The 57,245-nt window shown below is 70.4% G+C and carries 49 protein-coding genes; 23 read left to right on the top strand and 26 right to left on the bottom strand.

The features are described 5' to 3' along the window. Positions 1-61 precede the first annotated feature (61 nt). The 6 genes from AB0M73_RS36255 to AB0M73_RS36230 form a co-directional block, all read right to left on the bottom strand. Positions 62-712 carry a DUF1254 domain-containing protein gene (locus AB0M73_RS36255; protein WP_363900767.1) on the bottom strand — a complete coding sequence of 217 codons (651 nt, stop codon included), beginning with the start codon at positions 710-712 and terminating at the stop codon, positions 62-64. A gap of 1 nt (position 713) precedes the next feature. Next, complete coding sequence (locus tag AB0M73_RS36250) at positions 714-1,316, bottom strand: DUF1214 domain-containing protein (RefSeq protein WP_363900764.1); 603 nt, start codon at positions 1,314-1,316, stop codon at positions 714-716. Between the two features lie 41 nt (positions 1,317-1,357). Beyond that, on the bottom strand, positions 1,358-2,254 hold the full coding sequence (locus AB0M73_RS36245) for a DJ-1/PfpI family protein (RefSeq protein WP_043725273.1): 897 nt from the start codon (positions 2,252-2,254) through the stop codon (positions 1,358-1,360). 7 nt (positions 2,255-2,261) lie between these two features. Then, positions 2,262-2,810: an isochorismatase family protein gene (locus AB0M73_RS36240; RefSeq protein ID WP_363900759.1), complete on the bottom strand. Its 549-nt coding sequence runs from the start codon at positions 2,808-2,810 to the stop codon at positions 2,262-2,264. 69 nt (positions 2,811-2,879) lie between these two features. Then, on the bottom strand, positions 2,880-4,511 hold the full coding sequence (locus tag AB0M73_RS36235) for a copper resistance protein CopC (protein WP_363900756.1): 1,632 nt from the start codon (positions 4,509-4,511) through the stop codon (positions 2,880-2,882). After that, positions 4,508-5,908 (bottom strand): DUF1775 domain-containing protein, encoded by a 1,401-nt coding sequence (locus tag AB0M73_RS36230; RefSeq protein WP_363900754.1) that lies wholly within the window; start codon positions 5,906-5,908, stop codon positions 4,508-4,510. The genes AB0M73_RS36235 and AB0M73_RS36230 overlap by 4 nt, the downstream gene beginning before the upstream one ends. On the opposite strand from AB0M73_RS36230, the gene AB0M73_RS36225 reads away from it, so the two are divergent. The 4 genes from AB0M73_RS36225 (at position 5,889) to AB0M73_RS36210 (ending at position 9,457) form a co-directional block, all read left to right on the top strand. Further along, the gene (locus AB0M73_RS36225) at positions 5,889-6,452 is read left to right on the top strand and encodes a sigma-70 family RNA polymerase sigma factor (protein ID WP_363900751.1); all 564 of its coding nucleotides are present in this window, start codon (positions 5,889-5,891) and stop codon (positions 6,450-6,452) included. The genes AB0M73_RS36230 and AB0M73_RS36225 overlap by 20 nt on opposite strands. A gap of 250 nt (positions 6,453-6,702) precedes the next feature. Continuing rightward, entirely contained in the window at positions 6,703-7,707 is a 1,005-nt protein-coding gene (locus AB0M73_RS36220) for a hypothetical protein (protein WP_363900748.1), read from the top strand. 9 nt (positions 7,708-7,716) lie between these two features. Further along, positions 7,717-8,658, top strand: coding sequence for a VCBS repeat-containing protein (locus AB0M73_RS36215; RefSeq protein WP_363900745.1), 942 nt, complete (start codon positions 7,717-7,719; stop codon positions 8,656-8,658). A gap of 91 nt (positions 8,659-8,749) precedes the next feature. Then, complete coding sequence (locus tag AB0M73_RS36210; RefSeq protein ID WP_043725284.1) at positions 8,750-9,457, top strand: polyprenol monophosphomannose synthase; 708 nt, start codon at positions 8,750-8,752, stop codon at positions 9,455-9,457. On the opposite strand, the gene AB0M73_RS36205 is transcribed toward AB0M73_RS36210, so the two are convergent. Further along, positions 9,423-11,243, bottom strand: a complete 1,821-nt coding sequence (locus tag AB0M73_RS36205) for a serine/threonine-protein kinase (protein ID WP_363900742.1) — start codon at positions 11,241-11,243, stop codon at positions 9,423-9,425. The two genes, AB0M73_RS36210 and AB0M73_RS36205, sit on opposite strands and share 35 nt — an antisense overlap. Then, positions 11,240-12,013 carry a hypothetical protein gene (locus AB0M73_RS36200; RefSeq protein WP_363900739.1) on the bottom strand — a complete coding sequence of 258 codons (774 nt, stop codon included), beginning with the start codon at positions 12,011-12,013 and terminating at the stop codon, positions 11,240-11,242. Before AB0M73_RS36200 ends, AB0M73_RS36205 begins: the two co-directional genes overlap by 4 nt. Positions 12,014-12,106: 93 nt before the next feature. Between AB0M73_RS36200 and AB0M73_RS36195 the strand changes: the two genes are divergently transcribed. Further along, positions 12,107-12,955: a hypothetical protein gene (locus tag AB0M73_RS36195; RefSeq protein ID WP_363900736.1), complete on the top strand. Its 849-nt coding sequence runs from the start codon at positions 12,107-12,109 to the stop codon at positions 12,953-12,955. 54 nt (positions 12,956-13,009) lie between these two features. Here AB0M73_RS36195 and AB0M73_RS36190 read toward each other — a convergent pair whose 3' ends face one another. The 3 genes from AB0M73_RS36190 to AB0M73_RS36180 all read right to left on the bottom strand — a co-directional run bounded on the left by AB0M73_RS36190 (position 13,010) and on the right by AB0M73_RS36180 (position 16,338). Then, on the bottom strand, positions 13,010-14,470 hold the full coding sequence (locus AB0M73_RS36190) for a DUF4173 domain-containing protein (protein ID WP_363900733.1): 1,461 nt from the start codon (positions 14,468-14,470) through the stop codon (positions 13,010-13,012). Positions 14,471-14,620: 150 nt separating this feature from the next. After that, on the bottom strand, positions 14,621-15,643 hold the full coding sequence (locus AB0M73_RS36185) for a HAMP domain-containing sensor histidine kinase (protein ID WP_363900730.1): 1,023 nt from the start codon (positions 15,641-15,643) through the stop codon (positions 14,621-14,623). Continuing rightward, entirely contained in the window at positions 15,640-16,338 is a 699-nt protein-coding gene (locus AB0M73_RS36180; protein ID WP_084580452.1) for a response regulator transcription factor, read from the bottom strand. Before AB0M73_RS36180 ends, AB0M73_RS36185 begins: the two co-directional genes overlap by 4 nt. 76 nt (positions 16,339-16,414) lie before the next feature. Between AB0M73_RS36180 and AB0M73_RS36175 the strand changes: the two genes are divergently transcribed. Next, complete coding sequence (locus AB0M73_RS36175; protein ID WP_363900726.1) at positions 16,415-17,896, top strand: serine/threonine-protein kinase; 1,482 nt, start codon at positions 16,415-16,417, stop codon at positions 17,894-17,896. A 177-nt stretch (positions 17,897-18,073) separates the two neighbouring features. Here AB0M73_RS36175 and AB0M73_RS36170 read toward each other — a convergent pair whose 3' ends face one another. Next, positions 18,074-21,406 carry an indolepyruvate ferredoxin oxidoreductase family protein gene (locus tag AB0M73_RS36170; RefSeq protein ID WP_363900723.1) on the bottom strand — a complete coding sequence of 1,111 codons (3,333 nt, stop codon included), beginning with the start codon at positions 21,404-21,406 and terminating at the stop codon, positions 18,074-18,076. A gap of 135 nt (positions 21,407-21,541) precedes the next feature. On the opposite strand from AB0M73_RS36170, the gene AB0M73_RS36165 reads away from it, so the two are divergent. The 4 genes from AB0M73_RS36165 to AB0M73_RS36150 all read left to right on the top strand — a co-directional run bounded on the left by AB0M73_RS36165 (position 21,542) and on the right by AB0M73_RS36150 (position 27,288). Continuing rightward, the gene (locus tag AB0M73_RS36165) at positions 21,542-22,009 is read left to right on the top strand and encodes an Lrp/AsnC family transcriptional regulator (RefSeq protein ID WP_363900720.1); all 468 of its coding nucleotides are present in this window, start codon (positions 21,542-21,544) and stop codon (positions 22,007-22,009) included. Positions 22,010-22,097: 88 nt separating this feature from the next. Then, on the top strand, positions 22,098-25,961 hold the full coding sequence (locus AB0M73_RS36160) for a hypothetical protein (RefSeq protein WP_363900717.1): 3,864 nt from the start codon (positions 22,098-22,100) through the stop codon (positions 25,959-25,961). Beyond that, entirely contained in the window at positions 25,958-26,398 is a 441-nt protein-coding gene (locus AB0M73_RS36155) for a hypothetical protein (protein WP_363900714.1), read from the top strand. The genes AB0M73_RS36160 and AB0M73_RS36155 overlap by 4 nt, the downstream gene beginning before the upstream one ends. Next, positions 26,395-27,288: a S8 family serine peptidase gene (locus tag AB0M73_RS36150; RefSeq protein ID WP_363900711.1), complete on the top strand. Its 894-nt coding sequence runs from the start codon at positions 26,395-26,397 to the stop codon at positions 27,286-27,288. Before AB0M73_RS36155 ends, AB0M73_RS36150 begins: the two co-directional genes overlap by 4 nt. Positions 27,289-27,294: 6 nt before the next feature. On the opposite strand, the gene AB0M73_RS36145 is transcribed toward AB0M73_RS36150, so the two are convergent. Then, on the bottom strand, positions 27,295-27,741 hold the full coding sequence (locus tag AB0M73_RS36145) for a DUF5997 family protein (RefSeq protein ID WP_363900708.1): 447 nt from the start codon (positions 27,739-27,741) through the stop codon (positions 27,295-27,297). A 99-nt stretch (positions 27,742-27,840) separates the two neighbouring features. Here AB0M73_RS36145 and AB0M73_RS36140 point away from each other — a divergent pair, with 99 nt between their 5' ends. Both AB0M73_RS36140 and AB0M73_RS36135 read left to right on the top strand, forming a co-directional pair. Continuing rightward, positions 27,841-28,605, top strand: a complete 765-nt coding sequence (locus AB0M73_RS36140) for a LysR family transcriptional regulator substrate-binding protein (protein WP_363900785.1) — start codon at positions 27,841-27,843, stop codon at positions 28,603-28,605. Beyond that, positions 28,538-28,978: a hypothetical protein gene (locus AB0M73_RS36135; RefSeq protein ID WP_363900705.1), complete on the top strand. Its 441-nt coding sequence runs from the start codon at positions 28,538-28,540 to the stop codon at positions 28,976-28,978. The genes AB0M73_RS36140 and AB0M73_RS36135 overlap by 68 nt, the downstream gene beginning before the upstream one ends. Before the next feature lie 191 nt (positions 28,979-29,169). On the opposite strand, the gene AB0M73_RS36130 is transcribed toward AB0M73_RS36135, so the two are convergent. Continuing rightward, positions 29,170-30,018: an alpha/beta hydrolase gene (locus tag AB0M73_RS36130; RefSeq protein WP_363900702.1), complete on the bottom strand. Its 849-nt coding sequence runs from the start codon at positions 30,016-30,018 to the stop codon at positions 29,170-29,172. Positions 30,019-30,046: 28 nt separating this feature from the next. Continuing rightward, the gene (locus AB0M73_RS36125) at positions 30,047-30,895 is read right to left on the bottom strand and encodes an SDR family oxidoreductase (protein WP_363900699.1); all 849 of its coding nucleotides are present in this window, start codon (positions 30,893-30,895) and stop codon (positions 30,047-30,049) included. Between the two features lie 103 nt (positions 30,896-30,998). Between AB0M73_RS36125 and AB0M73_RS36120 the strand changes: the two genes are divergently transcribed. After that, positions 30,999-31,391, top strand: coding sequence for a helix-turn-helix domain-containing protein (locus tag AB0M73_RS36120; protein ID WP_363900696.1), 393 nt, complete (start codon positions 30,999-31,001; stop codon positions 31,389-31,391). 57 nt (positions 31,392-31,448) lie between these two features. Here the strand turns inward: AB0M73_RS36120 and AB0M73_RS36115 are convergent, their stop codons facing one another. Further along, positions 31,449-31,652, bottom strand: coding sequence for a cold-shock protein (locus AB0M73_RS36115; protein WP_043725304.1), 204 nt, complete (start codon positions 31,650-31,652; stop codon positions 31,449-31,451). A gap of 303 nt (positions 31,653-31,955) precedes the next feature. Between AB0M73_RS36115 and AB0M73_RS36110 the strand changes: the two genes are divergently transcribed. Further along, positions 31,956-33,041, top strand: coding sequence for a hypothetical protein (locus AB0M73_RS36110; RefSeq protein WP_363900692.1), 1,086 nt, complete (start codon positions 31,956-31,958; stop codon positions 33,039-33,041). On the opposite strand, the gene AB0M73_RS36105 is transcribed toward AB0M73_RS36110, so the two are convergent. The 5 genes from AB0M73_RS36105 to AB0M73_RS36085 form a co-directional block, all read right to left on the bottom strand. Beyond that, complete coding sequence (locus AB0M73_RS36105) at positions 33,001-33,480, bottom strand: sarcosine oxidase subunit gamma family protein (RefSeq protein ID WP_363900689.1); 480 nt, start codon at positions 33,478-33,480, stop codon at positions 33,001-33,003. The two genes, AB0M73_RS36110 and AB0M73_RS36105, sit on opposite strands and share 41 nt — an antisense overlap. Then, on the bottom strand, positions 33,473-36,181 hold the full coding sequence (locus tag AB0M73_RS36100) for a glycine cleavage T C-terminal barrel domain-containing protein (RefSeq protein ID WP_363900686.1): 2,709 nt from the start codon (positions 36,179-36,181) through the stop codon (positions 33,473-33,475). The genes AB0M73_RS36105 and AB0M73_RS36100 overlap by 8 nt, the downstream gene beginning before the upstream one ends. Further along, entirely contained in the window at positions 36,178-36,420 is a 243-nt protein-coding gene (locus AB0M73_RS36095) for a sarcosine oxidase subunit delta (RefSeq protein ID WP_363900683.1), read from the bottom strand. The genes AB0M73_RS36100 and AB0M73_RS36095 overlap by 4 nt, the downstream gene beginning before the upstream one ends. An 11-nt stretch (positions 36,421-36,431) precedes the next feature. Next, positions 36,432-37,637 (bottom strand): sarcosine oxidase subunit beta family protein, encoded by a 1,206-nt coding sequence (locus tag AB0M73_RS36090; protein ID WP_363900680.1) that lies wholly within the window; start codon positions 37,635-37,637, stop codon positions 36,432-36,434. Between the two features lie 143 nt (positions 37,638-37,780). After that, positions 37,781-38,554 carry an IclR family transcriptional regulator gene (locus AB0M73_RS36085; protein ID WP_363900677.1) on the bottom strand — a complete coding sequence of 258 codons (774 nt, stop codon included), beginning with the start codon at positions 38,552-38,554 and terminating at the stop codon, positions 37,781-37,783. A 105-nt stretch (positions 38,555-38,659) separates the two neighbouring features. Here AB0M73_RS36085 and AB0M73_RS36080 point away from each other — a divergent pair, with 105 nt between their 5' ends. The 7 genes from AB0M73_RS36080 to AB0M73_RS36050 all read left to right on the top strand — a co-directional run bounded on the left by AB0M73_RS36080 (position 38,660) and on the right by AB0M73_RS36050 (position 48,341). Next, positions 38,660-38,977 (top strand): bifunctional 3-phenylpropionate/cinnamic acid dioxygenase ferredoxin subunit, encoded by a 318-nt coding sequence (locus AB0M73_RS36080; protein WP_363900674.1) that lies wholly within the window; start codon positions 38,660-38,662, stop codon positions 38,975-38,977. Continuing rightward, the gene (locus AB0M73_RS36075) at positions 38,977-40,134 is read left to right on the top strand and encodes an FAD-dependent oxidoreductase (protein ID WP_363900671.1); all 1,158 of its coding nucleotides are present in this window, start codon (positions 38,977-38,979) and stop codon (positions 40,132-40,134) included. The genes AB0M73_RS36080 and AB0M73_RS36075 overlap by 1 nt, the downstream gene beginning before the upstream one ends. 81 nt (positions 40,135-40,215) lie before the next feature. Next, positions 40,216-41,679, top strand: coding sequence for an aldehyde dehydrogenase family protein (locus AB0M73_RS36070; protein WP_363900668.1), 1,464 nt, complete (start codon positions 40,216-40,218; stop codon positions 41,677-41,679). Between the two features lie 6 nt (positions 41,680-41,685). Further along, positions 41,686-43,323, top strand: a complete 1,638-nt coding sequence (gene betA, locus AB0M73_RS36065; RefSeq protein WP_363900665.1) for a choline dehydrogenase — start codon at positions 41,686-41,688, stop codon at positions 43,321-43,323. Then, a complete protein-coding gene (locus tag AB0M73_RS36060; RefSeq protein ID WP_363900662.1) occupies positions 43,320-44,849 on the top strand; it encodes an amino acid permease in 1,530 nt (509 codons plus the stop codon). Before betA ends, AB0M73_RS36060 begins: the two co-directional genes overlap by 4 nt. Continuing rightward, positions 44,849-47,221 carry an FAD-dependent oxidoreductase gene (locus tag AB0M73_RS36055; protein WP_363900658.1) on the top strand — a complete coding sequence of 791 codons (2,373 nt, stop codon included), beginning with the start codon at positions 44,849-44,851 and terminating at the stop codon, positions 47,219-47,221. The genes AB0M73_RS36060 and AB0M73_RS36055 overlap by 1 nt, the downstream gene beginning before the upstream one ends. Positions 47,222-47,237: 16 nt before the next feature. Continuing rightward, on the top strand, positions 47,238-48,341 hold the full coding sequence (locus tag AB0M73_RS36050; RefSeq protein WP_363900655.1) for an aromatic ring-hydroxylating dioxygenase subunit alpha: 1,104 nt from the start codon (positions 47,238-47,240) through the stop codon (positions 48,339-48,341). Here AB0M73_RS36050 and AB0M73_RS36045 read toward each other — a convergent pair. Beyond that, a complete protein-coding gene (locus AB0M73_RS36045) occupies positions 48,338-49,171 on the bottom strand; it encodes a helix-turn-helix transcriptional regulator (protein ID WP_363900652.1) in 834 nt (277 codons plus the stop codon). The genes AB0M73_RS36050 and AB0M73_RS36045 overlap by 4 nt on opposite strands. A 96-nt stretch (positions 49,172-49,267) precedes the next feature. Here AB0M73_RS36045 and AB0M73_RS36040 point away from each other — a divergent pair, with 96 nt between their 5' ends. Then, entirely contained in the window at positions 49,268-50,695 is a 1,428-nt protein-coding gene (locus AB0M73_RS36040; RefSeq protein WP_363900649.1) for an MFS transporter, read from the top strand. A 22-nt stretch (positions 50,696-50,717) separates the two neighbouring features. On the opposite strand, the gene AB0M73_RS36035 is transcribed toward AB0M73_RS36040, so the two are convergent. The 4 genes from AB0M73_RS36035 to AB0M73_RS36020 form a co-directional block, all read right to left on the bottom strand. Then, on the bottom strand, positions 50,718-52,184 hold the full coding sequence (locus tag AB0M73_RS36035; RefSeq protein ID WP_363900646.1) for an APC family permease: 1,467 nt from the start codon (positions 52,182-52,184) through the stop codon (positions 50,718-50,720). Then, positions 52,184-53,575: an aspartate aminotransferase family protein gene (locus AB0M73_RS36030; protein WP_363900643.1), complete on the bottom strand. Its 1,392-nt coding sequence runs from the start codon at positions 53,573-53,575 to the stop codon at positions 52,184-52,186. The genes AB0M73_RS36035 and AB0M73_RS36030 overlap by 1 nt, the downstream gene beginning before the upstream one ends. 88 nt (positions 53,576-53,663) lie before the next feature. Continuing rightward, on the bottom strand, positions 53,664-54,125 hold the full coding sequence (locus AB0M73_RS36025) for an Lrp/AsnC family transcriptional regulator (protein ID WP_043725333.1): 462 nt from the start codon (positions 54,123-54,125) through the stop codon (positions 53,664-53,666). A 7-nt stretch (positions 54,126-54,132) separates the two neighbouring features. Then, complete coding sequence (locus tag AB0M73_RS36020; RefSeq protein WP_363900638.1) at positions 54,133-55,563, bottom strand: APC family permease; 1,431 nt, start codon at positions 55,561-55,563, stop codon at positions 54,133-54,135. Positions 55,564-55,748: 185 nt separating this feature from the next. Here AB0M73_RS36020 and AB0M73_RS36015 point away from each other — a divergent pair, with 185 nt between their 5' ends. Beyond that, on the top strand, positions 55,749-57,179 hold the full coding sequence (locus AB0M73_RS36015; RefSeq protein ID WP_363900635.1) for an aminobutyraldehyde dehydrogenase: 1,431 nt from the start codon (positions 55,749-55,751) through the stop codon (positions 57,177-57,179). Positions 57,180-57,245 lie beyond the last annotated feature (66 nt).

Below are 57,245 nucleotides of genomic sequence, written 5' to 3'. Positions count from 1 at the left end.
CGTGAACGAACTGTTGCTCCCTGCAAGTCCGATTCGCCACTGAGTGCCACATGCGCCGAATTCAGGGGGTGAGCGGCGCGAGCCGGATCTGCTGCGCCAGCGCATAGGCGGCGAGTCGGTCGTCCTCGTCCGCGGCGAACACGCGTCCGATGAGGAGGGCGGCCCGATGCGGCACGTCGATCCGGTTCATCCCGGTCGGCACAGTGCCGTTCCAGCCGGGTTCGCAGAGCAGGAAGGCGCCGGCGCCGGTCCCGGTGGTGCGCTTGCCGACGTAGGCGAAGTTGGCGCCGCTGGTCGGATCGGTGAACTGCACGCTGTAGTAGCGACCGTCCATCTCGGGCGTGTGCAGAACTTGTGGTCCGGCGTGCACATCGAGCCAACCGGCGACGTAGAGCACGTCATCGGTCCCGGTGCCCATCACGCTGCCGGTCGATGCGGAGGAGCGGTCGAGCGCGGCGTGCAGCGTGTTCACGGGGATCGGGCCGTCGCCGAATCCACGCCTGAGGATGGCCCGCCTGAGCCCGCCGACGGTGATCCGCGGCCAGTAGTAGACGAACGCGAGCGTGCCCAGCACCCACACCACGATCGCCGCCACCGCGAGCGGGATGATCGCGTCCACGCCGCCGGCCACCCGCCGGTAGACGACCCAGGTGAAGATCAGCAGGATGACGGCGGTGATGGGGTAGCCGTACTTCAGGATGAGGCGGTTCATGTCACACGACCTCGACGATCGGCGGCACTTCGTAGCTGCCGTCCACGATGGCGGCGCCCGGAAGGTACGCGCGCAGCATCAGCTTGAACCGACCGGCCGGTGTCGGCACCCAGTTCTGCGCCGGTCCGCTCGGCGCCCGCGGCTGGAGCAGGATGTCGACCGACCCGTCGGCATTCGTCACGAGACCGGAGTGGTCGTCCACGCTCGACCGGCCGGCCGGGTTGCTCACCATGTAGCCGACGGTGTCCGTCGCGGTGAGCGACCAGAAGGCGTCGTTCGGGGGCAGCTGCCCGGGCGGGAAGTGGAGTCGGTAGGCGTGCTCGCCGCTGAGCTTGTTCCCCGCGCCGTCCACGGTGGCCAGCCAGTAGGCGGCCTCCTCGAACACGTTGACGGCCGGCAGCGCCTTCTGCGACGCGGCCCGCATCAACAGCCCGTTGCCGGGCCGACCGGCCGGCCGGAACGAGCTCCAGCCGTTGACGGTGCTCGTCGCGGCCCGAGCGACCGCGTCCAGCACGAGAACCGTCGTCAGGAACGCGAACGTGCCGCCGATGATCACACCCTGCACGACACCCGAATTCGCCAGCCACGCGAGGAAGCCGCTCATGGTTGCCCATCCTGCCCCATCTCGACGGCTCCGGCCGGAAACTAGGGGCGGGCGCGGAGACGGCGGAGCATGCGGGCGTCCTCGAAGCCGACGGTGTTGGCGGCGGTTTCCACGGTCGCGCCCTGCCCGATGAGGTGCTCGGCCCGTTCGACGCGCAGGAGTTGTTGGTAGCGCAGGGGAGTGAGGCCGGTGGCCCGGGCGAACAGGCGCGTGACGGTCCGCTCGCTGCATCCGACGGCCCGCGCCAGGTCGGCCAGGGGGAGCCGGGCGGTGTAGTGGCTGTCGATGTGGTCCTGCAGCCGGTGCACGGTGTCGTTGACGTGCGAACGGTGCCGCAGCATGGCGCTGGCCTGCCGGTCGTCGCCGTTGCGGCGGGCGTAGACGACCATCTCACGGGCGATGCGGGCGGCGATGGCCGGACCGTGGGCGGTGGCCACGAGGTGCAGCGCGAGGTCGATGCCCGACGCGATGCCGGCCGAGGTGACGATCCGGCCGTCGATCACGTACAGCACGTCGTGCACGACCTGGGCGGTCGGATAGCGCTCGGCCAGCTCGTCCTGGTGCTCGTGGTGGGTGGTGCAGCGCCGGCCGTCCAACAGCCCGGCCCGCCCGAGCTGCTCGGCCCCGGAGCAGACGCTGGCGACGGTGCCGGGGAACTCCCGCAGCAGGGTCATCAGCGCCGCCCCGAGCCGCGCGGTCCTGGTCAGCCGCTGCCCGGCGCAGCCCGGCACGACGATCAGGTCGTCGGGGCCCAGCGCCGGGATCTCGGTCGTCGCCTGCACTGTGAGCCCCTGCGCGGTGGTGACGGTCTCGGTGTCGGCGAGGTAGCGCAGCCGGTAGTCGAGGCCGTGTTTGGCCGCCGCGGAGAACACCTGCGCCGGCCCGGCCAGGTCGAGCAGGTGCAGGTTGCGCGTGAGCAGGAAGGCGACGGTCGGCATGATCCGGTCAGCCTACGGCCAGCTCCGCGATCGTGCTGATGGTCGCGAAACGGCCCGACAGCGCGTATTCGGTGCGCTCGATGATGTCCTCGACGCCGAGCTCGCCGACGCCGCTGCGGTGCGCGATCGGGAAGGTGGCGGTCGCCTCGGTCACGTAGGTGACGTCGAAGCCGAGATCGGCGGCGACACGGGCGGTGGTCTCGCAGCACTGCTCGGTCTGGATGCCGCAGACCACCAGCTCCCGAATCCCCTTCTCGGTGAGGATCTGCTGGAGGTTGGTGGTGGTGAAGGCGTTGCGGGAGGTCTTGGTCAGCACCGGCTCGCCGGCCGCCGGCACGAGCCCGTCCATCAGCCGCACGTGGCCGCCGGCCGGGTCGAACGGGTTGCCGGTGCCGGGCTCGGTGTGCAGCACCCACACCACCAGGTCGCCGGCCGCGCGGGCGATGTCGACCAGCCGGGTGCCGCGGGCGGCGATGTCCGGTGTGGACACTCGGGCCCAGTTCTCCCGATGCCGGAACGATTCCTGGATGTCGATGACGATCAGTGCCTTGGTCACGACACCGATCGTGCCCGCCCGCGCGCCCGGGGGACAGGCACGGTCTCGTCGTCATGCGGAACGATCCGGTCAGGACACCTGCCACATGCCGGCGGCGGTGGTCTCGTCGATGTCGGAGGTTCGCACGGTCACCGCGACCTGCCACGCGCCGGCCAGGGGGATCTGGGCCTCGGCGGCACGGTAGCGGCCCTTGCCGACGTGCTGCATGTCGATCTTCAACGGTCCGATGCCGCGCTCCTTCAACGTCAGCTCGACGGTCACCTCGGGCACGTCGTGGGCCGTGCCGCCCTGGTCCTCGACGGTGACGTCGAGCAGGTTGGGGCCGACGTGCGCGGGCGTGATGTAGATCTTCAGATTGCCCTTGCCGCCCGGCCCGCCGGTGTCGAACGGCAGGGTCTGGCCGTCGGGCGTGGCCTGCACGATCGGCGTGGTGGCGGCCTCGGCCGTACGGGCGGGTTCGGCGTTGACCAGGGCCGCGGTGAGCCCGAGCACGATCACCGCGCCGGCCGTCTCGATCATGATGGGCCGCCGCAGCTTGCCCACGTGCGAGCGGACCCATTTGCGGGAGAAGTAGGCGGCGGCCAGGACGACCAGCACGCCGGCGATCTTCAACAGCAGCAGGCGGCCGTACTCGGTGTCGAAGAAACCGGCCCAGCTGCCGAGCTGCCGCCAGCTCTGGTACGTCCCGGTCGCCACCAGCACGCCGACACACACCACGGCGACCTGCGAGAACCGTTGCACCGCCGCATGTGGCGGCTTGGCCCGCCACAGCACGACGAGCCCGCCGAGCCAGACGCCCATGGCGTCCAGGTGCAGCACATCGACCGGCAGCGCGAGATCGGCCTGGAAGCCGGCGGCCGCGTGCCCGGACATCGACCACGTCCAGGCGAGGGCGTTGAGCAGCACCACGCCGATGCCGCCGAACACCGAACGCCGGTTGGGCGTCCACTCCTGCGTGGCCAGGATTTCGCTGATGAACGGGGCGGCAAAGGCCAGCAGCACGATCCGGACGATGACGCCCGTGCCGAGTGCGATGTCCAATGTGGACGAGAACAGGGTGCCGTCGAACAGCCGGTCCAGCCCGGCCCCGGCGCCGTAAGGTCCTTGCAGCAGCGCGCCGGCGACGGTCGCGAGCAGCAACGTCAGCCACGAGCCGCCGATCAGTCGCCTCACGTGGCGGTGCACGGCGCCGGCCGGCCAGCACCAGAACACGAAGGCCACGGCCCCGACGAGCAGCGCGAACGACGCGTACTCGAGCCCGCGGGCCGTCCAGTACACAATGGACACCGCGAGGCTGCCGGAGGCGGGCGCGGCCACCGGGACGGCGGCCGAGGCGTGGCCGACGGAGAAGGTGAAGGCGCCGGAGATCGGGTGCGAGTCGGCGGAAACCACGTGCCAGGACACGGTGTACGTGCCCTCGGCCGTCGAGGTGATCGGCACGCCGACGGTGCTGCCCTGGCCGTCGATGTGGTCGGCCTTGCTGTTGTCGGCCGTCGAGCCGTCGGGGGCGATCACGTGCACGCCGTCCGGCGTGATCTGCACGGCCTCCCCGAACGTCAGCGTGACCCGCGTTGGCGCGGACTGCACCAGGGATCCGTTGGAGGGGGTGGAGGATTCCAGCACGGCGTGCGCAGACGCCAGGCCGGCGGTCGCGGCCATCGCCGCGAACACGCCGGCCAGCACCACTAGGAAAGCCCTCATTCGGTGGCACGCCCGCGGCGCAGCGCCACCATCGCCAGCGCACCGGCGGCGAGGCCGATGATGATGCCTACAATGCCGAAGACCAACGGCAGCGTGGTGTCCGAAGTAGAGCTTGTGGCCGCCGCCGCCGGCGCGACAGCGGCGGTCGTGGCGGCCTTCGGGGTCAACTTCACCGTCGGGGCCGGGTGTTCGGCCCCCGCCGTGGTGTCGATCCACCGGACCACGTCACCGTTGTCGTAGGTCTGCACGGCCTTGAACACCAGGCTGTCCGTGTCGGTCGGCAGCGGGCCGAGCGAGACCTCGAACTCCTCGAAGGTGTCCGGCGTGACCTTGCCGCCGGTCCAGGTGATCTTGGAGACCACCTCGGCCACGTCGCCGTCGTCCGACTTCACCGGCTTGGCCGGCTTGGCCTTGTCCACCTGGACCGTCCAGCCCGGCACCGCCTTGGTCTCCACCGACGCGATCGGATGGTCGGTCGGGAAGGTGACCTCCAGCTTGGTGGTGGCGGCGTTGTCCTCCTCGTTGGGCACCCGAAACGCGATCTTCGAGTAGCTGCCCTGCGCCGCGGTGTTCGGCTGGGCCGTCACGTGCGCGTAGGCGCTGCCCGTCACCGCGAGCAGGCCGCCCACCACGATCGAGCCGAGCACGCCGAGCCGCTTCGCTGTCCTCATCGGGAACCTCCATGTCTGACGGGCCGTCGCCCTACTGGTCGTCCCCGAGCCTCGGATGGTTCCCAGCAATGCCACCAGAATCAGGCCGACCGCCAGCGGGATGTGCGTCACCAGCCGGTTCCAGCCCACCGCGTGCGCGCCGAGGTCGAAGGTCGACACCAGCACCAGCACCGCCACCACGCTGCCCAGCAGCGGCAACTGCGCCTTGGCCCGCTTCGGATCCACGGCCACGACCGCCAGCACCACCCCCAGCGCGAAGTTGAAGGCGGAGGTCTCGTGGTCCATGTGCCCGGCCATCATCATCGGGTCGTCCCGGCCGAGCAGCTCGACCACGGAGACCGCGGCCTGCGCGAACGCGGCAAGGACAAGGCCGATGCGGATCAGCGCGTAAGGAAGGGAGAGACGGCGAGGAGCCGGCTTCTGCTCGGAGAAGGCCGCCTGAGCTGTTAAATCCTCGTCGAGCGGAGGCAGCACTGCCTCCGTCAAGTCCCGCTCCTCGCCCGCGGGCGACAACACGGTCAGCCGGTTGATCCGGGCCGCCCGGTCCTGCCAGCTCGCGCAGGCCCGACAGCCCTGCACGTGCCGGTCCACGTCCGTCATGGCCACGCCGGGGACAGCCTCCCCGTCCATGGCCGCCGAGAGCGCCTCACGCGCGATGCCGCAGTCCACGTGGAGCCAGGTCGTCGGGGCGTCCGGGAAAGTTCCCGTGAACCTGCCAGTAACCACTGGCGTATCTCTGGACGTGGACGCCGAGATCACCCAGTTCGCCCTGGCCGCGCAGCGCGGCGACCGGGCGGCTGCCGCCGAGTTCGTCCGTTCGACGCAGCGGCAGCTGCGCCGGCTGATGGCCTACCTGGGCGACCCGGGCCAGGCCGACGACCTCGCGCAGGAGACGTATCTACGGGCGTTCGCGGCGCTACCCCGCTACGAAGGCCGCTCCCCGGCCCGGATGTGGTTGCTGGCCATCGCCCGCCGCGTCGCCGCCGACCACGTCCGCACGGCGCAGCGCTCGCCCCGTACGACCAGCGCCGAGACCTGGATGGACACCGAGGTCGCCGGTCCGGAGGGCCTGATCGCGTTGCGGGCCGCCATCGACTCCCTGGACCCGGAGCGCCGGGAGGCGTTCGTGCTGACCAGGGTGGTCGGCCTGTCCTACGTCGAGGCGGCCGAGGTCTGCGACTGCCCGGTCGGCACGATCCGCTCCCGCGTGTTCCGGGCCCGCGCCGAACTGGTCGACGCGCTCGACACCCGGCTGGAGATCGCCCGCTGAATTCGGACGATTGAGGCAACCTGGACGGCCCCTGGCGCGTGAGCGTGGTGTTGGCATCACCGGTTCAGGGGAGGACCAGCCATGCCGAAACCCGTGTCGCGGCCGCATCGGTCGCGCTGTTATGCCTGCTCGGCGTCACTCTGCTGCCGACGGCGGCCGCCGAGGCGGCGCAGACCCCGGGCCCGCTGCAAAGCTGGACCCAGGTCAACAAGGCCGCCCCAACACCTCCTACTGGACGGCCGATCGCGCCGTGGCCCGGGTCGGCAGTGTCGACGATGGCCTGTGGCGGGCGTTCTTCCAGCTGGATGTGAAGGCGATCAACGGCTCCAAGGTCCACGGCGCGGAGTTCCACATCCCGCCGGACCGCGCACGGCCGTGCGTGCCGGCCCAGGTCGACCTGTGGGCCGCCCGGCCCATCGACCCGGGCAAGCCGCTGACCTGGAACAACAGCAAGAACTACTGGCTCGGTGACGGGCCGCTGGCCACGGCCGTCGACCCCGACTGCGGCGGCCGGCTGGAGTTCTCCACCGACGCGCTGGCCAAGCTGGCCCAGCAGGCCGCCGGCCGAAAGACCGGCGTCGTCACCGTCGGTCTGCGTGCCCACGACGAATCCGCGCCGGGCCTGGCCCTCCAGCCGGCCGATCCGCACTACCCGGTCGGGCTGTCCACCGTGTACAACAACGCGCCCACCGTCACGACCGTCGCCATGTCCAACGGCCGGCCGTGCGGCACGGCGGCCGCGCCCACGCTGGTCGCGGGGGTCAGGCAGTTCAGCGCTCGCGTGGCCGACGTCGACAGCGGCGACCTCGACACCGTGCGGCTGGAGGTGTTGCGCCCCGACGGCACGATCGTCCACGCCGCCGAGTCGGGCTCCGTGCCGCCGGGCACCGCGTTCTCCTGGCCGGAGCTCCCGGCCGGCACCCTGACCGACGGCCCGGTCTACCACTACCACGCGCAGGCGCGGGACGCCCTGGACACGGGACCGTCCACATCGGACTGCTACTTCACCGTCGACTCCGTGCGCCCGCACACGCCGACGGTGTCCTCGACCGACTTCCCGCCCGAGGGCGAGCCGGCGATCATGGCCCGCACCACCGGCACGGTCACGGTGCGGCTGGCCGGCGGCGACACCGACGTGGACACCTTCCTGTGGGGCACCCAACAGGACTCCCTGTTCAACCGGATCGCCGTCGGCCCGGACGGCACGGCCACGGTGCCGGTGACCGTGGCCGACTACTACGGCGGCCGGTTCTAGGTCCGGGCCGTGGATCGGGCCGGAAACCTCAGTGACGGGTCGCAGGCCTACGACCTCGGCGTGTTCAGGAATCCGGCGCCGCCGACGCACACCCGTGGCGACGTGACCGGCGACGGACGGCCCGACGCGACCATGGTCCTCGACAACGGCGACGTCTGGACGTTCGTGGCCAGGGACGGCGGCTTCTACCGTGGCACGGTCGGTTTCTACCCCGGCTACGGCATCCTCAACTACACGCCGCCCCCCGGTCCCTACGCGCGCGGCGACTTCAACGGCGACGGCCGCACGGATCTGGTGTACGCGGCCAGGACCGGGCTGGTCCAGCTCATCTCCAGCGGCAACGACTACGACGTCCCGCCGCCGGTCGACGCGCCCAAGCCGGACCGGATGGCCGCCGGTGACTTCGACGGCGACGGCAGGGCCGATGTCGCGTTGCAGTACCAGGGGCAGATTTCCGTGCTGTCCAACGGAACCGTCACCACCTGGCTGCAGGGTGGGGCGGGGGAGCTGGTGGCCGGCGACTTCGACGGCGACGGCAAGGCCGATCTCGCCACGATCGACGGCGACAAGCTGACGTTCTACCGCTCGACCGGCTCTGCTTTCGAGGCCGGCACGACCGTCGGCGCCGACAAGGTCGACGCTGCCTCGGCCGTGTCCGGTGACATGGACGGCGACGGGCGCGATGACGTGATCGCCCTGACCACGCACGGCGTGACCGTTTTCGGCTCGGCCGCGAAGTTCGCGCCCCGCACGTGGTCGAGCTTCGACGCCGGCAAGGCCGTCCTCAGCACCGGCGACTTCGACCTCGACGGCCACGCCGACCTGGCAGTGCTGCGGGGCAGCGGGACGACGGAGCTGTGGACGCTGCGGTCCACCGGCCAGGCGTTCGGCGACGCGGTGCTCGGCGGCCGGGAAGTGACCGGAGGGACGCCACTGCATGTCGGGACGTGAGCGCGACACGCCCCGGGCAAGATCGACGGGATGGGGCCGGAGAGCCGTTAGACTCCGGCCCCATCCCGTCACCACGCCGCAGAGGATCACCATGAAGGTTGTTGTTGTCGTGCCGACGTACAACGAGCGCGAGAACCTGCCCGTGCTGGTGGCCAAGCTGCGCGAGCTGGGAATGCCCGAGCTGCACGTGCTCGTGGTCGACGACAACTCGCCCGACGGCACCGGCGACGTGGCCGACGGCCTGGCCGGCGACGACCTGGGCGTGCTGCACCGCACCGAGAAGGACGGCCTCGGCCGCGCCTACCTCGCCGGCATCGGCCGCGCCCTGGACGAGGGCGCCGACGTGGTGATCCAGATGGACGCCGACCTGTCGCACCCGGTCGACCGCATCCCGGCCATGCTGGAGAAGCTGGAGAGCACCGACGCCGGCGTGGTGCTGGGCTCACGCTATGTGCCGGGCGGGCAGACCGCGTCGGAGTGGCCGTGGCACCGCAAGGCGTTGTCCGCGTGGGCCAACTTCTACGTCAACGCCATCCTGCACCTCAAGGTCAAGGACGCCACCGCCGGCTTCAAGGCCTGGCGGGCCGCCACGCTGCGGGCCATCGACCTGCCCACGATCCGCAGCAACGGCTACTCGTTCCAGGTGGAGATGAACTACCGGACCGTGAAGCGGGGCCTGCGCATCCTGGAGGTGCCGATCGTGTTCGAGGAGCGGGCCGAGGGCGCCTCCAAGATGACCCTGGGCGTGCAGCTGGAGTCGGCGATCACGCCCTGGAAGCTGCTGTTCGGGCGGATGTAGCCCACACCGTCGCCACCGCGGCGACCACACCCGCCACCGTGCAGCCGATTCCGTACAGCAGCGCCGGTTCGTGCGCGGCCAGCACCGCCACCAGCAGCCAGCCGGCGGCGCCGAACAGCGCGCCCAGCGGCACGGCCGCCACGTACTTGCCGGCGCCCTTCCGTCCACGTCGGACGGTCCGCAGGGTGGATTCCAGGTAGGCCAGGGCGAACAGGCAGGCCAGCAGGCTGCCCGCGCCCATGGCGCTGGCCAGCGGGAACTGCTGGGGGATGGCCGGGAACTCCTGCGTCCCGGCCGGTGACTGGATCTTGCCGGTGACCGCCCCGCCCACCAGCCAGCGCGTGATCGCCGGGAACGCCACCGAGTCATGTCCCGATGCAGTGGCCACCGTGATTCCGGCCAGCGACAGGGACATCGTGGCCGGGCCGCCGGTGATCGGGACCGGGATGCTCAGGTCGATGTTGGTCTGCTGCCCCGGCGCCGAGCCCATGACCGCGAGCTGTGTCACGGCTGTGCGCGCCCCGGGCGTCGGGGCCGCGAAGGCCAGCACCACCATGGCCACAAAGGAAATCGCCGCGATCAGCCCGGGGATCAAGGCCGACCTGGTGGCCGAGGGTCCTTCGAGAATCCCGGAGTGCCCGGGCCCGAACCGGTCCGGCTGCGTGCTGGCGGACCGGTCCCGTTCTTCCCCGACGCGGCCGGGCTCCTGGCCGCGTTGGCCGCCGACTCGGCCCGGTTCCTGGCCGTATCTTGCCGTGTGCTCCCGAGCCGTCGGGGCCTCCCGAAACTGCGCCGGCTGCTCGAACTGGTCCCGCTCGGTCTCGAACCAGTCCTGCCTGGTCCCGTCCTCGAACCGCGTGGCCTGCAACGTGGGCCGGATCCGGGGCTGCGAGCCGCCGCCGGTGACGCGGGGCGACAGGTGCACCGGAATCCCCGACCGTGGCAGCCATCCCGGGCCGAAGGTGGTGTCGGCGGCGGCGGAGAGGTCGGCGGCGAAGGCCTCGGCGTCACGGTAGCGCTGGCTGGTTTCCCTTGCCACGGACCGCATCACGACCTCGGCCAACGGGCCGGGCACGCCGGTGATGGGCCGGGGGTCGCCGAAGATGTGCTGGCGCATCATGCTCAGCGCGCCACGGTCCTCGGCGAACGGCAGGGTGCCGGACAGCAGCTCGTACAGGACGGTGCCGGCGGAGTAGACGTCGGCGGCCGGGGTGAGGGGATTGCCGGAGGCCTGCTCGGGCGAGATGTAGGCGGGCGTGCCGAGGACCTCGCCGCCGTGGGTCATGAGCGTGGTGCCCTCGCTGATCACCTGCGCGATGCCGAAGTCGGCCACCTTGAGCACGCCCTGCCTGGTGAACAACAGGTTCTTGGGCTTGACGTCCAGGTGCAGCACCCCGGCCGAGTGGGCGGCGTGCAGGCCGGCCAGCGTGGCCAGGATGATCGCGCAGGCGGCGTCGGGTGTGATGCCACGGCCCTGGGTGCGGTCGAAAACCGTGCCGCCGTCGAGCTTTTCCATCACCAGCAGGCTGTCGTAGGCGGTGCGCACGTAGTCGTACACCGGCACGATGTGCGGGTGGTCCAGGCTGGCCAGCACCTTGGCCTCGCGGTCGAAACGGCTGCCCATGCCGGGCTTGTGCACCATCTCGGCCGGCAGTTGTTTGATCGCCACGTGCCGGCCGAGCGACCGGTGCACGCCGGCGTACACCACGCCCATGCCGCCGGCCCCGATCATCGAGCCGACCTGGTACTGCGGCAGGGCGTTGACGACGTTCGCGGGGGCGGTCACCCGGTCACCTCGGTGGTGGTCAGCAGGCCGGCGGTCTCGGGCTCGGCGACGGCGGGCATCGGGTGCGGGGTGATGTAGCCGAGCACCAGCCCGATCGCCGTGGTGCCGACGATGATAGGGATCTCCACGCCGGGTTCCGGTGGAATCACCCGGAGTACGGACAACGTGACCACCGCGACGAGCCCGGTGCCGAAGCCGGCGGGCATGAAGCGCAGCGCCCGGCGCAGGCGGTTGGCCGGCAGGCGGTGCCGGGCCAGGGCCAGCAGGCACGCCGTCCAGGCGGCGATGGTCAGCAGCAGCACGGCGATGCCGAAAACCCCGTACACGGAAAGGATCGAGCCCCGCACGTCGGTGGTGGTGTCCACGGCGGCGAGCTCGTTGCGGTCCACATCGAACAGTTGCACGGCCGCCGGTAACAGGCCGATCGCCTGCCCGTCAAGGTCCGCGAGGTCAAGACCGAAGGTGCGGACGGACCGGCCGTGCGCGGCGACGTCGAACGGCAGGGTCGTGTCATAGGCGAAGAACGTCAGCGCCAATGCCGTGCCGGACAGGCGAATGCTCCGGATGTGCACGGCCGAGCCGGAGTTGTTGGTGACGGTGACCGACAGCTCCACCGGGCTTCGCGGCGTGATCACCATGGTGTGGCCGGAGATGTCCTGGCCGTCCAGGCTCACGGCCAGCGTCAGCGGATCATCCGACGCCTGCGCCGGCGTGGCGGTCAGCAGCAGACCGGCCGCGAGGGCAACCGCGACACCGGTGAGACGTCCCATCGAGAACTCCCAGTTGAGCCGGGCTTGACTGGCGGGAGATGCTACCGCCGGGCGGCATCGCGTGGGCCGAACGAACCACAGTGGATGGGGACAATGCGGCTACTTGTTCGCACAGTGACAGCGCTGGCGCTCAGCGTGGGCATCGCGGCGCCGTCGACCGCGCTCGCCGCGACTGCGCCGTTCGTGTCCGTGACGCCGACGAGCGGGCCCGCCGGCAGCCAGTTCACCATCCACTGGAGCGGCTTCACCTCGTGTCGCGTCATCACGTTCACCTGGGCCGGAACGCCGCTGGCCAGCGGACGGCCCGGCACGACGGGCAGTGTCGTCGCCACCGTGCCGGCCGACGCCAAGCCCGGCACGTACGCCATCAATGCCACCTGTGCCAAGGAAACGGGCCTCACCCGCTTCACCGTTACAGTGACGCCAACCACAACGACGACTCCGCCGCCGACAACCACCACCACGCCACCGGTTGTCACCACGACACCGCCGGGCGTGACGACGACGTCACCGGTTGTCGCCACAACAACAAGCGCGACAACAACTCCGGCCGCCACCACGCCGACGACGTCCACGGTCGAGTCGGTGACCGACGAGCCCAAGACCGACGGCGGCCTCACCCTCAACCACACCAGCATCCAGCCCGGCGACCCGCTCTCCGCGTCCGGAACCGGTTGCGAGCCCGGGCACGACGTCACGCTGACCTCGGACGGCCAGCAGGTCGGCACGGCAAAAGCCGACAGCGGCGGCGCTTTCACCGCCCCGGTGCAGTTCACCACGATCGAGGCTGGCCGCCACACCATCACCGCTAGCTGCGGCGTGCAGCTCACCGGCGTGGTCGACCAGGCCGTCACCAGCTCCAGCGGCGACTACTCGTCCACGCTGATCGTGCTGGTCTTCTTCGTGCTCGGCGGCATCGTGTTCGTGCGCTTCGCCTACTGACCACGGGCTGTGAGGCAACCGTGACGGGCCAAGAACCGATCGCCCAGCAGGTTCCTAGCCCCGGCAGTGCGGCGGCCGGGCGGCATTCGCGGCCGCCGCACGGCTGGCGTTCCACTCGCGGAAGCCGTCGCGCGGCAGGGGACGCCACGGCATGGCACAAGCCTTGAGGTCGTCCGGCAGGCCCTCCAGCGCCGGCAGGATGTCCACCGACAACCCCGAGAGGTACAGGGCATCCAGCTGCTTGGTCTGCTGCCAGCGCTGAACGTCCTGCCGGGCCACCAGATACTCGGGATCGATCGCCGCCAGCACCAGCAGCGACGCCACCGCCGTCGTGATCATCGCCTTGGGCAGCCACCGGCCGCGCAGCCGCACGCCGGCCACGATCACCATGACGTACACCAGACCCAGCCAGATCTCGCACGCCTCCACCATGAGCCGCAGCACCGTGAAGCCGTACGCCTCCTGGTACGCCCACATGCGGCTGAGTGCCGACGCCACCACGACCAGCGTCAGCAGCGACAGCGCGCCGAGAATCCCCCTGAGCCACAACCGATCCGTCGCCGACTCCCGGGGCGCGATCCGGGCCGTGACCGCGATGACGGCCAGCGTCAGCACGGTGACGGCCGTCAGCTGCCAGAAGGCCGTCCGGGCGTACTGCGCATAGGTCAGATCCGCCGTCCGCTGCACGTAAGCGCTGCCACCGAACCACGACACCGTCTGCACGCCGACGAAGGCCGCGAACAACACCACCAGCATGCCGACCGGGACGCCCCACTCCAGCCGGCGAACCACCGTCATGCTCGGTCGGGGAATCCGTTGCCGCACAATCGGTCGCAGCGCCCCGGCCGCGATCAGGCCGCCGCCGAAGAACAGGAACAGCATCCGCACCACCGAGCCACCGTCCACTGTGGGCAGACTGTCGGTCAGCAGCGCCGAGAAGTCGGGGTCGGCCGCCGCGAACAGGGCGCCGAAGACCACCACCATGCCCACGCCGATCGACACCGACAGCGTCATCCGCCCGCCGCCCCGGATCTTGCCGAAACCCTTGGACAGCGAGGGAAAGGTCATTACCGAGCCGAACACCAGCGCCGTCGTCGTGCGGCCGCCGCTCACCGCCAGCGACCCCGTCACGACCGCGGTCAGCAGGCACAGCACGAACAGCCACTCGGCCGCCCGCAGCGTGCCCACGCCGACCAGCAGCACCGTCACGACGGCCCAGCCCACGCTGACCAGCTTCGGCCGCGCGATCTGCGTGCACACGACCAGCACCAGCAGCACCGCCGCCAGCAGCCAGCCGATGCCCGGCCTGTCCAACGGCACCAGCGCCGCCGTGACCACTCCGGCCATCAGCACGGGCCACGGTTTCGGCGTCGGATTGGCCGGCGCGGTGGTGAACGCGCTGGGTCTGACCGGGCCGGGGTTGACCGGACCGGCATTGACCGGGGCGTAGGTGACGGCGACGCGGTTGAGCGGCGCACGGGGCGTGGGGTCGACAGGCTCAGGGTTGGCAGACATGGGGTTGAGCGGCGCAGGGGGAACAGTCGCAGGGTCGACGGGCTCAGGGTTGACGGCGGGGTCGACAGGGCCGGGGTTCATCACAACTCCAAGGCAGGTTCGATCGCCGTCGCACCCGAGCGGGCGGACGGGCAGGTCGTGAGAAGGGGGCTACAGGGCCGGGAGGGTCACCTTGATCCGGCAGCCGCCGCGGTCGGGGTCGACCACGGCGATGGTGCCGCCGTGCAGATCCACCACCCAGCGGGCGATGGCCAGGCCCAGCCCGGTTCCGCCGTCGCCGGAGCGCTCGCCGCGGGTGAAGCGCTCGAACACGCGGTCACGGTCGGCGGCGGCGATGCCGGGGCCTTCGTCCAGCACCTCGATGACGGTGCGGTCGGCGTGGGCCGAGGCCCGCACGCGGACCAGGCCGCCGCGGGGACCGTGCCGGGAGGCGTTGTCCAGCAGGTTGGCCAGGACCTGGTGCAGCCGGCCCCGGTCGGCGTACACGGTGGCGTCGGCCGGGGAGACCTTGACCTCGAACCGGGTGCCGCGGTCGGCGACCTCGGCCTCGGCCACCATGTCGGCCAGCAGCGGGGCCAGCTCCAGCGGCTCGCGGGCCAGGGTGAGCACGCCGGCGTCCAGGCGGGACAGGTCGAGCAGTTCCTCGACGAGCCGGCCGAGGCGCTGGGTCTGGGCGAGGGCGGTCTTCATGGTGTCGGGATCGGCCGGCACGACGCCGTCGACGACGTTCTCCAACACGGCCTGAAGTGCGGTGATGGGGGTCCGCAGCTCGTGCGAGACGTTGGCGATGAGGTCACGGCGCTGCTGGTCGGCGGCGCCGAGGTCGGCGGCCATCTGGTTGAAGGCCATGGCCAGCTCGCCGACCTCGTCCTTGGCGGTGGCCCGCACCCGGCCCTGGTACTGGCCACGGGCGATGGACTTGGCGGTGGCGGTCATGGCCCGCAGCGGCCGCGTCATGCCGTGGGCCAGCACCTGCGAGGTGCACAGGGCCAGCACGATGGCCACGGCGGCGGTCGCGGGCGGCAGCCAGCCGATCCGCCACCAGAAGAAGGCCAGCGCGGTGGCGCCGGAGGCCACCACCACGATGCCCAGCTTGAGCTTGATCGACCGCACCGGGTCCAGCGGGCGGGGCAGCCGCCGCAGCGCCGCCACCACGCGGTTGGTCACCGTCATCTCGGCACCTCCAGCGCGTAGCCGACGCCGTGCACGGTCCGGATCAGGTCGGCGCCGAGCTTTCGTCGCAATGCCTTGACGTGACTGTCCACGGTGCGGGTGCTGGCGCCGTCGTTCCACCCCCACACCTCGGACAGCAGCTGTTCCCGGGGCAGCACCGCCCGCGGCCGCCCGGCCAGGTGCACCAGCAGCTGGAACTCGGTCGGCGTCAGGTGCACCTCGTCGCCGGACCGGTGCACCCGCCGCTCCACGACGTCGATCTCCAGGTCGGCCAGCACGATGCGGTGCCCCTCCAGCTGCTCGGCCCGGCCGGCGCGGCGCAGCAGGGCGTGCACGCGGGCGGCCAGCTCGCGGATGGAGAACGGCTTGGTCAGGTAGTCGTCGGCCCCGACGGCCAGCCCGACCAGCAGATCCGTCTCCTCGTCCCGGGCCGTCAGCATCAACACCGGGACCGGCCGCTCGGCCTGGATCCGCCGGCACACCTCCAGCCCGTCGAAGCCGGGCAGCATCACGTCGAGCACCACCAGGTCCGGCCGCCGCGCGCTGGCCGCGGCCACCGCGGACGGCCCGTCGGCGGCGATGTCCACCGCGAAGCCCTCGGCCCGCAGCCGTGCCGCCACGGACTCGGCGATCGTCGGTTCGTCGTCGACGACCAGCACCCTGCGTTGCTCGACCGAAGGCCGTCCCTCTGCCATGGGACCGACCCTAGACGCGGGCCGTGGAGAGCGATGGCGGAAGATGTGAAGGTCTCGTGGAGGGGGTAGGAGAAGCGTGAACCGGGTGGTGGCCGACCGCTACGTCATCGTCGGCGAGCTGGGCCGCGGCGGCATGGGCGTGGTGTGGCGCGCCGACGACCGGGTCATCGGGCGGCAGGTCGCGCTCAAGGAGATCCAGGTCCCGCCGGGCGGCATGGACCGGGTGCTGCGCGAGGCCCGCACGGCCGGCCGGCTCAACGACCCGGGCGTGGTCACGGTGTACGACGTGCTCACCGACCGCGGCTCCACGTTCGTGGTGATGGAGCTGGTCGAGGCCCCGACGCTGGCCGACATCATGGCCGCGCAGGGCCCGCTCGACCCGCAGCGGGTGGCCACCATCGGCCTGGCCCTGCTGGCCGCGCTGGAGGTCGCGCACGCGGCCGGCGTCGTGCACCGGGACGTCAAGCCCAGCAACGTGATGCTGCTGCCCGGGGACCGGGTGAAGCTGGCCGACTTCGGCATCGCCCGCGCCATGGACGATCCCGGCCACACCGCCAGCGGCGTGCTCGGCTCGCCCGGCTACATGGCCCCGGAGCTGTTCAACGGCGGTTTTCCCAGCCCCGCCTCCGACCTGTGGGCGCTCGGGGCCACCCTGTTCCACGCGGTCGAGGGCCGGGGACCGTTCCACCGCGACACGACCGCCGCCACCCTGCACGCGATCATGTACGAGGAGGCCCGCCTCCAGCACTGCCAGGGTCCGTTGGCCGACGTGATCAAGGGCCTGCTGATCCAGGATCCGTACCAGCGCTGGTCGCCGGTGGACGTGCGCCAGGTGCTGGCCGGCGGCGAGCGCCCGGCGGCCACGCGGCCGGTGGATCCGTGGGAGGACGAGCCGAAACCCGGTCGCCGCAAGGCGTTCTTCATCGGGGGCGCGGCCGTCGCGGTGGTGGCCGTGGCCACGACGTCCGCGGTGCTGCTGAGCGGTTCGGGCCAGCAGGACGGGGTCGCCTCGGCCGCGGCGGTCGGCTCGACCACGGCGACAACCACATCTTTGGCGCCCACGACGACCAGCGCAGCCGCCCCGACGACGTCGTCATCGAGCGCCACCACGTCCGCCACGACGACCACCTCGGCCACGACCACCACGTCGAAGGCGCCGCCGCTGGCGTTGGTGCTGCTCACCCGCTACCACAGCGCCAAGGGCTTCCACTACAGCGGCACGCCCAAGGTCGCCGCGCCGGCCGGTTTCACCGCGGAGGGCGCGCTCGGCTCGCTGCTGGCCAAGCCGGAGCCGGGCGCCGTGAAGTTCTACGCCTGCAAGATGAAGACCACCGACGACCATTTCAGCTCGCTGGACCAGAGCGGCAAGTGCGAGGGGCAGACCGTGGTCGCCCTGCTCGGCTACGTCTACGCGGACAAGCCGACCGGCGTGGTCACGGTGCCGCTGTTCCGCTGCAACTCCGGCAGCAGCCACTTCGACTCGCTGCACCCGAGCTGCGAGAACACGAAGTACACCAAGGAGGGCCCGCTGGGCTTCCTGGTGTCGACCGCCGGATAGCGGGCCGTAGCGGAACAGCGCCCGCGCGGCGACGGCTTTTTTGACGTCACGAGGTCACGTTTCGCGACGTAGCGTCGTTCCTGCCGATCCCCGTTTCACCCCCCGTAACGGGGATGGGCCCGCTGTCCCGGCTCCTCACCCTTCTGGAGCCGGGGCAGCTCTCCCAAAAATACGGACTCAGCACACCTTCTGGGGAAGTTTACCCAGCTCGGCGACCAGTTCCGCCAGCCGCGCCCGGTACTTGCGCACCGACTCCACCTTGATCTCCTCGTAGCCCCGGACCAGGTCGGGCAGGCCGGCGATGCCCATGGCCAGCTCGTCGGGGGCGCCGTCCAGCTGCTCGACGACGGCCACGTACTCGGTGATGAGCTCCCGCTCCAGCCGGCGCAGCGAGGTGTGCCCGAACAGGTCGAGCCAGCTGCCGCGGAGCCGGCGCATCGAGCGCAGCACGCGGAAGGCCGGCCCGGCGGTGCGGCCCAGGGCCAGCTTGCGGCGCATGCCCAGCGCCCGCAGCAGCGGCGGGTGCAGCATGACCTTGACCTTGGCGTCCGGGCCGAACTGCTGGCGCACGGCCGGGTCGAGGTGCAGGCGGGCCACCTCGTACTCGTCCTTGTAGGCCATCAGCTTGTAGAGCTGGCGCGCCACGACCTCCCGTACGGCCTCGTTCTGCACCCCGGCGAGAACGTCGACGTACCGGCGGGCGTAGCGCGTGTCCTGGTAGCCGATCAGATCGGCGGCGCGGGTGAGCGCGATCGGCGAGTCGATGCCGGCCTCGGCCAGGATTTCCCCGGCCTGGTCTAGGAAAGGCTCGGCGCGCAGGAGCTCCGGGGTGGCGTTGTCCTCGATGGACGGCCAGGTCGGGTCGAGGACCAGCTTGCGGCCGGCCCGGAAGGCCTGCACGGTGGTGGCGACGCCGACGCCGTTGCGCTCGATGGCCGCCTCGATCGCCTCGGCGCTCATCGGCAGCAGGCCCGACTGGTAGGCCGCGCCGATCACCAGGAAGTTCGCGGCGGTGGTGCTGCCGAACAGCCGGGTGGCCACGCCGAGCGCGTCCACGGTGATCATGCGGCCGCCGATCGTGCGGTCCGCGATGGTGCCGAGAAGCGTTGCGCTGGCCGGAAGAACCTTGCCCGGATCGGTGACGGTCTCGCCCGTCGGCGTCTGGCTGGTCGACACCACGGCGACCGTGCGGTCGGGGGCGCAACGGTCCAGATTGGACGAAGACGTGGCGGCGAGGGCGTCGAACGCCAGGTAGGTGTCGGTCGCGCCGAGGCCGACCAGGCCCGGGCGTTCCCGGTGCTCCGGGCCGATCCGCAGGTGCGACACCACCGCGCCGGCCTTCTGACTCAGGCCGGTCTGGTCCATCGCGCGGGCGTCCATGCCGTCCAGCAGGGCCGCGTTGGCCAGCACCTGGTTCGCCGTCACCACACCGGTTCCGCCCACGCCGACCAGCACCACGTTGGCCTGGCCCGGCCTGTGCGCCGGTTCCGGCAGGTCGGCGGACAGCTCCGGCGGGCGGACCTTGGCCCGGGCGGCGCCGGGCACGACCGTCATGAACGACGGGCAGTCGCCCAGCAGGCAGGAGAAGTCCTTGTTGCACGAGGTCTGGTCGATCCGGGTCTTCCGGCCGAAGTCGGTGTCCACCGGCTCCACGCTGAGGCAGTTGGACTTGGCGCCGCAGTCGCCGCAGCCCTCGCACACCGCCTCGTTGATGAACACCCGCTGCTCCGGCTCGGGCGCCAGGCCCCGCTTGCGCTTGCGGCGGTTCTCCGCCGCGCAGGCCTGGTCGTAGAGCAGGACCGTGGTGCCCTTGACCGTGCGGAGTTCGCGTTGCACCGCATCGAGATCGTCACGATGCCTGACCGTCACACCCGTGGCCCAAGCCGTGCCGCGCGAGTACTTGCGCGGATTATCGGTCACCACAACGATTTTCGCGACGCCCTCGGCGTGCAGGAGGTGGGTCACGCCGACCGGGTCGATGGCGCCCTCGGCGTCCTGGCCGCCGGTCATCGCGACCGTGCTGTTGTAGAGCAGCTTGAAGGTGATGTCGGTGCCGGCCGACACCGCCTGCCGGACGGCCAGGCTGCCGGAGTGGAAGAACGTGCCGTCGCCCAGGTTCTGGAACATGTGGCCGGTGCCGCTGAACGGGGCCGCGCCGACCCAGGTCGCGCCTTCGCCGCCCATCTGCGTCATGCCGAGGCTGCGGTCCATGAACGTGGTCATCGCGTGGCAGCCGATGCCCGCCGAGGCCAGCGATCCCTCGGGCACCACGGTGGATCGGTTGTGCGGGCAGCCGGAGCAGAAGAACGGCGTCCGGCTCACGGCCGTGAGCGTCAGCTGGGGACGGCGGCGCGGCAACGGGTGCACCGCGTCCTTGCCGAAGCGTTCCGTCAGCATTGTGGTCAGCGACAAGGCGATCCGGTCGGCGTCGAGCTCACCGTGGACCGGGATGATGTCCTTGCCCCGCACCCGGGGCCGGGTCGGCAGGTCGTAGAGCGCGTCGCGGACCAACGGTTCCACGAAGGCCCGCTTGTCCTCGACGACCACGATCTCGTCCAGGCCCTCGGCGAACTCCCGCACCGTCTCCCGGTCCAGCGGGTGCACCAGGCCCAGCCGCAGCATCCGCACACGGTGGATCTGCTCGTCGATTCCCAAGCGGTGCAACGCTTCACGAAGCTCCACATAGGACCGTCCGACGCCGATGAACCCGATCTTCGCGCCCTCGCCGGCGCCCTCGACGCGATTGACCCCGTTGGCCCGGGCGAACGCCGTCGCCGCGGCCAGCCGGCCGTCCAGCACCTCGCGTTCCATCGCCAGAGCCGACGGGATGTCCACGCCCGGCTTGCGCGTCGGCTGCCAGGGGCGACCCAGCCAGGTGAACTCCGGCGTGACGATCTCCAGCGGCTCGGCGACGTCCACCACCTCGGTGGCGTCGGCGATGCTGGTCAGGATGGTCAGGCCGACCCAGGTGCCGCTGTACCGGGACATCTCGATGCCCAGGCGGCCCAGCCGCAGCACATCGGCCACCGAGGCCGGTGCCAGCACCGGCATCATGGCTTCGGCCAGCGCCATCGTCGAGTTCGACGGCAGCGTCGAGGACTTCGACGCCGGGTCGTCGCCGGCCACCGCGAGCACGCCTCCCTTGGGGGTCGTGCCCATCCAGTTGCCGTGCTTGAAGGCGTCCGAGGAGCGGTCGACGCCCGGCGCCTTGCCGTACCAGAGGCCGAACACGCCCTCGAAGCTCGGATCCGGCAGCTGCGTGCTCAGCTGCGAGCCGTAGACCACGGTCGCGGCGAGCTCCTCGTTCACGCCCGGCACGAACCGGATGTCGTGCTCGGTCAGCAGCTTCTCCTGCTTGAGCAGGAGCTGGTCCAGCCCGGCCAGCGGGGATCCGCGGTACCCCGAGACCAGGCCGGCCGTGCGCCAGCCGCGGGCGCGATCGGCCTCGCTCTGGTCGACGAGGAGCCGGGCCAGCGCGTGCACACCGTTGAGCAGCCGCCGATCGGACACTTCGACCCTCCTAAAACCTGCGCAGGTTGACCTAGATTGCACGTCTTAGAGGGGCTATTGCGCAACACGGTGCTCGTCCGATTGAGCGATATGCTCAGCACGGATGGCCCTATGAACGAGGGAGTGAGCAGAACGGTGACTCTCGACACACTGGACCTGCGCATACTGCGTGAGCTGGTGCGACGGCCCCGTGCCGGCATCACCGAGCTGGCCAGCCTGCTCGGCGTCGCGCGCAACACCGCCCATGCCCGTGTCCAACGTCTGGAACGGGACGTGGTCAGCGATCGCAGCCGCGACGTGGACCTCAAGGCCATGGGCCTGGAGGTCGCCGCCTTCGTCACGCTGGAGGTCGCCCAGGGGCGCTTCAACGAGGCCGTGGCCGGCCTCAAAACCGTGCCCTACGTGCTGGAGGCCCACGGCATCGCCGGCGCCGGCGACCTGCTCGTACGCGTGGTCGCGCGCAGCAACCAGCACCTGCACCAGGTCGTCGCCTCGGTGCTGGCCTGCCCCGGCGTGCTGCGCAGCACCACCGCCGTGTCCCTGACCCAGCCCGTCACCTACCGGGTGGACCCGCTCTTCGAGGTCGTCCAGGCCGACGGCTGAGCCGAATGACGCAGCGTGGCCGAGATGTCACACAGACGTCACGCGGGCCGGGCAGATTCGATCTGTTCATGGCCCAAGGGGGGATTTGATGACTGTGAGACGAACCTGGCTGGGTGCGGTCTGCGTGCTCCTCGCGATGGCATTGCCCGGCTCGGCGCTCGGCTACGCGGCGCCGGCGACGCCGACCGGCGCGAACCAGCAGCCACCGGCGAAACCACCGACCGACCCGTCGAGCACCGATCCGGCCAAACGGGATGAGCTTCTCGGCAAGGGCTGGCGGCAGTCGGGCGACCGGCTGTGGACGACAACCGGTGACGGCACGGGCTTCCACTTCCTCGTGGCCGAGGCCAAGACCGGATACACCTGGCGCACCGCCGCCACATTGTCCGAACCGGGGCTCGACGCCGACGCGTGGATCGGCAACGCGTGCGTGACCGCCTCCGGCAACCGGGCGGTCGTCGTCTACGCACCACGAACCTTCACCAATGACCCCGCGCTGTTCCAGCGTGGCGCCTTCACCGCTGTTGTCGACCTGGACAGCGACAAGGTCACCAGGCTGCCCGTGAAGACCAGCCTCGCCTACTACAATCCCGGCTGCGGGGCCGGCGAATCCGCCGCGCTCACGCAGGGAGGCAGCGACGACCTGGGCCGGACGCGGCTGCTGCCGCTCGACGCGGCGGCCGGATCGGTCGGCAAGGCGGTGGAGCTGGACGGCCAGGTCACGTCCGCGGTGCCGGTCAAGGACGGTTTCGTCGCCGCGGGGGCCGGCAGTCTGCTGCGTGTCGGCTCCGACGGCCGGCGCACCGTGCTGTCCCGCGCCGACCGCGTTCCGTACCAGCTACGCGTCGACGCCCAGGGCGGCATCGTGTTCATGGACAACGACGGCACGACGGCCCGGGTGCGGCGGGCCGCCGACGCGATCACCGCCAAGGATGCCCCGACCCTGGCCGCCGGCCACTCGGGCAGCCTGTCCGTCGCGGCCAGCGCCAACGGCAAGGTGTTCATCACCGGCAAGGCCGACCGTCTCGGCGCGCTGCCGGCGACGGTGCGCGCGCTCGATGTGACCGGTGACGCGCAGGTCTCGACCACCGGCGACGCGGTGGTGTCGGATGTGCGGGATGCCGGCGGCCAGCAGCAGCCGCAGTCGGCGAAGCCGGTGCACATCCAGACCCGCAGCGTCCGCACCGGCAAGGACATCGGCTTCACCGTCGACCCGGCCGCGACGCTCACGCCGCGATCCTCGCCCGTCGATGACGGACGGTACTGCGCGGTGCCGCGCAACGACCCGAACACGCAGGTCTACCAGCCGACGATGCGGCAGGTGGAATGGGCCGCGGACATGGCGATCTTCGGCGATCTGCAGATCACCAGGCCGATGAACTGGCGCAACAACGGACTGCCGGCCTACGTTCCGCAGCAGCTGTTTCCGCTGACGCCGCTGAAGAACGCACCCGCCGGCGCGCACGTCCCGGCGCAGGTCATCCTCGGCGTCATGGGGCAGGAGTCCAACCTCTGGGAGGCGGCCCGCAACGTCTTGCCGGGTGAGACGGGCAATCCGCTCATCGGCAACTACTACGGGCTTCAGATCTACGACAACGACCCGAGCAACGACTGGGACATCCAGTGGGACAAGGCCGACTGCGGCTACGGCATCTCCCAGGTCACCGACGGCATGCGGCTGCCGTCGCACCCCAAGCCGGGCGAGACCGAACTGCCGTGGATCAAGCAGCAGGCGATCGCCACCGACTACGCGGCCAATGTCGCCGCCGGGCTGAACATCCTGATCAGCAAGTGGAATCAGCTGCAGGATCTCGGGCTGACGGTCAACGACAACGACCCCACCAAGCTGGAGAACTGGTTCATGGCCCTGTGGGCCTACAACTCCGGCTATCACGTGCCGGGTGAGGCCGACTCGCACGGCGCCTACGGTCTTGGGTGGGCCAACAACCCGGCCAACTCGGACTACCTGGTCGACCGGCACGCTTTCGGCAGCTCGCCCGCCGACTTCGCCCATCCGCAGGGCTGGCCGTACGAGGAGAAGGCGCTCGGTTTTGCCGGCTATCCGCCGAGCGGCTTCGCCGGGCCGGGCGACGAGCAGCCGTTCTTCAGGGCCGCGTGGTGGAACGGGGACCCGGACGGGCCGGAAGGCCCCGGCAGCGGCACGCTGAACAAGCTCGGGCTGAAGCCGCCGGTGTACCTGTTCTGCACCGCCGGCGACGACTGCGTTCCGGGCGCGTCCTTCCCGAACGACGCCGGTCCGTGCGCCCACCAGGATCCGGCGACCGGCGAGAACGACTCGCACTGCTGGTGGCACTACCCGGTGACCTGGAAGGACGACTGCTCGTACTCGTGCGGCAACGAGACCGTCCGGTTCGACTATCCGGCGTACGCCGCCGAGGCGTCCGGCAACAACAGTTACCCGCCGGACTGCGGCATGGCGGGCGCGCCGGCCGGCACGCTGATCGTGGACGACATCGCCGACTCGGTGCCGTCGGTGCGGGATCCCAACTGCGCCCGGCAGAACCAGGGCTCGTTCGACTTCGCCTTCGGCGCCGACGCCGCCGGCCGGCAGGCCTCCAAGATCGACCTGCACCAGGTGGGCAGCGGCTACGGCGGGCACTTCTGGTACGACGACACGTACGGCACCGACGCGCTGGGCAACAAGATGAGCGTGACCGGCACCTGGACGCTTAACCGGTCGCTCGCCGGCTGGGCCCGAATACTGGTGCACCTGCCCGACCACCTGGCCGAGTCGCAGCAGGCTGACTACAAGATCGACCTCGGCAGCGGCAGCATGACCCAGCATCGCGCGGTCTCCCAGCAACGGGAGGCCAACGGCTGGGTGTCGCTCGGCGTGTACCCGGTCAACGGCGTGCCGCGGGTGGCGTTGAGCAACATCACCCCGGGTGAGGGGACCGGCCTGGCCTACATCGCCTGGGACGCGGTCGCGTTCCAGCCGCTGCCCGGCCGGCCGGCCAACATCGTGGCGGCGCTGGGTGACTCCTTCAGTTCCGGTGAGGGACTCGGCGACTTCTACACCGAGACGAACCTCAACCACGGCAACTACGCCTGGAACGCCTGCCGGCGCAGCGCCGACGCGTACAGCCGGCAGTTGACGCCGCCGGGCAACACGCAGTCGCTCGGGCAGGTCGCGGACAGCTTCGGCAGCCAGTCGGAACTGAGCTTCGTGGCCTGCTCCGGGGCCAAGACCGACAGCGTGGTCCGCCAGGAGTCGACGCCGCCCAGCTGGTGGAACGATCCCCACAACACCGAGTTCCGCAACGGCGACGGCCAGTTCCGGGAGCTCGACCAGATCAACTCCGGCGCGATCACCAGCTGGACGAACCTGGTCGTGCTGACCATCGGCGGCAACGACGGCGACGCGTTCGCCGGTTCGATCACCCGCTGCGTGTCCGGCCCCGGCACCTGTGGCGGTGCGGACTACCTCGCGGAGTTCGAGGGCCGGATCGACAAGGCGCAACCCGACCTGGCCCGGGTGCTCAAGGCCATCAGCGCCAAGGCGCCGCAGGCGCAGATCGTGCTGATGGGGTATCCGGACATCATGCAGAACACGGCCGGGAGCTGCCTGGACATCCATGTCTCGGCCAACTTCGCCACGTCGATCGACCAGCTCGCCGTCTACCTCGAGCAGAAGCAGCAGGCGACCGTCGCTTCGGTGGCGGCGACCGGCGCGAAGGTGGTGTACGCGAAGCCGGACGACTACTTCCGCCTACACGGCATCTGTTCCGCGGAAGGCTGGTTCCACGGCTACGTCCTCGGGTCCGACGGCGAAGGTGACTTCCATGTGGGTGATCCCAACTCGCCCTTCTGTCTGGTGTTCAACGCCACCTGCCTGAGCCGGAGCTCCTTCCATCCCAATGCCGGCGCCGCCGGCGCATTCACCAAGATGCTGTCCGACAAGCTGGTGTCGATTAGCTACCATGGATCATGAGCGATAGCAGTGAAAGCGGCGTCCCGCGGCCGGTCAGGATCATCGCCTGGTCGGTCGCGGGCGTCGGCACGCTGCTGGTGGTCGGGGTCATCGTCGTGGTCCTCATGTTCGAGCACGCCGTCGGCCAGGCGCCGGTGAAGGCGGCCGACGACGCGCGCGGGCTGGCCCGGGACGCGGTCGGCGACCTGCGGACGGAGTCTCAGGACGGCGTCCTTACCGACGACCAGATCACCGTTGCCATCGCCAAGGCCAACGGCGTGGTCAAGTCGGTCAAGCGCGCCGACTCCTCGATCGACGTCACCGCTCGGGTCGAAGGGAATTCAGGCGGTGTCGGCGGCGAGATCACCGCCGCCCTGTGCTTCACGTACACCATCGCGCTGCCGGTGCAGCCGACCAGCAAGATCGACATGCGGGAGCTGCCGTCCTGTCCGCAATGAGCGCGCTGCTGGTGGCGCTGAGCCTGGTGCTGCCGCAGCCGTACTGGATCGGTCAGCTCGACCTGGCCCGGGCGTGGTCGACGGCCAAGGGCGACGGCGTGGTCGTCGGTGTGATCGACACCGGCGTCGATCCGACCGCGCCGGGATTGGGCGACGCGGTTCTGCCCGGCCGGCAGTTTCCCGACCTCGGCGCGGGCACGGCTGACGTCGACGGTCACGGCACACAGATGGCACAGCTGATCGTGAGCGTCGCGCCCAAGGTCAAGATCCTGCCGGCGAAGCTGGACGGCGGCGCGGGCGAGGCGAACGACGCGATCCGGTGGGTGGTGGACCACGGGGCGAAGGTGGTCAACCTCTCGGCCGGCAGCGGCAGCCCGGGACTGACGGCCTTCGACGACGGCATCGACTACGCGCGGCAGCACGATGCCGTGGTCGTGGCGGCGGCCGGCAACTCGGAGACCGATCCCGGTGTGGTGAGCCCGGCCGACCGGCCCGGGGTGCTTGCGGTGTCCGCTGTGGACGGCGCGGGCGAGTTCCGGGGCGACATCAGCGTGCAGGGCCCCGCGGTGGCGCTGGCCGCCCCCGGTGTGGACATGCTGGGCCGGTCCGGGACCAGCGAGGCGGCCGCGGTGGTGTCCGGCGTGACCGTGCTGGTCCGGTCGAGGTTCCCGACGGAAACCGCGGACGACGTCATCAACCGCCTGACCAGCACCGCCACGGACCGGGGCGCACCGGGCCGCGACCCGCGGTACGGCTACGGCATCGTCAATCCGGTCGGGGCGTTGTCCGCGCCGGAGGCCGCGCACCCGATCTGGTGGTGGCTGGGCGGTGGTGTCGTCGCGGTTCTGGTGGGCGTGTGGCTGTGGAGGTGGCTCCGCAGGCGCACGTGACCGGGGTCAGCGGCTGCGGGCCTTCGGCTTGGCCTTGGCCTTGGGCTTCGCGGCGGCTTTCGCGGCCGGCTTGGCCGGGGGGTTGGCCTCGCGGTCCTTCAGGCGCTGCTGCTCGTCCCGGAACTCGGCCTGGGTCTCGCGCTCGTGCACCAGCCAGTCGGGGTTCTCGGTCTTGAGCGCCTCGATCTGCTCGGTGGTGAGGGCCTCGGTGACGCCGCCGCGGGCCAGGCCGCCGATGGAGACGCCGAGCTTGGTGGCCACCACCTGGCGCGGGTGCGGGCCGTTGCGGCGCAGGTCGGTCAGCCACTGCGGCGGGTTGGCCTGGAGCTCGTTCAGCTCGTCGCGCGAGACGACCCCGTCCCGGAACTCCTCGGGCGTGGCCTCCAGGTACACGCCCAGCTTCTTCGCGGCGGTCGCCGGCTTCATCGTCTGGGGTGTCTTCTGCGACGTCATGGGCACAGGGTAGTGGCCGGTAACCTGGCCCCCGTGACTGCACCTGCCTCGTTCCGGCTCGCCTACGTGCCCGGGGTCACTCCCGCCAAGTGGGTACGCATGTGGCAGGAGCGGATGCCCGGCGTCCCGCTGACCCTCGTTCGGGTGACGCCGGCCGCCGCCGCGGACGCGGTTCGGCTTCGCGACGTCGACGCCGTCCTGCTGCGGCTGCCCGTCGACCGCACGGGCCTGCACGCCATCCCGCTCTACATCGAGACCACCGTCGTCGTCGTGCCCAAGGACCACTTCCTGGCCGCCGCCGACTCGTTGACCCCGGCGGAACTGGCCGACGACGTCGTCTTCCAGCCGCTCGACGACGTCCTGGAGTGGACGGAGCCGCTGCCGGGCAAGCCTGCCCTGGAGCGCCCGGCGACCATCGAGGACGCCGTCGAGCTGGTCGAGGCCGGCGTGGGGCTGCTGGTCCTGCCGCAGTCGCTGGCTCGGCTGCATCACCGGAAGGGCCTCACGTACCGGCCCATCGCCGACGCACCGGCCTCGCAGGTGGCGCTGGCGTGGCCGGAGGGGGAGACCGGCGAGCTGATGGAGCAGTTCATCGGCATCGTGCGGGGCCGGACGGTGAACAGCAGCCGCGGAGCCCAGTCCGAACCGGCCAAGGCCGCCGAGCCCAGCAAGCCGGCCGCCGGTGGGAAGTCGGCCGGTGGGAAGTCGGCCGGTGGGAAGTCGGCCGGTGGGAAAGCAGCCGGTGGGAAGTCGGCCGGCGGGAAATCGACTGGAGGGAAGCCCGCCCGGTCCGCCGGTGCTCAGCGCCGTGGCGCCGCCGCCCCGCGCGGCGGCGGCAAGGGCAAGCCCCGCCGCCGAGGCTGATGGGCCGGGCGGAGGCCAGTCGGACAGCGGCGCGTTCGTCGCGGCGGTCTGCGAGCAGCTGGCCGCGCTGTTGCACCGGCCGACCGGCACGGCGACGGTCGGGGCCAAGGTCGGCGACATGCTCCAGCTGCTGGCCGACGCGGCCGACCAGGCCGAGCTATGGGGCCGCCGCCTGCTCGTGGTGATCGACGGCCTCGACGAGGACACCCGGCCGGCCGGGGTGGCCGGCATCGCCGCCCTGCTGCCGCGGCGGCCACCGTCGGACCTGCGGGTGCTCGTCACCAGCCGGCCCGGGCTGCGGCTGCCCGACGACGTCCCGGACGACCATCCACTTCGGACGGTCCGGATCCGCGAGCTCTCGCCGTCGCGCTGACCACACCGAATTGGCGGCAATCGCTGCCGGGCCTGGCTCGGATCGATTCGCTGGCCGTCACCACGGTCGCCGACGAGCAGATGGCCCGCTGGTCCGAGTCTGCCTGAAACCGTATTTCGGTGTGACTGTGGGCGGGACTCGCGGGGGTTGAAGGGCGGCGGCGGGCCCAGATTCCCGCCGCCGCACCATGATCAACCCTTGTTGGCGGCGATGTGTTCCAGCATCAGCGGAATCACCGTGTCGGCCGACTCCTCGGGCAGCCAGTGGCTGGCCCCGGGCAGCTCGACGAACTGGTACGGCCCGTCCACCCAGTCCTTGGTGGTCTCGGCGGCCAGCCGGCCCAGGGCGACGTCCTCGCTGCCCCAGATGTACAGCGTGGGGGCGGAGACCCGGCCGCACGGGATGTTCAGGTCGTCCCCGTCGACGGCCCGGTACCAGCTCAGCGCGGCGGTGAGCGCGCCGGGCTCGGAGAAGCGCTTCACGTTGCTCTCCACCAGCTCCGCCGACACCGCGCCACCGTAGGCGGCGCGCAGCCGAGCGCCGCCGTCGGCGAGGAAGCCCTCCTCGGCCCCGCCGACGTTGGCCCGGAAGTACCGGACGTAGTTGACCCGGCTGGACTGGTCCTCGTCGGACGAGATGGCGGCGTACAGGGCCTGCGGGTGCGGAGTGGCCAGCACGGTGAACGACTTGAGCCGGTCGGAGTGCGCGCCGGCCAGCGCCCAGCCGACGAGGCCGCCCCAGTCGTGGCAGACCAGGTGGAACCGGCCGGCGCCTTGAGAGTCGGCGAAGCCGAGGGCGTCGGCCACCAGGTTGTCGACGACGTAGTCCGAAATGGACGTGGGCCGCGCGCCGGGGGAGTAGCCACGCTGGTCGACGGCCACGGCCCGGTAGCCGGCCGCGCCCAGCGCGGCGAGCTCCTCGGTCCAGCAGTCGGCGAACTCGGGGTAGCCGTGCAGCAGCAGCACCAGGTCGCCGTCCGCCGGACCGGCGGCGAGCGCGTCGAACACGTGCTCGCCGAGCGTGATCGTCAGTGATTCCATGCCGGCAGTCTGCCGGAGGAACCCCGGGTCAGCCGCCGAGCACGGCGGCGATCGAGGACGCCAGCGTGGTGGTCGGGTGCCCGATCAGCCGCGACAGGTCGCCCGATCCGTCGACGAGCGCCCCGCCGGCCAGCTGCCCGTCGACCTCGACCAGCAGGTCCACCAGATGCGGCGGCAGGCCGGCGTCGGTCAGCGCGGCGAGGTGCTCGGCCGAGCTCAGGTTCCGATACTGAATGTCCTTTCCGGACACCTGCGTCAGCGCGGCCGCCAGGTCGGGGTAGCTCCAGGCCACGTCGCCGGCCAGCTCGTAGATCGTGTTCTCGTGCCCGGTCCCGGTCAGCACGGCGACGGCGGCCTCGGCGTAGTCGGCCCGGGCGGCGCTGGCCAGCCGGCCCTCGCCGGCGCTGCCGATGAACGCGCCGTTGGCCACGGCCTGCTGGAAGGTGCCCGCGTACATCTCGGTGTACCAGCTGTTGCGCAGGAACGTGAACGGGATGCCGGCCGCGCGGATCAGCTCCTCGGTGGCCTTGTGCTCGGCGGCCAGGGCCAGCGGGCTGCTGTCGGCGTGCAGGACGCTGGTGTAGGCCAGGTGCGGGACGCCGGCCGCCTTGGCCGCGTCGACCACGGCCCGGTGCTGGTCGACGCGCTTGCCGACCTCGCTGCCCGAGACGAACAGCACCTTGTCGGCGCCGTCGAACGCGCCGCGCAGGCTGGCCGGGTCGTCGTAGCTGCCGACCCGCAGCGGCACGCCGAGGTCGGCGCCCTTGGCCGGGTCGCGGACGAGGGCCACGGTGTCGGCGGCGGGCACCCCCGCGCGGGCCAGACCAGCGAGGACAAGACGGCCGAGGGCGCCGGTGGCGCCGGTCACGACGATCATCAGAGGTGCTCCTTCGATCAGGTTTGTACCGTCACGAGGATTGCACTAACTTTTAGAAAGTGCAAACTTCAGGGTTGTGCTGCGTGTGAGCTACCATGGGCGGATGAGCGAGTCCGACTTCGAGGAGCACGGCCGCGTCGCGTTCGACGTGTTCGCGCGCAACTGCACCTCGCGGGCCACGCTGGAGCACGTCACCGGCCGGTGGGGGATTCTGGCGCTGGCCGCGCTGCGGGACGGCACGATGCGGTTCAACGCGCTGCGCAGGCGCGTGGACGGGGTCAGCGAGAAGATGCTCGCCCAGACCCTCCAGGCGCTGGAGCGGGACGGCTTCGTGCACCGGGAGGCGCAGGCGACGATTCCGCCGCGGGTGGACTACAGCCTCACGCCGCTGGGCGAGGCGACCGCCAAGCGGCTGTTCGAGCTCATCGAGTTCGTCGAGGACAACATGCTCGACGTCGCCGCGAACCAGGCCCGCTACGACGGGGCCAGGAAGTAGCTGAGGGTAAACCAAAGGGCCCGTGCCTCGCGGCACGGGCCCTTCGGGCTTGCCTGGTCAGATGGCGCGGACGCCCTGGGCCTGCGGCCCCTTCTGGCCCTGGCCGATCTCGAACTCCACGCGCTGCCCCTCGTCCAGGGTCTTGAAGCCGTTACCCTGGATCTCCGAGTAGTGCACGAAGACGTCGGGACCGCCACCGTCCTGCGCGATGAACCCGAAGCCCTTTTCGCTGTTGAACCACTTCACATTGCCCTGCGCCATACCACTAACTCCCTGTAAGCCGAGCCAGGCCATCACAACGAAAAGCCCCGGTCTCACGCCACATCATGCCACCACCGGGGCCCGGTGCGGAGGGGACAGCGCGGATAAGTTCACGATTCTCGCCCGATAGGGGAGTTTTCGCAGGTCACTGCTGGTGGTCCCGGTACGGTGCGCGGTCGTGGAACCCGCCGTCGGTGCCTCGATCGGGGTAACCGCTGCGGCCGATCGGACTGATCAACAGACCTTCCGGCCCGCCCGGTGGTACCGGCGTGACACCATGGACCGAGCATCCCAGGGGGAGACATGACGGACAATCCGCAGCAGTACATCCAGTACCCGCAGCAGTACCTGCCCCCGCCACCGCAGGCGCCCCAGCCGGGCGTGATCCCGCTGCGCCCGCTGGACGTCGGGGCCATGATCGGCGGCTCGTTCAAGGCCATGTTCCGCAACTGGCGGCCGGCCATCCTGGTGCCGTTCGTGTGTTACCTGGTCGTCGCGGCCGCCGTCGTCGTGCCGCTGGTCAACATGTTCGCCAGCTTCCCCACGATCACCCGCGACGGCCCGGCCTTCACGCCGGGCGACGTCGCGAACTTCGTGGGCAGCTGGCTGGTCCTCATGCTGCTGCTGGTGCTGCTGGGCCTCGCGGCGACGGTGATCACCCAGTCCGTCGTCACGGTGGTGGTCGCCCGGGCGGTGCTCGGCCGCACCACCTCGATCGGCCAGGCCCTGCGCGCGGCCGGGCCCCGCATGGTGCCGCTGCTCGGGCTGACCGTGCTGATCGGGCTGATCGCCGGCGCCTGCGCCGTCGTGCCGTTCGCGGTGATCCTCATCCTGGCCGTGGCCACCAACACCCCCCAGCTTCTGCTGCTGGCCTTCCTGTTCTTCCTGGGAGGCCTGGTCGCCACCGCCTACTTCTGGATCTCGTGGGTGCTGGCCGTGCCGGCGCTGATCCTGGAGCCGGCCCCGGTGCTGACCGCGATGCGCCGGTCCCGCTGGCTGGTGTCCGGCGGCTGGTGGCGGGTGTTCGGCATCCTGGCGCTGGTCGGGATCATGGTGTCGGTGGCCAGCAACATCGCCCAGCTCCCGGTGAGCGCGGTGCAGTTCTCCCAGTTCCCGAGCCTCATGCCGACCCGTGTCGGCCAGCAGCCCGACCCGTCGGCGATGTTCAGCGTGATGTTCTCGCCGACCGTGATGATCCTGTACAGCGTGCTGACGGCGGTCGTGTACGCGATCACCCAGCCGTTCACCATCGGCGTGACCACGCTGCTCTACCACGACCTGCGGATCCGCAAGGAGAGCTTCCACCTGCCGCTGTGGGAGATGTCCCAGCAGCCGGACGAGCTGGTGGTCAGCCCGGAGCCGACGCCGCGTCCCGAACCCACGACGTGAGGTAGCCGGCGAACGAGGGCCGCACCAGCAGCCGGTACGTCGGCCCGGCGTCGACCTGGTGCAGCACCACGGCCGCGCGGGCCAGCATGGTCTGCGCGCACCGGCCCGGGCCGAAGGCGCGCGGGTGCAGGTCGATGGCGCAGCCCTGCTCCAGCACCTCCCGCGCGTCCGGCCCGGACAGCTCGAAGACCACCCGGTTGGCCGAGACGTCCACGACCGAGCCGGGGGTGTCGCCGAGCACGGCCCGCAGCTGGTCCTCGGACGCCCCGAACACCAGCCACTGGTCCGGCCCGAGCCACAGCACGGCCTCGGACCCGGTGTTCGGCACCACCGGCAGCGGCGTGCCCAGCAGCTCCCCGATCCGGGTCGCGGCCGGGTCCACGGGGTCGACCCTCAGCTCGACCTGGTGGGGAAGGTCGACTTGGCGGAGCTCAGCCATCCCTGCGGGTCCCCTCCGGGTCGTAGAAGATCGGCTCGGTGACCGTGGCGGCGATCGTCCGGTCCCGCAACGGGGCCAGCACCGTCTGCCCGATCAGCTGCCTGCCGCCCTTGACCAGCGCCAGCGCGAACGTCCGCTCCAGCGCGGCGCTGTGGTAGCTCGATGTCACGTGTCCGAGCATCGGCACCGGTTGTGCCAACGACGTGTCCGGCGCGATCAGCTGCGCGCCCTCGGGCAGCAGGTCCTCGGGGTCGACGGGCAGCAGGCCCACCAGCTGCTTGCGGTCCGGGCGAACCGCGTCGCGCCGTTGGTAGGAGCGTTTGCCGACGAAGTCCTTGCGCGGCGACACGATCCACTCCATCCCGAGATCCTGCGGCGTGACCGTGCCGTCGGTGTCCTGGCCGACGATCACGTAGCCCTTCTCGGCCCGCAGCACGTGCATGGTCTCGGTGCCGTACGGCGTCGGCAGACCCGTTGCCATCACGGCATTCCAGACCTCGGCGCCGTGCCGGCCGTCCACGTTGACCTCGAACGCCAGCTCGCCGGAGAAGGACACCCGGGCGATCCGGGCCGGGGTGCCGTCGGCCAGCCGCACGTCCCGGAACGTCATGAACTCGAAGGACTCGGCCGAGCAGTCCACGTCCGGCGCGACGATGCTGAGCACCGTGCGGGCCTGCGGGCCGACCACCGCGATCGTCGCCCACTGCTCGGTGACCGAGGTGAACCACACCTTGAGGTCCGGCCACTCCGTCTGAGCCCACTCCTCGAACCAGTCCAGCACCGCCGCCGCGTTGCCGGTCGTGGTCGTGGCCAGGAAACGGTTCTCGGCGACGCGCATGACCACGCCGTCGTCGAACACCATGCCGTCCGGCCTGCACAGCAGGCCGTACCGGCAGTGGCCGACCTTGAGCTTGGCGAACGCGTTGGTGTACATGCGGTTGAGGAACTCGCCGCCGTCCGGGCCCTGGATGTCGATCTTGCCGAGGGTGGAGGCGTCCATCACCGCCACGCTCGTGCGGGCGGCCCGGCATTCCCGCAGCACGGCCGTTTTCCTGTCCTCGCCGGGCCGCGGGTAGTACCAGGGGCGCTTCCACTGGCCGACGTTCTCGAACAGCGCGCCGTTGCGGACGTGCCAGTCGTGCATCGGCGTCATGCGCACCGGATCGTGCAGCTCGCCGCGGTCCCGCCCGGCCAGCAGCGCGAACGACACCGGCGTGTAGGGCGGGCGGTAGGTTGTCGTGCCCTGCGGCGTTTCGGCCCCGAGCAGTTGCGTGATCACGCCGATCGCCGCGAAGCCGGCGGTTTTGCCCTGGTCGTGCGCGGTGCCGATGGTCGTGTACCGCTTCACGTGCTCCACCGACCGCATGCCGGCCCCGGTCGCCCGCCGCACATCGGCGACGGTCGCATCGCGTTGCAGATCAACGAACTGCCGGTCCTCCGGGCCGTCGACGAACCACACCGGCGTCGGTGGCGCGACGGTTTCCGTTGCCGCGTAGGGGGCTTCCGGCAGGCTGCCGTCGAATCCGGTCCTCTTGGCCGCTTCCAGGCCGGCCCGGAAGCCTTCTCGCAGGCAGCCGGCCAGGTCGTAGACGGCATTCGCGGCGCCCACGATGTGCTGCTCCTGCACGGATTTGTGCGCCACGAACGCGGCGACCCGCTCGTCGTACCGGATCTTGCCCTGGGACTGGGAGAACAGGTGCACGGCCGGGCTCCAGCCGCCCGACACCGCGAGCAGATCACAGGCGATCTGCCGTTCACCGACCCGCACGCCGTCGATGCGCCGCGTGCCCAGCGCCTGCTGGACATGCGCCCCGGCCAGCACCTCGATACCCAGTTCCTGCGCCCGGCGAACCAGTTCCCGTGGCGGCTCAGGTCGACTGTCCACAATGGTGGACACCCTCGTGGCCAGATCGAAGGCCGTCCCGTAGGCGGCGTCGTTCGTCGTGGACACCACGATGTTCTCGCCCGGCAGCGCCGCGTACCGGTTGACGTACTGGCGAACCGCCGAGGACAGCATGATGCCCGGTAGGTCGTTGTCGACGAACACCAGCGGCCGCTCGTGCGCGCCGGTGGCCAGCACCACGCGCTTGGCCCGGACGTGCCACAGGCGGTGTTTCTCGGCCAGGGCAACGAAGTTCTGGTCGTAGTAGCCGAACGCCGTCGCGCCGGTGAGCACCCTGGTCTCGTCGAGGGCGCCCAGCTCGTCCACGGCGTCGGCCAGCCAGTCCAGCAGCCGGTTCTCGGTCAGCAGGCCACCGCCCAGCTCGCTCTGCTCGTCGGCGAGGATCACCCGGGCCCCGGTGCGACCGGCCGCCAACGCCGCCGCCACGCCGGCCGGGCCGCCGCCGACCACCAGCACGTCACAGTGCACGTTCCGCTTGTCGTAGCGGGCCGGGTCCGGCGTGTCGGTCAGCCTTCCCTTGCCCGACAACAGGGTTGCCGCCAGTCCGTCGACCAGCTCGGTGGTCGTGGCCAGCTGCATCGGATCATCCAGCTGCACCAGGGCATTCGGCTCGTCGACGCCCGCCGCGAAGATCCCACGCGGCCGTTGCCTGTACGCGCTGGGCGCGACCTCCAGCAGCCCGTTGGCGATCATCGCCGAGGCCAGCGTGTCACCGGCGCAGCCCGTGTGCTCGATGTCGTCCACGGTGAAGCGCAACGGCTTCGTACGGTCGATGCGACCGCCCTCGGGGAGTCTCATCGCACGATCTCGTTCGACACCGTGTCGCGGACGATGCTGAACCAGCGGCGGCACCCCGCCGAGTGCGACCAGCGCTCCTCGAAGCGCCCCTTGGTATTGTCCCGCACGAACAGGTACTGTCCCCAGTCCTCATCGGACAGATCGGCTGGCCGCTCCGGGTACGGCACGCCGGCCTGGCCGCCGTAGTGGAACTCCGTCTCGTCGCGGTCGCCGCACCAGGGGCACGGGATGAGCAGCATCGGTCCTCCCTCTAGTGTGCGACGGCCGCGGCGCCGTGCTCGTCGATCAGGGCGCCCGTGGTGAACCTCTCCAGGGCGAACGGCTCGTTGAGCGGGTGCGCCCTGCCGGTGGCCAGTGTGTGCGCGTACGTCCAGCCCGAGGCCGGCGTCGCCTTGAAACCGCCGGTGCCCCAACCACAGTTGACGAAGAGCTCGTCCACCGGCGTCGGCCCGATGATCGGCGACGCGTCCGGCGTGACGTCCACGATGCCGCCCCAGGTGCGCAGCACGTGGGCCCGGGCGAAGATCGGGAACAGCTCCAGCGCCGCCGCCATCTGCTGCTCGATCACATGCACCGAACCGCGCTGCGCATAGGAGTTGTACGGGTCGATGCCCGCCCCCATGACCAGTTCGCCCTTGTGCGCCTGGCTGACGTACACGTGCACGTGGTTGGACATCACCACGCAGGGGTGCACCGGTTCCAGCAACTCCGACACCAGCGCCTGGAGCGGATGGCTCTGCACCGGCAGTCGCACGCCGGCCAGGCTCGCCAGGACGCTGCTGTGCCCCGCCGCCGCCATGCCCACCCGGCCCGCGCGGATCGGCCCCAGATTCGTCTCCACCCCGACGACCTTGTTGCCCTGCTTGAGAAATCCCGTGACCTCACAGCCCTGGACCAGGTCCACCCCGAGCTCGTCGGCCTTGCGGGCGAACGCCCAGGCCACGTGGTCGTGCTTCGCGATGCCCGCCCGGGGTTGCAGCGTCGCCCCCAACACCGGGTACCGCACGTCCGGCGAGGTGTTGACCACCGGGCAGAACTTCCGGACCTCGTCCGGATCCAGCCACTCCGCGTCCACCCCGTTGAGCCGGTTGGCGTTCACCCTTCGCGTGCCTTCACGCACGTCCTGCAGGGTGTGGGCCAGGTTGAGAACTCCCCGCTGGCTGAACAGGATGTCGTAGTCCAGCTCCGCCGAGAGGCCCTCCCACAGCTTCAGGGCGTGCTCGTAGATCGCCGCGCTCTCGTCCCACAGGTAGTTGGAGCGGATGATCGTCGTGTTCCGGGCCATGTTCCCGCCCGCCAGCCACCCCTTCTCCAGCACCGCCACGTTCCGGATGCCGTGGTTGGCCGCGAGGTAGTACGCCGTGGCCAGCCCGTGCCCGCCGCCGCCCACGATGACCACGTCGTACCCGGACCTGGGTTCGGGGTTGCGCCACAGCCGGTCGGGATGCTCGGACATGCCCACCTCCAGGAGCCTGCGCTGTTGCAGATTAAGCGCACTGTTGCGCTCTCCACAACACCTGGCTCCCGCCCTTATGCAGGGAAGGACGCCTTACCCTCGTTCAACGCGGGTAAGGCGTCCTTCCCTGCATAAGGGGGCCTCTAGCTGGTGTGGCCGATGCGGTGGCTGATCTCGCGGGCGGCCTCGGCGGCTAAGCGGGCGACCTCCGCGAAGCGGTCCGTCGTCAACCGGTACGACGGCCCGGAGACGCTCAACGCCGCGACCACATCCCCGTCCATGCCCCGGATGGGCGCCGCCACCGCGTTGAGACCGATCTCCAGCTCATCCGCCGTGCTGGCCCACCCGGCCGCCAGCGCCGCCTCCAGCTCGGACCGCAGCAGCCCGGCGTCGATGATCGTGCGAGGGGTGTACATGGTCAGCGGCCGGCCCAACAGCTCGTCGCGTACCGCTGAAGGCTGGTTGGCCAGCAGGATCTTGCCGCTGGACGTGGCGTGCAGGGGAGTGCGCTGCCCGACCCAGTTGATCGAGGACACGGTGGCGCTGCCGCGCACCTGGCTGACGTTGATGGCGTAGCCGCCGTCCAGGATCGCGACGTTGACGGTCTCGCCGACCTGGGCGGCCAGCCGCTCGCAGACAGGGCGGGCCTCGCGGGACAGGTCCATCTGCGCGGCGGTGGCCCCGGCCAGCCGGACGATGCCGAAGCCGAGCCGGTACTTGCCGCGGTCGCCGGCCTGCTGGACGAGCCCTCTGGAGTCGAGCACGGACACCAGCCGGAAGGCGGTGGACTTGTGCACCCCCAGCTCGGCGGCGAGCTCGGTGATGCCCATCTCGCCGTGCAGGGCCAGGAACTCCAGGACGGACACCGCGCGGTCGACCGACTGCACGAGTGCGGCCGACCCCTCGCTTGAAGCCATGCACGCACTGTAGTCGAGCGGATGGAGCCTTGACGGCGCATCGCCCGGTCCTCACTCTGTTGCGTGCAGCACGACAAGTTGTGCTATACGCAACCGGAGGCCGAAGTGATCACCGTGTGCAGAGTCGACGACCTGCCGCCGGGGGAGGCGGTCAGAGTCGACACGGTCGACCCGCCCATCGCCGTTTTCCGCACGGAGGACGGCGACTTCTATGCCGTCGACGACACCTGCACCCACCAGGACGCCTCGCTGGCCGACGGCTGGCTTGAGGGCTGCACGGTGGAGTGCCCGCTGCACGCCTCCTGCTTCGACCTGCGCACCGGCCAGCCCAGCGGCCCGCCGGCCACGAAGCCGATCCGCACCTACCCGGTGGTCGTCGAGGACGGCGTCATCCGGGTGGCCCACATCGAAGTGGCCTGCTGATGCGCACGGCGGCGGTGATCGGCGCCTCCCTGGCCGGCCTGTCCACGGCCCGTGCCCTGCGCCAGCAGGGTTTCGACGGCCGCCTGGTCATCGTGGGCGACGAGCCGCACCGGCCGTACGACCGGCCGCCGCTGTCCAAGGAGTTCCTCGCCGGCAAGAGCTCGGACATCGGCCTGCGCACGCCGGACGACGAGGCCCTGGACTTCGACTGGCGGCTGGGCGCGCGGGCGTTGAGCCTCAACCCGCACGACCGCTCCATCGAGCTGTCCAACGGCCAGACGCTGCGCTGCGACGGCGTCGTCATCGCGACCGGCGCCCGCGCCCGCTGGCTGCCGGGCACCGAGGGCGTCAACGGCGTCCACGTCCTGCGCACGCTGGACGACGCGATCCGCCTGCGTGCCGAGCTGGTGCCGGGCGTGAAACTGGTCGTGGTCGGGGCCGGCTTCATCGGTGCCGAAGTAGCGTCCACGGCCCGTTATCTCGGCGCGGACGTCACGGTCGTCGAGGCCGAGCCGCTGCCGCTGCTGCGCCAGCTCGGTCCCGAACTGGGCGCCGTCTGCGCCGGCCTGCACGGCGACCACGGCGTCCGCCTCATCACGAACGCCCAGGTCAAGCGCATCCTCGGGGCCAACCGGGTGCGCAGCGTGGAGCTGGCCGACGGCCGGCAGATCCCGGCCGAGGTGGTGGTCGTCGGCATCGGGGCGGCGCCGAACTTCGAGTGGCTCGCCGGCTCCGGCCTGCAGCTGGACAACGGCGTCGTCACGGACGCGGCCTGCGCGACCGGGTTGCCGGAGGTGGTGGCAGTCGGCGATGTCGCCGCCTCGTACAGCGTCCACCTGCACGACCGGCACCGCGCGGAGCACTGGACGAACGCGCTGGAGCAGCCGGTCACCGCGGCGGCAACCCTGCTGGGCGACCCGCGGCCCCACCTCTCCGCGCCGTATTTCTGGTCCGACCAGTACGGGGTGCGCATCCAGTTCATCGGTCACCGTTGGGAGGGCGACACCGTCCGGGTGATCGAGGGCGACACCGACCGCCGCAGCTTCCTCGCGGTCTACGAACGTGGTGATGTGCTGGTCGGGGTGCTCGGCATGAACCAGCCGAAGCTGTTCGCCCGGTGGCGACGGCAGCTGGCCCGGCCCGTGCTGGCCCCTTGACGGGACTCCGGCCGCAGTCGATGCTGTTGCGAACTCAGCGAGCCGTTGCGTAATCAGCAACAACCGTGATCGGGGGTCCCCGTGGCGGAACTGTTCATCGAAGGGCACTGGACGGCCGGGAGCGACACCCGGCCCGTGATCAACCCGTTCGACGGCAGCGTGGTCACGACAGTCGCCGAAGCCGACGCGAAGGACGCCTTGAGAGCGGTGGCCGCCGCGAGGGCCGCCTTCGATGCCGGCCCGTGGCCCCGCACGTCGGCGGCCGAGCGCGGCGCGCTGCTCAACGCCGTCGCCGACCTGCTGCTGCGCGACCGCGACGACATCGCCAGAACCGAGACCCTGGACACCGGCAAGACCCTCGGCGAGAGCATCGCCGACGTGGACGACGTGGTCCGGGTCTTCCGCTACTACGCCGACCTGGCCGACAAGCACCCCGGCCGGGTCGTCGACACCGGCATCCCCACCGCGCAGAGCCGGATCGTCTACGAGCCGGTCGGCGTGTGCGCGCTGATCACGCCGTGGAACTACCCGCTGCTGCAGGCGTCCTGGAAGGTCGCGCCCGCGCTGGCCGCCGGCAACACCATCGTGATCAAGCCGAGCGAGGTCACGCCGCTGACCACGATCGCCCTGGTCCGGCTGATCGAGGAGGCCGGCATCCCGGCCGGCGTGGTCAACCTCGTGCTGGGCGCGGGCGCCACCGTCGGCGCGGCACTGTCCGAAAGCGACGATGTCGACCTGGTGTCGTTCACCGGCGGCCTGGCCACCGGGCAGCGGATCATGGTCGCCGCCGCCGGCAACGTCAAGAAGGTCGCGCTGGAGTTGGGCGGCAAGAACCCCAACATCGTGTTCGCCGACGCCGACCTGGAGACCGCCAAGGACCAGGCGCTCAACGCCGTTTTCCTGCACGCCGGCCAGGTCTGCTCGGCCGGGGCCCGACTTCTGGTGCAGGACAGCGTGTACGACGAGTTCGTCGCGGAGATCGCGGCCCGCGCCGACCGCATCGTCATCGGCAACGGGTTCGACGACACCAGCCAGAGTGGCCCGCTGGTGTCGGCCGAGCACCGCGCCAAGATCGAGCGGTACGTGGCGTCCGCGATCGCCGAGGGCGCCAAGCTGCTGGCCGGCGGCCGTCGGCCCGAGGAACCCGAGTTGCGGCAAGGCTTCTTCTATCGGCCGACGGTGTTCGCGGACTGCCGCCGTGACATGACCGTCGTGCGCGAGGAGACGTTCGGCCCGATACTGACGGCCGAACGCTTCAGCACCGAGGAAGAAGCGATCGAGCTCGGCAACGACACGGACTACGGCCTGGCCGGCGCGGTGTGGACGCGCGACGCCGGCCGCGCGGCCCGGGTCGCCGGCGCGCTGCGCCACGGCACGATCTGGATCAACGACTACCACCCCTACCTGCCGCAGGCGGAATGGGGCGGCTTCAAGCGATCCGGCATCGGCCGCGAGCTCGGACCCACCGGTCTCGACGAGTACCGCGAGGCGAAACACGTCTACACCAACACCGATCCGAAACCACTCGGCCTGTTCCCGGGGTGATAGAGGATGTACGACTTCGTCGTGGTCGGCGGGGGTTCCGCCGGCAGCTGCCTGGCCAACCGCCTTTCCGTGGATCCCGCCATCAAGGTCCTTGTGCTGGAAGCCGGTCGGCCCGACTACATCTGGGATCCGCTGGTGCACATGCCGGCGGCGCTCACCATGCCGATCGGAAACCGCTTCTACGACTGGAAGTACGAGTCCGAGCCGGAGCCGCAGATGGGCGGCCGGCGGATCTACCACGCGCGCGGCAAGGTGCTCGGCGGCTCGTCCAGCATCAACGGCATGATCTTCCAGCGCGGCAACCCGCTCGACTACGAGCGGTGGGGCGCGGACGAAGGCATGAAGTCCTGGGACTACGCGCACTGCCTGCCGTACTTCAAGAAGATGGAGAACTGCCTGGCCGGCGCGGACTCCTACCGCGGCGGCGACGGCCCGCTGGTCCTGGAGCGCGGCCCGGCCGACAGCCCGCTGTTCAAGGCCTTCTTCGAGGCCGTGCAGGAGGCGGGCTACCCGCTCACCAAGGACGTCAACGGATACCAGCAGGAGGGCTTCGCCCCGTTCGACCGCAACCTGCACCGCGGTCGACGGCTCAGCGCCGCCCGCGCCTACATCCACCCGGTGCGCAAACGTCCTAACCTGACGGTCACGACCCGGGCCTACGCGACGCGGATCCTGTTCGAGGGCACCAAGGCCGTCGGCGTCGAGTACGTCCAAGGTGGACGGACGAAGCAGGTTCGGGCCGGCGAGGTCATCCTGAGCGGCGGCGCGATCAACTCGCCGCAGCTGCTTCAGCTGTCCGGCGTCGGCAATGCCGCCGAACTGTCCGAGTTGGGCATCGACGTGGTGCACGACCTTCCGGGCGTGGGGGAGAACCTCCAGGACCACCTGGAGGTGTACATCCAGTACGCCTGCACCAAACCGGTGTCGGTGGCGCCGTACATGAAGTGGTACCGCAAGCCGATGGTCGGACTGCAGTGGTTGTTCCGCAAGGGACCCGGAGCCACCAACCACTTCGAGGGCGGCGGCTTCGTCCGCAGCAACGACGAGGTGGCCTACCCCAACCTGATGTTCCACTTCCTGCCCATCGCCGTGCGCTACGACGGCTCGCTGCCGGCCGGCGACCACGGCTACCAGGTGCACGTCGGCCCGATGTACTCCGACGCCCGCGGCTCCGTGAAGATCACTTCCCGTGACCCGAGGGTGAAGCCGGCCCTGCGCTTCAACTACCTGTCCACCGACCAGGACCGCCGCGAATGGGTCGAGGCGGTCCGTGTCGCCCGCAACATCCTGACGCAGAAGGCTTTCGACACCTACAGCGGCGGGGAGATCTCGCCGGGGCCTACGGTGACGACCGACGAGGAGATCCTGGCCTGGGTGGCCAAGGACGGAGAGACGGCGCTGCACCCCTCGTGCACGTGCCGGATGGGGGTGGACGAGCAGTCCGTCGTGGACCCGGAAAGCCTGCGGGTGCACGGGGTCGACGGGCTGCGGGTCGTCGACGCGTCGGTGATGCGCTACGTCACCAACGGCAACATCTACGCGCCGACCATGATGATCGCGGAGAAGTCCGCGGACCTGATCCTCGGCCGGCAGCCCCTGCCGCCGACCGAGGTGCAGTTCTACCGCCACCGGGAGCAGTCATGAGTTCTGACGACGGCCATGGCCTCGCCGAATTGGGGTACAAGCAGGAGTTCGAGAGAACTCTGGGCAACTTCCACACCTTCGCCGCCGGCATCAGCTACATCTCCATCCTCACCGGCACGTTCCAGATGTTCTACTTCGGCTTCGCCGTCGGCGGCCCGGCCAACTGGTGGTCGTGGCCGATGGTGTTCGTCGGCCAGCTGATGATCGCGCTGTGCTTCGCCGAGCTGTCCGCCCGCTACCCGGTGGCCGGCTCGATCTACAACTGGTCCAAGCGACTGGGCAGCCAGCACGTGGCCTGGCTGGCCGGCTGGATGATGCTGGTGGCCTCGGTCGTCACCGTGGCCTCGGTGGCGCTGGCCTACCAGATCACGCTGCCGCAGATCGCCGACTTCTTCCAGATCGCCCCGGACAACGCCGTGAACGCGGTGATCCTGGGCTCGGTGCTGATCGTGTTCAGCACGGCGGTCAACGCCTGGAGCACCAAGCTGATGGCCCGCATCAACAGCGCCGGCGTGTTCATCGAGCTGATCGCCGCCGTGCTGCTGGTGGTGCTGCTCGCGGTCGAGGTCGTGCGCGGGCCGCAGATCGTGCTGGACACCGCCAACAAGGGCGACGGCATGACCTTCGGCTACTTCGGTGCCTTCCTGGTCGGCTCGCTGGCCTCGGCCTATGTCATGTACGGCTTCGACACCGCCAGCTCGCTCGGCGAGGAATCCGTGGACCCGCGCAAGAACGCGCCGCGGGCCATCCTCCGCGCGCTGATCGCCTCCTTCGTCATCGGCGGCCTGATCCTGCTGCTGGCGCTGATGGCGGTGCGCAACATCAACGCGCCCGAGCTGAGCACCATCGGCCTTCAGTACGTGGTGATCGACGTGCTGGGATCGGGGCTCGGCAAGGTGTTCCTGGTCGCCGTGGCGATCGCGATCACCGTGTGCATCCTGGCCGTGCACACCGCGGCCATCCGGATGACCTTCGCCATGGCGCGGGACAACAACCTGCCGGCCGGCGCCTGGCTGGCCAAGGTGCACGGCAAGCAGCGCACCCCGGTCCGCCCGGCCGTGCTGATCGGCATCATCGCGATCATCCTGCTGGTGGTCAACATCGGCCAGCCGCAGATCTTCCAGCTGGTCACCAGCATCGGCGTCGTGCTCATCTACGTGGCCTACCTGTTGGTGACGCTGCCGATGCTCATCGCCCGGCTGCGCGGCACCTGGCCCGGCAAGGACGCCCCGAGCAAGGGCTTCTCGTTGGGGCGCTGGGGTTTGCCGGTGAACATACTAGCCGTGCTGTGGGGCGCGGGCATGGCGATCAACCTGGGCTGGCCGCGCAGCGAGGTCTACAACCCGACACCGCCGTTCCACTGGTTCCTGCAATGGGGTGCGGTGTTGTTCGTGGGTCTGGTGGCGCTGGTCGGCTTCGGCTACTACTGGATCGTGTTGCGGCACAAGACCGGCGTCCTCGCCGACCATGCCGCTGAGGTGCCCAAGGGATCCAACGCAGCGGTGACGGCGGAGGAGGCTGTCTGATGCCGAAGGTCGTGATCATCGGGGCCGGTGTCGTCGGCTGCGCGTTGGCCGACGAGCTGACCGAGCGGGGCTGGACCGACGTGACCGTGTTGGACCAGGGGCCGCTGTTCGCCACCGGCGGCTCCAGCTCGCACGCGCCGGGCCTGGTGTTCCAGACGAATCCGTCCAGGACGATGGCCGAGTTCGCCACCTACACGGTGGAGAAGCTGGTCGGCCTGGGCGCGTTCAACCAGCTCGGCGGCCTCGAGATCGCGACCACCCCGGAACGTCACGCCGACCTGGCCCGCCGACACGGCTGGGCCACATCGTGGGGCATTCCGTCCTCGCTCATCGGTCCGGACGAGTGCCGGACGCTGGTTCCGTTGCTGGGCAAGGGTGTTCTCGGCGGTTTGCACACGCCGACCGACGGCCTGGCCAACGCCGTGCTGGCCTGCGAGAAGCAGGCCCGGCGCGCGATCGACCGCGGGGCGCTGTTCGTCGGCCGGCAGAAGGTCGTCGCCGTCGAGCAGGCCTCCGACCGGGTCACCGGCGTCCGCACCGAGACCGACACGTTCGCCGCGGACATTATCGTGTCCTGCGCCGGATTCTGGGGCCCGGCGGTCGGCGAGCTCGTCGGCCTGACCGTGCCGCTGACGCCGTTGGCCCACCAGTACGCCAAGACCACGCCCGTCGCCGGGCTCACCGGCAGGATGCCGATCCTGCGGCACCAGGACCGGGATCTGTACTACCGCGAGCACGGCGACCGGCTGGGCATCGGCTACTACGGCCACCGGCCGATGCCGGTCGACATCGCCGATCTGCCGACGGATCCGATGCCGTCCATGCTGGCCTTCACGCCCGAGGACTTCGCCGAGGCCTGGACCGCCTCGACGGAGTTGCTGCCCTCGCTGGGGAAGAGCTCAGTGGGCGAGGGCTTCAACGGCATCTTCTCCTTCACCCAGGACGGCGCCCCGCTGATGGGGGAGTCCCCGTCGCTGCGAGGGTTCTGGGTGGCCGAGGCCGTGTGGGTGACGCACTCCGCCGGCGTCGGCCGGGCCATGGCCGAGTGGCTGGTCGACGGTCAGCCGTCGACCGACGTGCACGAGTGCGACCTCAACCGTTTCGAGGAGCACCAGCTCGCCCCGTCCTACGTCCTTGAGCGCGGCCAGCAGAACTTCGTCGAGGTGTACGACATCCTGCATCCGTTGCAGCCCATGGAGTCGCCGCGTCCACTTCGGACCTCGCCGTTCCATGAGCGGCACCAGGAGCTCGGCGCCATGTTCCTGGAGGCCGCCGGCTGGGAGCGGCCGCACTGGTTCGAGGCGAACGAGTCCCTGATCTCCGGCTTCGACGTGCCCGAGCGGGACGACTGGTCGGCCCGCTACTGGTCGCCCATCGCCGCCGCCGAGGCCCGCGTCACCCGGGAACGCGTCGCCCTGTACGACATGACCCCCTTGAAGCGCCTCGAAGTCAGCGGCCCCGGCGCCCTGGACTTCCTGCAGGGCCTCACCACCAACAACCTGGCCAAGTCCGTCGGCTCGGTGACGTACACGCTGATGTTGGACGAGACCGGCGGCATTCGCAGCGATCTCACCGTCGCCCGCCTGGCTGCCGACCGCTTCCAGGTCGGCGCCAACGGCAATCTCGACCTGGACTGGATGCTCCGCCGCGCGCCGGGTGATGTGACCGTCCGGGACATCACCGCCGGCACCTGCTGCCTCGGCGTGTGGGGCCCGCTGGCCCGCGACCTCGTGCAACCGTTGGTGGACAAGGACTTCTCCCACAAGGCCTTCGGCTACTTCCGGGCCAAGCGGGCCTACCTCGGCGCCGTCCCCGTCACCGCCATGCGTCTGTCCTATGTGGGCGAACTCGGCTGGGAGCTCTACACCACCGCCGATCTGGGCCTCAAGCTGTGGGACACCCTGTGGTCGGCCGGGCGGGAGCACGGCGTCATCGCCGCCGGCCGCAGCGCGTTCAACAGCCTGCGTCTGGAGAAGGGCTATCGCGCCTGGGGCACCGACATGACGCCCGAGCATTCCCCCTCCGAGGCCGGCCTCGATTTCGCCGTCCGTATGGACAAGGGCGACTTCGTCGGCCGCAGGGCCCTCGAATCCCGGCCCGTGGCCCGCAAGCTGGCCTGCCTCACCGTCGACGACCCCGGGTCGGTCGTGCTGGGCAAGGAACCCGTGTGGTTCAACGGTTCCGCCGTCGGCTACGTGACCAGTGCCTCCTTCGGCTACGGCGTCGGCCGGACAGTCGTCTACGCCTGGCTGCCGCCCGCCGTGGCCGAGCCCGGCACGGCCGTGACGATCGAGTACTTCGGGGAGAAGATCCCGGCAACGGTGCGCACCGAGCCGCTGTTCGACCCCGAGATGGCCAGAATCCGACGGTGAGAAGGGGATTTGTTCCGTGACCGCCAGCCTCATCCCTACCCTGCCGGGCGCGTGCTACACCGATCCGGCCGTCTTCCGGCAGGAGCAGGAACGCGTCTTCGAGGCCATGTGGTTCTGCGCCATCCGGTCCTCGGACATCCCTTCCCCCGGCAGGTTCCGCACCGTCCAGATAGGACGCGAGTCCGTTCTGGTCTCCCGCGCCCGTGACAACTCCGTCAAGGCCTTCCTGAACATCTGCCGCCATCGCGGCGCCAAGCTCTGCCTGGACGAGGAGGGCGAGGTCAAGCGCGCCTTCCAGTGCCCCTACCACGCCTGGACCTACGGTCTCGACGGCAAGCTCATCGCCGCCCCCAACCTGACCAAGATGCCCGACATCGACCGTGTCGAGTACGGGCTGGTCACCGTGCACGTCCGTGAGTGGCTCGGCTACGTCTGGGTCTGCCTGGCCGACGAGCCCCCGTCATTCGACGAGGACGTCATCGGCGCCTGCACCGAGCGCCTCGGCGACGCCGGCGCCATCGACCACTACGACATTCCCAACCTGTCGGTCGGCCGGCGCATCGTCTACGACGTGCGGGCCAACTGGAAGCTCATCGTCGAGAACTTCATGGAGTGCTACCACTGCGCCACCATCCACCCCGAGCTCACCGAGGTCCTCCCCGAGTTCACCGAGGGCCTGGCCGCCCAGTACTACGTCGGCCACGGCGCCGAGTTCGGCACGCAGATCCAGGGCTTCACCGTCGACGGGAGCGAGGGCCTCGACCGCATTCCCACCGTGAGCGAGGACCAGGACCGCCGCTACTACGCCATCACCGTCAAGCCCCAGGTCTTCATCAACCTCGTGCCCGACCACGTCATCCTGCACCGCATGTTCCCGTTGGCCCCCGACCGCACCGTCGTCGAGTGCGACTGGCTGTACCTGCCGTCGGTCGTCGAGTCCGGCAAGGACGTCTCGCGGTCGGTCGAGCTGTTCCACCGCGTCAACGAGCAGGACTTCGAGGCCTGCGAACGCTGCCAGCCCGCCATGAGCTCCCGCGCCTACGCCAAGGGCGGCGTGCTCGTGCCCAGCGAGCACCACATCGGCGCCTTCCATGAGTGGCTGCTGGGCAGGTTGGCTTAGGCGGGCGCCGGCACGGACAGCAGTCCGGGCATCTTCTCGGCGGTCGCGGCGTCAGCCGGCACGCAGGTGAACAGCTTGACGCCCGGGGTGTCCAGCGCCGCGAGCCTCACGTAGTCCACGGTCAGTCGGCCGAGCCGGGGATGGTCGAAGCGGTGCCGCGCGGATCGGAATCCCTCGATGGCGTGCAGGTCCCACCATTCCCGGAACTCCGGGCTGACCCGCCGCAGCGCCGCCACCCGCTCCTCGACCCGCGGCTCGCCGGTCCGGCCGGCGATGTCGGCGCGGAACTGGGCCAGCAGCCCCTTGGCCTGCCCGCGCCAGTCGGTCAGCAGCTCGCGCATCGCCGGCTGGGTGAACACCAGCCAGATGAGGTTGCGCTCGAACTCGGCCAGCTCGGCGGGGTCGCCGATCAGCCCGACCTCGGCGTTGTTCCAGGCCAGCAGGTCCCAGCACTCGTCGAGCAGGTAGGCCGGATTCGGGTTGAGCGTGTCGATCAGCCGCTGCAGCGCGGGATCGGGCGGGATGACGGGCCGCTCGGCCGGCAGCGGCTCCCCGCCCAGGCTGAACAGGTGCTGCCGCTCGGCCGGACTCATCCGCAGCGCTCGGGCCAGGCTGTCCAGCACCTGGCGGCTCACCGTGATGTCCCGGGCCTGCTCCAACCACGTGTACCAGGTGACGCTGACGCCGGACAGCTGCGCCACTTCTTCCCGCCGCAGGCCCGGCGTACGGCGGCGCAGGCCGGGCACGATGCCCACGTCCAGCGGCGTGAGGCGGTCTCGTCGGGCGCGCAGGAACGAGGCCAGTTCCTGCCGCTGGGCCAGGTTGGCCATGTGCTCCCCCAAGCTGGTCGAGCTCGATCCTGGTGGTGTCACCACTAGCATAAGCAGCCTCTGTACCCGTTTCAGGGCAATCCGCATGCTCGTCTCATGTCGACATCTCAGACGGACGCGCTCGCCGTCCCGACGACGGAGGCCGCGACGGCACGATGGCGTGCTGTCGGGGTGGTCCTGATCGGCGCGTTCATGGCGATCCTGGACACCTTCATCGTGCTGGTGGCCGCCCCCGCCATCCAGGCCGACCTGCACACCGACGACGCCGAACTGCAGCTGGTCGTCGTGGCCTACCAGCTGGCCTACGCCGTTGCCCTGATCACCGGCGCCCGGCTGGGCGACCGGTACGGGCGCAAGCGCCTGTTCATGTCCGGCATGGCGTTGTTCACCGTGTCATCCGTGGTGTGTGCGATTGCGCCGACTACGGTGACGCTGATCGTCGCGCGCCTCGTGCAGGGCATCAGCGCAGCGCTGATGTTCCCTCAGGTCTTCGCGGTCATCCAGGTGCTGCTGCCGCCGACGCAACGGCACCGCGCCTTCAGCGCGCTCGGTGCGGTGATCGGTGTGTCCACCATTCTCGGCCAGCTGGTCGGCGGCCTGCTCATCGCCGCCAACCTGTTCGGCAGCGGCTGGCGTCCGGTGTTCTGGGTCAACGTGCCCATCGGCATCGCGACCCTGCTGCTCGCGGCCAAGCTGGTGCCGGAGTCGCGCTTGCCGCAGGGCCGCCGGCTCGACCTGCCAGGACTGGCGGCGCTGACCGTCGCGATGGTCCTGCTGATCGTGCCGGTCGTGCAGGGGCGGCAGCTGGGCTGGCCGCTGTGGACCTGGCTCAGCCTGGCCGTGAGCGTGCCGGCGTTTGCCGTCTTCGCGCTGGTCGAGCGCCGGGTCGAGGCGCCGTTGGTGTCGTTGCGGCTGTTCCGCGACCGGTCGTTCAGTGTGGGCATCCTGCTCGTCGTCGTCGCCTACGCCGGCGTCAACTCGTTCTTCCTCGTGCTGTCGCTGATGCTTCAGGACGGTCTGGGCCAGAGCGCCCTCGGCGCCGGGCTGTCCTACGCCCCGCTGGCGGTCGCCTTCTTCGTGACCAGCCTGCTCGCGGGGAAGCTCACTCCGCGCTACGGCCGGCGGGTGCTCGAGGCCGGCAGTGTGATTGCCGGCCTCGGCTTCGTCGTCACGATGGCGCTCGCGCTGACCGCGGGTCCGTCGCTGACCATCGGCCTGCTGATGCCCTCACTCGTGGTGGTCGGCATCGGCAACGGCCTGCTCCTGCCGCAGCTGCTCAACACCGTGCTGTCCCGCGTCGGGCCGAACGAGGTCGGCATGGCCTCCGGCGTGCTGTCCACCGGCCAGCAGGTCGGCGGCGCGGTCGGCGTCGCCGTGATCGGCGTGGTGTTCTTCTCCGCGCTGGGCGGCCCCGGCGGCCACGTCGCCTCGTACGGCTACGCACTCGGCGTCGCGGTCGGCCTCAACGTGCTGATCGCCGTCGTGGCCACTGTCCTGCTGTTGGCCCTGCCCAAGGCGGCCTGACCGACGCGGCGAGGTCCGACCGCTAGACCGCGGCGGGTTCCTCGCCGCGCTCCTGGGCGTCGTCGAGCACGATGCGACCCAGCAGGGCGTAGGTCGAGGGCCGGAATCGCCGCAGCGCCAAGGCGCCCGCGATGCCCAGCGCGAACAGGCCGCCGACGATCCAGGGAATGGCGTGGAACAACGGCGTCGACGCGGCCGCGCCGGCGGCGGCGCCGAGGTTGTCCACGAGCAGCCACACCACGGCGATCATGCCGATGCCGCCGAGCAGGGGAGCGAGGAACGTCCTGAACCAGTGGCGGGATTCCTTGTGGTTGCGCCAGAAGTAGCCGATCACCGCGAACGAGCAGAGCGTCTGCACGATCAGGATGGCCATGGTGCCGAGGATCGCCATCAGCGTGTACAGGCTCAGGTACGGGTTCTGGCCGGCCAGGCTGAACAGGGCGACGATGACCAAGGCGATCACGGTCTGGGTGAACGAGGCGACGTACGGCGAGCCGTGCCGGGAATGGGTCCGCCCGAGACGACGCCAGATCAGCCCTTCCCGTCCTATGGCGTACATGTACCGGGCCGCGCACTGGTGGAAAGCCATGCCGCAGGCGAACGAGCCGGTGATCAGCAGCCACTGGAACAGCAGCACCGCCCAGTGCCCGACGAACGTTTCCGTGGGACCGAAGAAGAATCCCAGCGGATCCGAAGCCGCCACCTGCACCGAACGGGCCAGGCCGTTGCCGGCGATGGCCATCCAGGACACGAAGACGTAGAAGATCCCCACCCCGACCACGGAGATCAGGGTGGCGCGGGGGATGGTCTTGCGGGGCTCTCGGGACTCCTCGCCGTACATGGCGGTGGACTCGAAGCCGACCCACGACCAGAAGGCGAAGAACAGCCCCAGACCGGCCGCGGGGCCGCCGAAGGTGTTGAGGGGATTGAGGGGGGACAGGGGGATCCCATCGGGTCCGCCCCCGCGCACGAGCACCGCGACAGCCATCAGGAACAGCATGCTGATCTCGCCGACGAGCATGACGCCGAGCAGCCGGGACGTGAGGTGGATGTCGAAGAAGGACAGGATCGCGGTGGCGGCCAGCATGATCGCGGCGAACAGCTGCCACGGCACGTGCACACCGAACTGGGCGAGCACGGTGCTCTGCGCGAAGTAGGCGAAGATGCCGACGATGGAGGCCTCGAACACGATGTAGGCCATCACCGCGAGCAGCCCGCTGGCCAGGCCGACGACCCGGCCGAGGCCCTGGGACACGAAGCCGTAGAAGGCGCCGGTGGCGGTGATGTGCTTGGTCATGGCCACGTAGCCGACGGAGAACACCGTCAGCACCACGGTGGCGAACAGGTAGCCCGCCGGGGCCCCGATTCCGTTGCCGAGACCGACGGCCACCGGCACGTTGCCGGTCATCGCGGTGATCGGGGCGGCCGTGGCGATCGCCACGAACACCACCCCGACCACGCCCACCGAGTTGGCGCGGAGGCGATCCATCAGAGCAGCTGCCACGCCTTCTCAAGGGACACGCGGAGGATCTGCTCCATCTCGTCGAAGTGGGACTGGTCGCAGATCAGCGGCGGCGACAGCTGCACCACCGGCTCGGCGCGGTCGTCGGCCCGGCAGTAGAGGCCGTTGTCGAACAGGGCGCTGGACAGGTAGCCGCGCAGCACCCGCTCCGACTCCTCGGTGGTGAAGGTCTGCTTGGTGGCCTTGTCCTTGACCAGTTCGATGCCGTAGAAGAAGCCGGCCCCGCGGACGTCGCCGACGATCGGCAGGTCCCGCAGCTTGTCCAAAGTGGACCGGAAGGCGGACTCGTTGTCCTGCACGTGCTGGTACAGGCCCTCGCCCTCCATCAGGTCGAGGTTGGCCATGGCCACGGCGCAGGACACCGGGTGGCCGCCGTAGGTGGAGCCGTGCATGAAGATGTTGGGGCCCCGCAGGAACGGCTCCATCAGCCGGTCGCTGGCCAGCACCGCGCCCAGCGGCGCGTAGCCGGAGGTCAGCCCCTTGGCCACGGTGATCATGTCGGGCTGGTAGCCGTAGCGGTTGGCCCCGAAGTCGTGGCCGAGGCGGCCGAAGGCGCAGATGACCTCGTCCGACACGAGTAGGACGTCGTGGGCATCGCAGATCTCGCGCACCCGCTGCCAGTACCCGGGCGGCGGCGGGAAGCAGCCGCCGGTGTTCTGCAACGGCTCCAGGAACACCGCGGCGACGGTGTCCGCGCCCTCCATGAGGATGGCCTGCTCGATCTGGTCGGCCGCCCACCGTCCGAACGCGACCAGGTCGTCGGCGTGCTCGGGCGCACGGTAGAAGTTGGTGTTGGGCACCTTGATCGCGCTGGGCACCAGCGGCTCGAAGTCGGCCTTGGCGCCGGGGATGCCGGTGATCGACAGCGCGCCCTGCGACGTGCCGTGGTAGGCCATCGAGCGGCTGATCACCTTGTGCTTGGTCGGCTTGCCGGTCAGCTTGAAGTACTGCTTGGCCAGTTTCCACGCGGTCTCGACGGACTCGCCGCCGCTGACCGTGAAGAACACGCGGTTCAGGTCGCCGGGCGCGCCCGCGGCCAGCCGCTCGGCCAGGTGCACCGCGGACGGGTGGGCGTGCGACCACAGCGGGAAGTAGGCCAGCTTGCGGGTCTGCTCGGCGGCGGCCTGGGCCAACTCCTCGCGGCCGTGCCCGACCTGAACGGCGAACAGGCCGGCCAGGCCGTCGAGGTAGCGCTTACCGTTGGTGTCGTAGATGTAGGCGCCCTCGCCGCGTTCGATCACGGGGATGTCCGTGTCCTCGAAGGCGGAGTGGCGGGCGAAGTGCAGCCACAGGTGGTCGCGGGCCGACGCGGACAGCGCGGCCGCGCCGGCGGGCCCGGGCTGGGCGGTGGCAGTCATGTCGTCCTCACCGATTTCGTCGTCCAACTGCTTCTCGACTACGTTTATCGCACATCGGTGAGGTTGATACAAGGGATTCCGTAGCCGCTTACCGGGTTCCCCACTGATATGACTGCTTGTGCAGTCGCAGGTAGGGCATGGTTTCCACGTCGCGCACGCCCTCGACCGTGCGGATCCGGTTGGACATCAGGTCCAGCAGGTCCGCGTCGTCCTCGCAGACCGCCTCGCACAGGATGTCGAAGCGGCCGGCGCAGACCACCACGTAGTCGATCTCCGGCATGGCGGCCAGCGCGTCCGCGACCGGCTCGATCGGGCCGCTCACCTTCAGCCCGAGCATCGCCTGCCGGAACAGTCCCACCTGCATGGGGTCGGTCACCGCGACGATCTGCATCACGCCCGACTGCACCAGCTTGGCGACCCGCTGCCGCACCGCCGCCTCCGACAGGCCCACGGCCTTGCCGATGCTCGCGTACGGCCGCCTGCCGTCCTCCTGGAGCTGTTCGATGATCAGTTTCGACGCCTCGTCGAGAGGCTCCGTGTTCCTGCGCACCGCCGCATCATCGCAGTTCCCCGCCGGTCGGCACGGCAGCGTCGACCGTGTCCGCCCCTACGGCCGCCCGCGCGAAGTAGGCCGAGCCCTTCCGCCACGCCATCAGCATCGGCACGATGCCCACCGCCAGCAGGCCCAGCCCGATCCCGTTGACCACGGCCGTGTTGGAGCCGATGGCCTGCACGAACATCCACAACAGGAACGCCGCGCCCACGCCCGGCCACAGGCCGATCAGCAGGAAGTTCCGCAGGTTCTTGAACAGCTCCGCGCGGTGCGAGACCACGACCGCGATGCCGGCCAGGCCGTAGTAGAAGGCGATCTGGAGGCCGATGGCGCTGATCGCGTCGGACAGGATCTCGCCGACCGTGCCGAGGAAGTTGGCCGCCACGAACAACAGCACCGACACCACGGCGACCACGATGGTGGCCAGCGTCGGCGTGCGCCAGCGCAGGTGGGTCCGGCCGAACGCGCGGGGCAGGGTGCCGTCGCGACCCATCGCGAACATCGTCCTGGTGACCTGGATCAACGTGGTCTCCAGGGTGGCGATGGTGGACAGCACGACCGCGATGGACAGGACCTTGCCGCCGGGGCCGGGCCAGATCGCCTGGCCGAGCAGGTCGAGCAGGTTGCCGCCGCTGCTGCCGATGGCGTCGGCCGACAGCAGCAGGTTGACCAGCACCGTGAAGCACAGGAACAGGCCGAACACGATAACGACGCCGACGATGCCGCCCAGGCCGGCGGCCCGGCGCGCGGACCGGGTCTCCTCGTTGAGGTTGGCCGACACGTCCCAGCCCCAGTAGTAGAAGGCGGCGACCAGCGCGGCCCCGGCGAAGCCGCCCATGCCGTCGAAGTGCGAGAAACCCAGCCAGGACCAGTCGAAGCTCTCCACGGCGATGGCCGGCGCGCGGAGGTAGCCCACGACCAGGAACACCACGAGGATGGCCACCTCGATGCCGGACATGATCCACTGGGCCCGGGCCGTCACCGTGACGCCGAGGTAGACCACCAGCGCCATGGCCCCGAACCAGACCGCGCCGACCACCGTGACCAGGGCCGTGTTCGAGGCCAGGTCCGGGTCGAACAGGGACAGCGTCAGCGCGCCGGCCGGGATCGCGCCGGCGACCATGAACAACGTCGCCGAGACGATCAGCGCCCAGCCCGACAGGTAGCCGAGCACGGGGTGCAGGGCGCGGCCGACCCAGGCGTAGCTGGCGCCGGCGTTGACCTCGCTGCGGCCGAGGTGGCTGAAGGCCCACGCGATGCCGAGCATCGGGATGCCGCACCAGAGGAGCGCCGCCGGGCTGCCCAGACCGGCCACCGCGACCAGGGCGGCGGTGCTGGCGCCGATCGAGTACGCGGGCGCGCTGCCCGCGACGGCCATCATGGCGGTGTCGGCCGCGCCGAGCACATTGGCTCGTAACGCGCGCTCCTCAGACATCGGGGCCTCCAGCAGGGATCGGCGGGTGACGGGGGCCACACCCGTGCGGTGTAGTGAAGGCGTTCCGGCCTGCGAAGTCAATGCCCGGGGCGACGGAAACAGCAACTTAATCGCGCGGTTGCAATCGATACCGTCGCGGAGGAGCATGGTTTACGACTAAATCCGTGTCTGGAAGGATCCGTTCGGTGGCCGAGAAAACCGTCTTCACCAACCTCGTCAACGGCGAGCGGATCGGCGCGGCCGACGGTCGCACCCTGGACGTCGTCGATCCGTCGACCGGGGACGTGTACGCGAGCTCCCCGCTGTCCGGGCCGGCCGACGTCGACGCCGCCTTCGCCGCGGCGGGCGCCGCCTTCGAGACCTGGCGCGACACCACCCCCGCGCAGCGGCAGCTGGCGCTGCTGAAGATCGCCGACGCCATCGAGGCCCGGGCCGACGAGTTCGTGCGCGTCGAGTCGGCCGACACCGGCAAGCCGCTGGCCCTCACGGCGTCCGAGGAACTTCCGCCCTGCGTGGACCAGTTCCGGTTCTTCGCGGGCGCCGCCCGGATGCTGGAGGGCCGGTCGGCGGGGGAGTACCTGGCCGGGCACACCTCGTACGTGCGCCGCGAGCCGGTCGGCGTGTGCGCGCAGGTCACGCCGTGGAACTACCCGCTGATGATGGCCGTGTGGAAGATCGCGCCGGCCCTGGCCGCCGGCAACACCGTCGTGCTCAAGCCGTCCGACACCACGCCGGCATCCACGACGCTGATGGCCGAGGTCGCCGCCGAGTTCCTGCCGCCGGGCGTGTTCAACGTGCTCTGCGGCGACCGGGACACCGGCCGTTCGCTGGTGTCGCACGACCGTCCGGACATGGTGTCGATCACCGGCTCGGTGCGGGCCGGCATGGAGGTCGCCTCGGCCGCCGCCGTCGACCTGAAGCGGACGCACCTGGAACTCGGCGGCAAGGCGCCGGTCCTGGTGTTCGCCGACGCCGACCTGGAGGCGGCCGCGGCCGGCATCGCCGCCGCCGGCTACTTCAACGCCGGGCAGGACTGCACCGCCGCCACCCGCGTGATCGTCGACGCTTCCGTGTACGAGGAGTTCGCGGCCCTGCTGGCCACCGAGGCGCGCTCGCGCCGCACCGGCGCGCCGACCGAGGACGTGACCTACGGGCCGGTGAACAACGCCGGCCAGCTGGCCCGGGTCGGCGGCTTCATCGACCGGCTGCCCGCGCACGCGTCGGTGCTGGCCGGCGGTTCCGTGGTGGGCGACCGTGGCTACTTCTACGCCCCCACAGTGGTTTCCGGGCTTCGGCAGGACGACGAGATCATCCAGAACGAGGTGTTCGGGCCGGTGATCACCGTGCAGTCCTTTGTGGACGAGGGCGAGGCGGTGGCCATGGCCAACGGCGTCAAGTACGGCCTGGCCTCCAGCGTCTGGACCCGCGACCACGGCCGGGCCATGCGGATGGCCAAGCGCCTCGACTTCGGCTGCGTGTGGATCAACACCCACATTCCCATCGTGTCGGAGATGCCCCACGGCGGCTTCAAGCACTCCGGCCACGGCAAGGACCTCTCCCTGTACAGCCTGGAGGACTACACCCGCATCAAGCACGTCATGTCCTCCCACAACTAACAACCCACCGCGAGTCCCGCTCTCGGGCAATCATGTGTTGAGTTCATGACTGCCCGAGAGCGGGAC

Source organism: Kutzneria sp. NPDC051319, assembly GCF_040682195.1.
GTDB lineage: Bacteria > Actinomycetota > Actinomycetes > Mycobacteriales > Pseudonocardiaceae > Kutzneria.
The sequence above is the reverse complement of the archived record's forward strand: the minus strand, read 5'-3'. Positions and strand labels throughout refer to the sequence as shown.

Bases quoted from the DNA above. Each gene is read 5' to 3' on its own strand.
- AB0M73_RS36255 (WP_363900767.1), bottom strand. From the start codon at position 712: ATGAACCGCCTCATCCTGAAGTACGGCTACCCCATCACCGCCGTCATC.
- AB0M73_RS36250 (WP_363900764.1), bottom strand. From the start codon at position 1,316: ATGAGCGGCTTCCTCGCGTGGCTGGCGAATTCGGGTGTCGTGCAGGGT.
- AB0M73_RS36245 (WP_043725273.1), bottom strand. From the start codon at position 2,254: ATGCCGACCGTCGCCTTCCTGCTCACGCGCAACCTGCACCTGCTCGAC.
- AB0M73_RS36235 (WP_363900756.1), bottom strand. From the start codon at position 4,511: ATGAGGGCTTTCCTAGTGGTGCTGGCCGGCGTGTTCGCGGCGATGGCC.
- AB0M73_RS36210 (WP_043725284.1), top strand. From the start codon at position 8,750: ATGAAGGTTGTTGTTGTCGTGCCGACGTACAACGAGCGCGAGAACCTG.
- AB0M73_RS36200 (WP_363900739.1), bottom strand. From the start codon at position 12,013: ATGGGACGTCTCACCGGTGTCGCGGTTGCCCTCGCGGCCGGTCTGCTG.
- AB0M73_RS36195 (WP_363900736.1), top strand. From the start codon at position 12,107: ATGCGGCTACTTGTTCGCACAGTGACAGCGCTGGCGCTCAGCGTGGGC.
- AB0M73_RS36190 (WP_363900733.1), bottom strand. From the start codon at position 14,470: ATGTCTGCCAACCCTGAGCCTGTCGACCCCACGCCCCGTGCGCCGCTC.
- AB0M73_RS36185 (WP_363900730.1), bottom strand. From the start codon at position 15,643: ATGACGGTGACCAACCGCGTGGTGGCGGCGCTGCGGCGGCTGCCCCGC.
- AB0M73_RS36180 (WP_084580452.1), bottom strand. From the start codon at position 16,338: ATGGCAGAGGGACGGCCTTCGGTCGAGCAACGCAGGGTGCTGGTCGTC.
- AB0M73_RS36160 (WP_363900717.1), top strand. From the start codon at position 22,098: ATGACTGTGAGACGAACCTGGCTGGGTGCGGTCTGCGTGCTCCTCGCG.
- AB0M73_RS36155 (WP_363900714.1), top strand. From the start codon at position 25,958: ATGAGCGATAGCAGTGAAAGCGGCGTCCCGCGGCCGGTCAGGATCATC.
- AB0M73_RS36150 (WP_363900711.1), top strand. From the start codon at position 26,395: ATGAGCGCGCTGCTGGTGGCGCTGAGCCTGGTGCTGCCGCAGCCGTAC.
- AB0M73_RS36145 (WP_363900708.1), bottom strand. From the start codon at position 27,741: ATGACGTCGCAGAAGACACCCCAGACGATGAAGCCGGCGACCGCCGCG.
- AB0M73_RS36140 (WP_363900785.1), top strand. From the start codon at position 27,841: ATGTGGCAGGAGCGGATGCCCGGCGTCCCGCTGACCCTCGTTCGGGTG.
- AB0M73_RS36130 (WP_363900702.1), bottom strand. From the start codon at position 30,018: ATGGAATCACTGACGATCACGCTCGGCGAGCACGTGTTCGACGCGCTC.
- AB0M73_RS36125 (WP_363900699.1), bottom strand. From the start codon at position 30,895: ATGATCGTCGTGACCGGCGCCACCGGCGCCCTCGGCCGTCTTGTCCTC.
- AB0M73_RS36120 (WP_363900696.1), top strand. From the start codon at position 30,999: ATGAGCGAGTCCGACTTCGAGGAGCACGGCCGCGTCGCGTTCGACGTG.
- AB0M73_RS36115 (WP_043725304.1), bottom strand. From the start codon at position 31,652: ATGGCGCAGGGCAATGTGAAGTGGTTCAACAGCGAAAAGGGCTTCGGG.
- AB0M73_RS36110 (WP_363900692.1), top strand. From the start codon at position 31,956: ATGACGGACAATCCGCAGCAGTACATCCAGTACCCGCAGCAGTACCTG.
- AB0M73_RS36105 (WP_363900689.1), bottom strand. From the start codon at position 33,480: ATGGCTGAGCTCCGCCAAGTCGACCTTCCCCACCAGGTCGAGCTGAGG.
- AB0M73_RS36100 (WP_363900686.1), bottom strand. From the start codon at position 36,181: ATGAGACTCCCCGAGGGCGGTCGCATCGACCGTACGAAGCCGTTGCGC.
- AB0M73_RS36095 (WP_363900683.1), bottom strand. From the start codon at position 36,420: ATGCTGCTCATCCCGTGCCCCTGGTGCGGCGACCGCGACGAGACGGAG.
- AB0M73_RS36090 (WP_363900680.1), bottom strand. From the start codon at position 37,637: ATGTCCGAGCATCCCGACCGGCTGTGGCGCAACCCCGAACCCAGGTCC.
- AB0M73_RS36085 (WP_363900677.1), bottom strand. From the start codon at position 38,554: ATGGCTTCAAGCGAGGGGTCGGCCGCACTCGTGCAGTCGGTCGACCGC.
- AB0M73_RS36075 (WP_363900671.1), top strand. From the start codon at position 38,977: ATGCGCACGGCGGCGGTGATCGGCGCCTCCCTGGCCGGCCTGTCCACG.
- betA (WP_363900665.1), top strand. From the start codon at position 41,686: ATGTACGACTTCGTCGTGGTCGGCGGGGGTTCCGCCGGCAGCTGCCTG.
- AB0M73_RS36060 (WP_363900662.1), top strand. From the start codon at position 43,320: ATGAGTTCTGACGACGGCCATGGCCTCGCCGAATTGGGGTACAAGCAG.
- AB0M73_RS36055 (WP_363900658.1), top strand. From the start codon at position 44,849: ATGCCGAAGGTCGTGATCATCGGGGCCGGTGTCGTCGGCTGCGCGTTG.
- AB0M73_RS36045 (WP_363900652.1), bottom strand. From the start codon at position 49,171: ATGGCCAACCTGGCCCAGCGGCAGGAACTGGCCTCGTTCCTGCGCGCC.
- AB0M73_RS36040 (WP_363900649.1), top strand. From the start codon at position 49,268: ATGTCGACATCTCAGACGGACGCGCTCGCCGTCCCGACGACGGAGGCC.
- AB0M73_RS36035 (WP_363900646.1), bottom strand. From the start codon at position 52,184: ATGGATCGCCTCCGCGCCAACTCGGTGGGCGTGGTCGGGGTGGTGTTC.
- AB0M73_RS36030 (WP_363900643.1), bottom strand. From the start codon at position 53,575: ATGACTGCCACCGCCCAGCCCGGGCCCGCCGGCGCGGCCGCGCTGTCC.
- AB0M73_RS36020 (WP_363900638.1), bottom strand. From the start codon at position 55,563: ATGTCTGAGGAGCGCGCGTTACGAGCCAATGTGCTCGGCGCGGCCGAC.